General features: G+C 39.9%; 43 protein-coding genes. 26 read left to right on the top strand and 17 right to left on the bottom strand.

Annotated features, from left to right (window positions below; all coding sequences use genetic code 11):
• Positions 1-488 precede the first annotated feature (488 nt).
• From udk to B5D46_RS05685, 3 genes are all read left to right on the top strand, one after another.
• On the top strand, positions 489-1109 hold the full coding sequence (gene udk, locus B5D46_RS05695; protein ID WP_078928632.1) for a uridine kinase: 621 nt from the start codon (positions 489-491) through the stop codon (positions 1107-1109).
• A 31-nt stretch (positions 1110-1140) separates the two neighbouring features.
• On the top strand, positions 1141-2343 hold the full coding sequence (locus B5D46_RS05690) for a NupC/NupG family nucleoside CNT transporter (protein ID WP_078928631.1): 1203 nt from the start codon (positions 1141-1143) through the stop codon (positions 2341-2343).
• A 114-nt stretch (positions 2344-2457) separates the two neighbouring features.
• Positions 2458-3027 carry a manganese efflux pump MntP gene (locus B5D46_RS05685; RefSeq protein WP_078928630.1) on the top strand — a complete coding sequence of 190 codons (570 nt, stop codon included), beginning with the start codon at positions 2458-2460 and terminating at the stop codon, positions 3025-3027.
• 97 nt (positions 3028-3124) lie between these two features.
• Here B5D46_RS05685 and B5D46_RS05680 read toward each other — a convergent pair whose 3' ends face one another.
• The gene (locus B5D46_RS05680; protein WP_234973824.1) at positions 3125-5581 is read right to left on the bottom strand and encodes an inorganic phosphate transporter; all 2457 of its coding nucleotides are present in this window, start codon (positions 5579-5581) and stop codon (positions 3125-3127) included.
• 278 nt (positions 5582-5859) lie between these two features.
• Between B5D46_RS05680 and B5D46_RS05675 the strand changes: the two genes are divergently transcribed.
• Both B5D46_RS05675 and corA read left to right on the top strand, forming a co-directional pair.
• Entirely contained in the window at positions 5860-6513 is a 654-nt protein-coding gene (locus tag B5D46_RS05675; protein WP_031491146.1) for a GntR family transcriptional regulator, read from the top strand.
• A 217-nt stretch (positions 6514-6730) separates the two neighbouring features.
• The gene (corA, locus tag B5D46_RS05670) at positions 6731-7684 is read left to right on the top strand and encodes a magnesium/cobalt transporter CorA (protein ID WP_031491145.1); all 954 of its coding nucleotides are present in this window, start codon (positions 6731-6733) and stop codon (positions 7682-7684) included.
• Between the two features lie 89 nt (positions 7685-7773).
• On the opposite strand, the gene B5D46_RS05665 is transcribed toward corA, so the two are convergent.
• Positions 7774-8304 carry an NUDIX domain-containing protein gene (locus tag B5D46_RS05665; RefSeq protein WP_078928629.1) on the bottom strand — a complete coding sequence of 177 codons (531 nt, stop codon included), beginning with the start codon at positions 8302-8304 and terminating at the stop codon, positions 7774-7776.
• Between the two features lie 68 nt (positions 8305-8372).
• Here B5D46_RS05665 and B5D46_RS05660 point away from each other — a divergent pair, with 68 nt between their 5' ends.
• From B5D46_RS05660 to asnS, 5 genes are all read left to right on the top strand, one after another.
• Positions 8373-8582: a SlyX family protein gene (locus B5D46_RS05660; protein ID WP_031492877.1), complete on the top strand. Its 210-nt coding sequence runs from the start codon at positions 8373-8375 to the stop codon at positions 8580-8582.
• 15 nt (positions 8583-8597) lie between these two features.
• A complete protein-coding gene (locus B5D46_RS05655) occupies positions 8598-9239 on the top strand; it encodes a hypothetical protein (RefSeq protein WP_078928628.1) in 642 nt (213 codons plus the stop codon).
• 229 nt (positions 9240-9468) lie between these two features.
• Positions 9469-9942 (top strand): hypothetical protein, encoded by a 474-nt coding sequence (locus tag B5D46_RS05650; protein ID WP_143675607.1) that lies wholly within the window; start codon positions 9469-9471, stop codon positions 9940-9942.
• Entirely contained in the window at positions 9926-10459 is a 534-nt protein-coding gene (locus tag B5D46_RS05645) for a hypothetical protein (RefSeq protein WP_078928626.1), read from the top strand. Before B5D46_RS05650 ends, B5D46_RS05645 begins: the two co-directional genes overlap by 17 nt.
• A gap of 19 nt (positions 10460-10478) precedes the next feature.
• Positions 10479-11879 (top strand): asparagine--tRNA ligase, encoded by a 1401-nt coding sequence (gene asnS, locus B5D46_RS05640; protein WP_078928625.1) that lies wholly within the window; start codon positions 10479-10481, stop codon positions 11877-11879.
• Between the two features lie 133 nt (positions 11880-12012).
• Here asnS and B5D46_RS05635 read toward each other — a convergent pair whose 3' ends face one another.
• From B5D46_RS05635 to B5D46_RS05625, 3 genes are all read right to left on the bottom strand, one after another.
• The gene (locus B5D46_RS05635; protein ID WP_078928624.1) at positions 12013-13263 is read right to left on the bottom strand and encodes an ISL3 family transposase; all 1251 of its coding nucleotides are present in this window, start codon (positions 13261-13263) and stop codon (positions 12013-12015) included.
• 169 nt (positions 13264-13432) lie between these two features.
• Positions 13433-14614 carry an AAA family ATPase gene (locus B5D46_RS05630; RefSeq protein WP_078928623.1) on the bottom strand — a complete coding sequence of 394 codons (1182 nt, stop codon included), beginning with the start codon at positions 14612-14614 and terminating at the stop codon, positions 13433-13435.
• 83 nt (positions 14615-14697) lie between these two features.
• Complete coding sequence (locus tag B5D46_RS05625) at positions 14698-15126, bottom strand: EamA family transporter (RefSeq protein ID WP_078928622.1); 429 nt, start codon at positions 15124-15126, stop codon at positions 14698-14700.
• Between the two features lie 369 nt (positions 15127-15495).
• Here B5D46_RS05625 and B5D46_RS05620 point away from each other — a divergent pair, with 369 nt between their 5' ends.
• The 4 genes from B5D46_RS05620 (at position 15496) to B5D46_RS05610 (ending at position 19570) form a co-directional block, all read left to right on the top strand.
• Complete coding sequence (locus tag B5D46_RS05620) at positions 15496-16998, top strand: anthranilate synthase component 1 (protein ID WP_078928621.1); 1503 nt, start codon at positions 15496-15498, stop codon at positions 16996-16998.
• Positions 16999-17002: 4 nt separating this feature from the next.
• Positions 17003-17590, top strand: a complete 588-nt coding sequence (locus B5D46_RS05615) for an aminodeoxychorismate/anthranilate synthase component II (protein WP_078928620.1) — start codon at positions 17003-17005, stop codon at positions 17588-17590.
• Positions 17591-17707: 117 nt separating this feature from the next.
• Positions 17708-17851, top strand: a complete 144-nt coding sequence (locus B5D46_RS12130) for a hypothetical protein (protein ID WP_159443027.1) — start codon at positions 17708-17710, stop codon at positions 17849-17851.
• Between the two features lie 99 nt (positions 17852-17950).
• On the top strand, positions 17951-19570 hold the full coding sequence (locus B5D46_RS05610; RefSeq protein WP_078928619.1) for an AAA family ATPase: 1620 nt from the start codon (positions 17951-17953) through the stop codon (positions 19568-19570).
• Positions 19571-19628: 58 nt separating this feature from the next.
• On the opposite strand, the gene B5D46_RS05605 is transcribed toward B5D46_RS05610, so the two are convergent.
• Positions 19629-20435 (bottom strand): MBL fold metallo-hydrolase, encoded by an 807-nt coding sequence (locus B5D46_RS05605; protein WP_078928618.1) that lies wholly within the window; start codon positions 20433-20435, stop codon positions 19629-19631.
• Between the two features lie 392 nt (positions 20436-20827).
• On the opposite strand from B5D46_RS05605, the gene trpD reads away from it, so the two are divergent.
• From trpD to B5D46_RS05575, 6 genes are all read left to right on the top strand, one after another.
• Positions 20828-21844: an anthranilate phosphoribosyltransferase gene (gene trpD / locus B5D46_RS05600; RefSeq protein ID WP_078928617.1), complete on the top strand. Its 1017-nt coding sequence runs from the start codon at positions 20828-20830 to the stop codon at positions 21842-21844.
• Between the two features lie 13 nt (positions 21845-21857).
• Complete coding sequence (trpCF, locus tag B5D46_RS05595; protein ID WP_078928616.1) at positions 21858-23276, top strand: bifunctional indole-3-glycerol-phosphate synthase TrpC/phosphoribosylanthranilate isomerase TrpF; 1419 nt, start codon at positions 21858-21860, stop codon at positions 23274-23276.
• Positions 23277-23306: 30 nt separating this feature from the next.
• Positions 23307-24536 (top strand): tryptophan synthase subunit beta, encoded by a 1230-nt coding sequence (gene trpB / locus B5D46_RS05590; RefSeq protein ID WP_078928615.1) that lies wholly within the window; start codon positions 23307-23309, stop codon positions 24534-24536.
• Between the two features lie 9 nt (positions 24537-24545).
• The gene (gene trpA, locus B5D46_RS05585; protein ID WP_078928614.1) at positions 24546-25364 is read left to right on the top strand and encodes a tryptophan synthase subunit alpha; all 819 of its coding nucleotides are present in this window, start codon (positions 24546-24548) and stop codon (positions 25362-25364) included.
• Positions 25365-25544: 180 nt separating this feature from the next.
• Positions 25545-26000: an HAD family hydrolase gene (locus tag B5D46_RS05580; RefSeq protein ID WP_078928613.1), complete on the top strand. Its 456-nt coding sequence runs from the start codon at positions 25545-25547 to the stop codon at positions 25998-26000.
• A gap of 3 nt (positions 26001-26003) precedes the next feature.
• Positions 26004-26588 (top strand): HAD family hydrolase, encoded by a 585-nt coding sequence (locus B5D46_RS05575; protein WP_078928612.1) that lies wholly within the window; start codon positions 26004-26006, stop codon positions 26586-26588.
• Between the two features lie 65 nt (positions 26589-26653).
• Here B5D46_RS05575 and B5D46_RS05570 read toward each other — a convergent pair whose 3' ends face one another.
• Positions 26654-27718, bottom strand: a complete 1065-nt coding sequence (locus tag B5D46_RS05570; RefSeq protein ID WP_078928611.1) for a PTS sugar transporter subunit IIC — start codon at positions 27716-27718, stop codon at positions 26654-26656.
• Between the two features lie 340 nt (positions 27719-28058).
• Here B5D46_RS05570 and B5D46_RS12125 point away from each other — a divergent pair, with 340 nt between their 5' ends.
• The 5 genes from B5D46_RS12125 to B5D46_RS05550 all read left to right on the top strand — a co-directional run bounded on the left by B5D46_RS12125 (position 28059) and on the right by B5D46_RS05550 (position 35769).
• On the top strand, positions 28059-28223 hold the full coding sequence (locus B5D46_RS12125) for a hypothetical protein (RefSeq protein ID WP_159443026.1): 165 nt from the start codon (positions 28059-28061) through the stop codon (positions 28221-28223).
• Between the two features lie 317 nt (positions 28224-28540).
• Complete coding sequence (locus B5D46_RS05565; protein WP_143675606.1) at positions 28541-29689, top strand: MFS transporter; 1149 nt, start codon at positions 28541-28543, stop codon at positions 29687-29689.
• A 444-nt stretch (positions 29690-30133) separates the two neighbouring features.
• On the top strand, positions 30134-30352 hold the full coding sequence (locus B5D46_RS05560) for a hypothetical protein (RefSeq protein WP_078928609.1): 219 nt from the start codon (positions 30134-30136) through the stop codon (positions 30350-30352).
• 646 nt (positions 30353-30998) lie between these two features.
• Entirely contained in the window at positions 30999-34301 is a 3303-nt protein-coding gene (locus tag B5D46_RS05555; RefSeq protein ID WP_078928608.1) for an autotransporter domain-containing protein, read from the top strand.
• Between the two features lie 13 nt (positions 34302-34314).
• Positions 34315-35769, top strand: coding sequence for an autotransporter strand-loop-strand O-heptosyltransferase (locus tag B5D46_RS05550; protein ID WP_078928607.1), 1455 nt, complete (start codon positions 34315-34317; stop codon positions 35767-35769).
• 6 nt (positions 35770-35775) lie between these two features.
• Here B5D46_RS05550 and B5D46_RS05545 read toward each other — a convergent pair whose 3' ends face one another.
• From B5D46_RS05545 to B5D46_RS05500, 10 genes are all read right to left on the bottom strand, one after another.
• Complete coding sequence (locus B5D46_RS05545; RefSeq protein WP_078928606.1) at positions 35776-36426, bottom strand: hypothetical protein; 651 nt, start codon at positions 36424-36426, stop codon at positions 35776-35778.
• A 56-nt stretch (positions 36427-36482) separates the two neighbouring features.
• Positions 36483-37760, bottom strand: coding sequence for a 3-phosphoshikimate 1-carboxyvinyltransferase (aroA, locus tag B5D46_RS05540; RefSeq protein WP_268844393.1), 1278 nt, complete (start codon positions 37758-37760; stop codon positions 36483-36485).
• On the bottom strand, positions 37757-38872 hold the full coding sequence (hisC, locus tag B5D46_RS05535) for a histidinol-phosphate transaminase (RefSeq protein WP_078928605.1): 1116 nt from the start codon (positions 38870-38872) through the stop codon (positions 37757-37759). The genes aroA and hisC overlap by 4 nt, the downstream gene beginning before the upstream one ends.
• Before the next feature lie 265 nt (positions 38873-39137).
• Complete coding sequence (locus tag B5D46_RS05530) at positions 39138-40376, bottom strand: GGDEF domain-containing protein (RefSeq protein WP_078928604.1); 1239 nt, start codon at positions 40374-40376, stop codon at positions 39138-39140.
• 13 nt (positions 40377-40389) lie between these two features.
• Complete coding sequence (locus tag B5D46_RS05525; RefSeq protein ID WP_078928603.1) at positions 40390-41607, bottom strand: GGDEF domain-containing protein; 1218 nt, start codon at positions 41605-41607, stop codon at positions 40390-40392.
• On the bottom strand, positions 41594-42739 hold the full coding sequence (locus B5D46_RS05520; protein ID WP_078928602.1) for a GGDEF domain-containing protein: 1146 nt from the start codon (positions 42737-42739) through the stop codon (positions 41594-41596). Before B5D46_RS05520 ends, B5D46_RS05525 begins: the two co-directional genes overlap by 14 nt.
• A gap of 336 nt (positions 42740-43075) precedes the next feature.
• Positions 43076-44326 (bottom strand): cysteine desulfurase NifS, encoded by a 1251-nt coding sequence (gene nifS, locus B5D46_RS05515; RefSeq protein WP_200805023.1) that lies wholly within the window; start codon positions 44324-44326, stop codon positions 43076-43078.
• Positions 44327-44341: 15 nt separating this feature from the next.
• Positions 44342-45298, bottom strand: coding sequence for a Fe-S cluster assembly protein NifU (gene nifU, locus B5D46_RS05510; RefSeq protein WP_078928601.1), 957 nt, complete (start codon positions 45296-45298; stop codon positions 44342-44344).
• Between the two features lie 38 nt (positions 45299-45336).
• Positions 45337-45798 (bottom strand): Lrp/AsnC family transcriptional regulator, encoded by a 462-nt coding sequence (locus B5D46_RS05505; RefSeq protein ID WP_078928600.1) that lies wholly within the window; start codon positions 45796-45798, stop codon positions 45337-45339.
• Complete coding sequence (locus B5D46_RS05500; RefSeq protein WP_078928599.1) at positions 45795-48245, bottom strand: heavy metal translocating P-type ATPase; 2451 nt, start codon at positions 48243-48245, stop codon at positions 45795-45797. Before B5D46_RS05500 ends, B5D46_RS05505 begins: the two co-directional genes overlap by 4 nt.
• A gap of 316 nt (positions 48246-48561) precedes the next feature.
• Between B5D46_RS05500 and B5D46_RS05495 the strand changes: the two genes are divergently transcribed.
• Positions 48562-49452 (top strand): Rpn family recombination-promoting nuclease/putative transposase, encoded by an 891-nt coding sequence (locus tag B5D46_RS05495; RefSeq protein WP_078928598.1) that lies wholly within the window; start codon positions 48562-48564, stop codon positions 49450-49452.
• Positions 49453-49537 lie beyond the last annotated feature (85 nt).

Raw genomic sequence — 49537 nt, 5'->3', positions numbered from 1 at the left:
AGATATCAAGTTTATCAACAATTGTACTTACGAGTCTGACGGGATCTGAAGGGGAGATAAAATCACCAATACAAGGAGGAAGTAAGGCTAAATCATCTTGAATATAGGGTTTGAAAAGATCTTCTTTATCCATAACGATATTACCAATAATATAACTCTTTATATTATTAAGTATAGTATATTAACTTTGTATATCAAGGAAATAGATAAAGTTTTAATATAAAAATATTATCAATAATGTTAATAAAACCACAAAATTTAGGTAAAAATAGAGGGCGACCTTTTTAGTCACCCTCTTTGTTCTTTCTGAGTTTCATATTCCAGATTTCTTCAACAAAAAAAGGCTATAAATGTGACTCAAATCATGTATAATAGCCACCGTTTGTGTACAGATCTTTTAAAACGTACTGAAATACCTAATAACTTTATAAAAAACACAATTTACGTTAGATTGCCAGATCTATAGATAAGTTGAAGAGAGTAAGATAGTGAAAACAGTATTTATTGGAATTGCAGGCGGTACCGGTTCAGGTAAGTCAACCTTTACGAAAAGACTTAAAGAATATTTCGGCGACAACCTGACAGTCATCTACCATGATAACTACTACAGAAGACGTGATGATATTGACTTTGAACACAGAAAACTAATCAACTATGATCACCCTGATTCACTAGAAACCTCCCTTCTGATTGAACATATCAAACAGCTAAAAAACGGACACGAAGTTGAAGGTCCTCTATACGATTTCACACAGCACAACAGATCAGATAAAACCGTTCTCATCAAACCATGTAAAGTCATCATCGTTGAAGGCATTCTTGTTCTTCACGAAACTCAGCTAAGTGAGCTTTTTGACTACAAGATCTACCTTGACGCTGACGCTGATGAAAGAATTCTAAGACGCGCAGCAAGAGATATCAAAATGAGAGGAAGAGAGCTTCCTGATATCATCGCTCAGTACCTGTCCACTGTTAAACCAATGCACAACCTGTTTGTTGAACCAACAAAATCAGTTGCAGATATTATTATCAACAGTGCACTGAACGAGGCTGCTTTTGACATCGTCAAAACTAAAATCGAAAGCATTATAGTTTCAAATCAAGATTAAATTTTACTTCACCGAAATTAAAGGTATACATATGTCTGCAATACTTAACCTTATAGGCATGACTCTTATCCTGGGAGTTATGTTCCTATTTTCTAACGGCAAAAAGCATATCAAATGGAAGATGATCATAAAGGCACTGATTGCCCAGTTCGTCCTTTGCCTTATCTTTATCAAGCTTCCTACAGGTATCTGGGTTATTGAGAAGATTTCAGATGCATTTCTTCTTGTACTTGGATATGGAAGAAACGGTCTTGCTTTCGTATTCGGACCTTTAATCGATATTGAAAAGTCTGGTTTCATCTTCCTCTTCCAGGTTCTGACCAACCTTATTTTCTTCGGTGCTCTTGTAAACGTTCTTTCTTATCTTGGAATTCTTGGCTTCGTTATTAAAGTAATCGGATCTGCTGTAGGTAAGCTAATCGGTACCACCCGTGTTGAAAGCTTCATCTCAGTTGCCAATATGTTCCTTGGTCAGACCGAATCACCACTTCTGATTTCCAAGTACCTGAGCAACATGACCAAGAGTGAAATCTTCGTTGTAGTAGTTGCCGGTATGGGAAGTATGTCTGTATCCATTCTTGGCGGATACAACGCATTAGGTATTCCAATGCAGTTCCTAATCCTTGCATGTACTCTGATTCCTTTTGGTTCAATCATCATGTCAAAAATCCTTTATCCAGAACAGGAAGAGGTTGCAATTACATCAAAGCTTGAGATTGACAGAAAGCAGGCTGGATGTAATGTAATTGATGCTCTGGGAAATGGAGCAATGGATGGTATTAAGATTGTTTCTGCTATTGCTGCATCTCTAGTTGCAATTGTGGCAATGGTTGCACTGGTTAATGGCATCCTGTCACCTACCGGTCTTACCATCGAGAAAATCTTTGGATGGATCTTCTACCCTGTTTCATACTTCATGGGCTTAAGTGGAGAGTATACTGATTTTGGTGCACAGCTTTTAGGCTCAAAGCTTGTTTTAAACGAGTTTGTAGCATTCTCCGAATTAGCTCCAGCATTACAGAGCATGGACTACAGAACACAGGCTGTTCTATGTATTGCAATCTCAGGCTTCTCAAACATTGGAAGTATGGCTGTATGCGTTGCATCTATCGGTTCATTATTCCCTCCAAAAAAGCAGGTTCTAGCTCAGATTATTGTAAGAGCTTTATTAGGTGCATTTGCCCTGAATCTGTTTAACGCATTCATGGTAGGCTTAGTTCTTTCATTCGGTTAATTACAGTCTACTTTAGATAAAAGCTAATATTCACCTTAAGTGAATATTAGCTTTTTTATTGTTTGAAGCTCTCCCTTAAGATCTTTTATAATTGCCTAAAAAAAAGGTAATTTCATGACAACTTTAGAAATATTTATTACCGCTGTTGCACTTTCTATTGATGCATCAGTCTGTTCTGTAATCTATGGTAAGAAACAGATCTCTTCAGAATCAAGATTGCGTCATGCTTTAAGTATGGCCTTTACCTTCGGATTCTTTCAGTTTTTGATGCCTATGATTGGATTTAAATGCGGAGAATCAATCATTGGCCTAATCGACGAATACGATCACTGGCTGGCATTTATTCTTTTAGCCTGCGTAAGTTTTAATATGATAAAGGAAGCTATTCAGGGAGAATCTCAGGAAGCACGCCACATCAACTTTTTTATTCTTCTAAGCCTTGGAATTGCAACTTCAATTGATGCCCTTGCAGTTGGATTTTCACTGGGACTTACCTCAAATCCAAGAATTCTCTACTCATCCTTAGTAATTGGCCTCGTCTGCTTTACCATATCTTTCGTAAGCTTTATGGCTGGACAGCAGCTTTCAAAATTCAGAAAACTCGACAGAGTATTAAATCTTTTGGGTGCGATTACCCTGTTTTTAATTGGTGTTAATATTCTTCATGAACACGGAGTTTTTTAGAACCAAAAGATAAGACAGAAAATAGAAGTATTCAGTTACAAAAAAAGGCTCAGAGGTAAAACCAATGAGCCTTAATTGTATTTGGTTATAGAACAGTCTAGCTGTTCTTTTCCTGCTCCATAGCTGCAGGTGATTTTGGAAGAATAATCATCTCGCCGTCATCCTCATATGCTGGAGCAACAATCTCAGCATCCACCTTGTCTGAAGATGAGATACTGATATCCTCACGATCCTCACGGAAGGCGGTTGCCAGTGATGAACTCTGAACCTGACTGTCAGCTTCATCAAAATGAGACTTGCCAAGAACAATCTCAGCCAGAGCTCGTTCCTGCATACTTACAGCAACATAACGGTTTGCTAAATCACGCATACATTGCAGGAATGTCAGATACATTTCAGAGGAATGCATTGAAACATGTTCTCTACCAATGATTGATACAAGCTCCATCTGACACTTATCAATATCACGGTTAAGTTTCTTGGCGTGCTTAACTACAGACTCTACATTGGCAGCAGACTGCTTTTCTTCAATCGCACGCAGATCTTCAACCAGCCTATCAATTCTCTTAACAAGGTCAAACAGGCTTTCCTTCATGGCACCACCGAAGATTGTATGACGGTTGGCAACATGGTTTACAGCCTGATCAAGTGCATAATGAACAGACTTTGAAGCCTCTCTTAGATTTGAGAATACCAGGTAGAAGAAGAACTTTGCATCATTGGTGCTGGTAGTTGACTGATTCTTTATAGGATAGAGCTTCTGCTCAGAACCTACAGCCAGTGAGTAGTATGCACTTCTTTCAATAGAAATAGCATCGGCGATATTTGAGGCTTTGTTTCTTACCTTGCGAAGACCAAACTCGTTATCCTCAAAGAAAGCATCCAAAGCAGTCTTGATACAGGTTATTTCCTTCTCGTAGTAGCTAGGAACAGTTGAAGCTACACTGTTTAGAATCTCTCTGTCGCTCTTGGCAGATAGAATTGAGCTTACTGCTGCAGTCTGAGTCTTTCTGATGAAATTAGTGTAGATAATCAGAGCAAATACACAAGGGATCAGGAATAAAGCAGCATAGAAACCAAGATTACATAGAATAAAGTTGATAAATGCAGCAAAGCTGAATGCAGAGATACCGGTTAAGAACCAGCCTGCAATTACAGTAACTACACCTGAAATTCTGTAAACAGCACTTTCTCTATCCCAGGCACCATCAGCAAAGGATGAGCCCATAGCAACCATGAAACATACATAGGTTGTTGATAAAGGTAATTTCAGAGAGGTGGCAACAGAAATTAAGGTTGCAGCCACCACAAGATTTACAGAGGCTCTTACATAGTCAAAAGGAAGTCTTTCCTGACCTTTTACAACTGCAGGCTGTCTGTATCTGTGACGAATGAATCTTGCTGAGTTGTTTGGAACTGTCTTATAAACAGCGCGTGAAACCCCCAGGCCCATTCTGGTAATGATTCGTCCTAGGGTTGAAGCACCGAACTGCTCACGTGAACCAGAGGTTGATGATGACAGATTGATTGAGGTCTGAACTACCTGTCTAGCCTTCTTACTAACCCACAGGGTTATGCACATTACAGAGCCTGCAAGGAACAGCCAGATGGTACTTGTAACATTGTTCTCATTTAAATGATTCATCAGGAACATTGGGTTGCCAAAGGCATTTTCAGACCAGAACTCGAAGCTGTCTAAAGCAGCCAGAGGAACACCCACGAAGTTTACAAGGTCGTTTCCTGCAAATGAGAATGCAAGAGCAAAGGTTCCGGCAAGAATAATAAGTCTGAACACATTGCCCTTTAAAAGGATTATCAGCTGACCTAATATGGTGAAGCCGATAAAGATACACCACATGATGGTATTGAAGTGGGTATCAATAAAATCAAGATACTCAGGTTTCATAAAGGATGCGCCCTTGGCACCCTTGATAACCAGGAAGTATGAAATAGCTGTCAGAGAAAGACCGCAGAATACACCGCCAAGATAATTTACGGTTCTGTCAAATCTGAATGTAAAGAGCAGTCTGCAGATAAACTGAACAATCATACCGGTTATAAATGCCAGTACAACAGAGAGCAGAATCGCAGAGACGATAGTTGCGGTTCTATCCAGCTTGATATAGCTGAAAATATCTGAAAGCGGAAGGTCTGTACCGTACACCTTATAGAAAGATGCAAATGTTGCTGCACCTAAAAGCTCAAAGACGATTGATACGGTGGTAGAGGTAGGAAGACCAAAGGAATTGAAAAGGTTTAAAAGTAGAACATCAGAAATCATTACTGCTGCAAAAATCAGCATTATTTCCTCAAAGGAGAACAGCTCCGGGAACAGCATTCCCTTTCTGGCCACTTCCATCATTCCTGATGAAAAGGTTGCTCCGCAAAGAACGCCCACTGATGCAACCAGCATAATAACAAATAAAGGAGCGATTCTTGTGCCAACTGCTGAATTAAGGAAGTTGGCCGCGTCATTACTTACACCTACAAAAAGATCCAAGGTGGCAAGAAGCATTAGCATTACTACTAATATAAAGACAATTGCTTCAAACATATTTTTCCTAATTGTGCTCTAACATTTTTTTTGAATTTTAGCATAAGTTACCTCGGTTTTGGGTAGCCTTGCTGTTCAATGTATTAGACAACTTTCATACACTGAAAAATTAAGAAATTTCAAAGCAAAAAATTAAAATTATTAACATTTCGCTAATTGTGACAAATATCTCGTTATTTTGGTTCAAAGCACCATTTTTTTTAGATAATTTGAGATTTTGAGATTGCAGATTATATAATGAAAAAAAAATTTTTAACGTCAAATAAACGTAAAAAAATATGGAACACGACTTACAAAAAGACATTATCTACACCCGAATCAAAGAAATGATAGTCAACGGCACTTTTGCCATGGGTGAAAAAATCTCTGAAAGAACTCTTGAGCAGTCTCTAAAGGCAAACAAGGCCCCTATCAGAGATGCCTTAAAAAGACTTCAGGCCGAAGGTCTGGTCGTGCGTAAGCCAAAAAGCGGAACCTATGTATTCTCTTTATCTCAGAAAGAGCTTCTGAATCTATTAAATTTCCGTTTTGTCATCGAATCTCAGGGAATGATCCTCTCCTTTGGACAGAATCAGGAAAAACTCATTGAGAGAACAGAAAACATTATTATGAAGATGAAATCTGCCCTGGCCCTGAATCAGGGGGATGTCTATCTTCAGCAGGACTCTCTGTTCCACGAGACTCTGGTTTCTCTGTGTGAGAACAACTACTTTATTACCTCTTTTGAAAGAATCTCTGCAATCATGGATACTGCAAGAAACTTTCTGGGCAACAATCTGGAGCATATGCAGAAATCAATTGTTGAACATCAGAATATTGCAAATGCTATTCGTGAAAAGAACATCGGTCGTGTTGTAGAACTTCTGCGCGAACATATTCTTCCGGAGTTTGGTGCTTACTGGAAAAACTTCAATCTCTCAGATGCAGACTGATTATTTCTAAAGTCTGGATCCTTAGTCTTTAAAAGCCTGTCATCATTCCACACAAAGAAATTTCAAATATTATGTTTTTTTGTGTGGCAAAATTTTTTCTTTTGTGAAAAAATACACACGGAAAACAATTGGTAGCTTTGGGCTGAAAGAAACAGCCTTATGCCATGCTGCTAGTGCGAATAACCAAACAGCATCTGCTGTTTTTCGGAGAATCCAGATGATCTCAGCATGCCTTTTAAATGAAGAAGACGATACCCTAGCTATTGTCCCAATTAAAACAACCGAGCCTCTGCCTTCAGATGTTATCTGGCTGGATGTTAACCAGCCTGATGAGGAAGAGCGTAGCTGGCTTGAAGCCTTACTCGTGGAAGATGTCCCTGAAGAGGACGAGATGGATGACATTGAGTCATCATCACGTTTCCGTGTCGGTCCTGACGGTGTACATATTCTTTCCTTATTCCCACAGAGAATTTCTAACGAAACTCATGGTGTGAACATGTCTTTCACAATGAGAAAGAATCTTCTGATCTCTTTCCGTGAAGATGATATTTCCATTGTCAGACTACTTCGCTACTACATAAGACATAATAAGGTTGATATACGTTCTGCTTTAGATATCCTGGTTAAACTTCAGGAGCTTAAGGTAGATCAGTTATCTGATTTGATCGAGGATGCATACAGCACTCTGGAAGAAACTTCTGATCAGATAACTGATGAACTCCACGTGGATGAAACCCTGGAGGAGCTTGTAAATCAGGAGGAGTTGAACTCCCAGATTCTGCAGGCGCTTCACGATACCAGAAGAGCTCTAAGATTCATCAGAAAGACCTTCGGAAGTTCACTTGAAGATCGACAGATTAGAATTCTTGATGAGGTTTTAACCGATATTGAGTCTATTTTGCCTCACACCTCATTTATTTCTAACAAGATTAACTTCCAGCTGGAAGCTTCCATGGGCTATACCAATCAGAAACAGAACAGCATCATCAAGATCTTCTCAGTGGCGGCTGTAGTTTTCATGCCTCCTACCTGGATTGCATCTGTGTACGGAATGAACTTCAAGTTCATGCCTGAGCTTGAATGGTACTGGGGTTACCCACTATCTATCGGTCTTATGATCATGTCTGCTGCTATAACCTATTTCTTCTTCAGAAAGAAAGGATGGCTGTAGCTTTTACGTACTTTTAATAATATAGCTACGAAAAAGGCTGGGATAAAATCTCAGCCTTTTTACATATCCGATAAAAGAATTTTTAGATTCTACTTAATAATTCCCTGCTCTTTTGCCCTTTTTACAATCTCCTTAAAGGCAACAACAGAATCATAGGCAGTTGAGTCAGCAAGTCTTAGAACATCTTCTTCAGACAGATACAGAATTCCTGAAACCTCACTCTTCTGTCTTACAGTGATACTGTCAGTAATTGCAAGATAAAGATAACCGTAGAAATAGCGCATACCGCTTTTAGAGATAATCTTTTGAGGACCGAAACTGTGGAATTCACAGGATGGTAAATCCGCATCCACACCAATCTCTTCTAAAAGTTCTCTTTTAGCACTTAGAATTTCATCCTCACCATGCTGCATGACACCACCTACAACAGCATCAAAGGTACCAGGAGAATAATCCTTGCAGAGAGTTCTGATTTCAATCAGGAACTTGCCACTGTGATCCATTACCGCAATATAGGAGGCTCTGTGTGGCAGCTGATCTTTTCTCATTTCCTTACGGGTAACAGTTTTAATGATGTTATTGTCCTCATCAACAATATCTACTAATTCAGTTGCTGACATTTTTATTCTCCAAAAAATTGTTAAAAAGATTATAATTTCAAAAATCAAAAAAGTGACGGATTTTTTTTATGGTAAGAGAAAACAGAAACGACATTATTTCACTTGAGGAAAAGATTGCCTGGCTTGAGGATATCATCGAAAGACAGTCAAAAGAACTAAGTGATTTATATGACAAGATGGATAAACTAGAGCGACAGTTTAAGGTTCTTTATTCTAAGGTTGGAGATCCTTATGCGACCCGTTCTCAAAAGGATGAAGTTCCGCCACCTCATTATTAGTCTCAAGGTATTGATATGAAAAAACTAGTAATTCTTCTGCAGCTTTTTGCTGTGATGTTCGTAACCGCATGCTCTAACGGTGAGCATGTTGCTGATTTAAAATCCCCTATTGAAGTTGTTTCAGATGGTACTGGTCCAAAGGTATGCATTGCAGATGTTACCGACAACCGTCTGTTTGTAGGCAATGAGAATCAGCCAAATCTGCCATCAGGTGAGATTTTAAGTCCTGATTACAAATCACGTGCCTATGCAAGATTAAAGAACAGCTTTGGTTCTCAGACTGGAGCAATGCTGCTGCCACGTGACAAGACCGTAACCATGGTTGTAAGAGAGGTTTTAGAGAGAGCTTTAAGCGATGATGGCTATACCGTTGTACACGACAGCGCTGCTGAGGATACCGACACCATCATTATGGCGGTAAGCATCAAACAGTTCTGGACCTGGGCCGGACTTCAGAAAATCAACGATAACATCAACAGCGATATCGAGCTTGATGTATATACCCAGAATCAGGGAAATCAGAAACACTTTAATCTTAAGAACAGACAGACCAGAAAAGTGCTGACTGATACCAGAACTCTTTACAAGACAACAACTGAACAGTCTTTGGCAAACATCTACAATCTTGCTTTAGAAAAGTTCAGAAACCTTCAGTAATCATCTTTTCAATTAAGCCTCGGGCTCTAATTACCTGAGGCTTTTAATTACCTTCTTCAATTCTCTACTCTGCTGAGTGCTCTAAAAACAGTCTTTTTTCTTCATCCTCTTAATAATTAAACGAAAATTTGTAACTTTTTTTATCATATCCAGCCTCAATAAAATTGAAAAAATCCCATCTCAAAGCGTATAATGTTCAATCAGTTTTTGTTTATTTTGATTATTGATTATGAAAAAAATGCTTATCGCAGTTGCAGGTTCACTTGCCCTGCTTGCAGCTGGCTGTACATCACTTCCAGAGGGCGCTCGTAAGATGACTCTGAATATCAACTCAGTTGAGTTTCAGAATAAAAACAATGTTGAAGGCTTTTTAGTTGATTACACTGTTCATCACTCATCTGCCGAACCAATGCCAATTGACAAGGTAAAAATCAATATCAAACTAAATGGCAGAGAAGCTGCTAATTATGTAAATGACAATGAGTTCCTCATTCAGCATCTTGAGGATAAGCAGTTTCAGACCTTTGTTCCAGCAAACAAGACCTATGCTGTTGCAAAGAAGAGTCTGATTTCAAATCCAATGCTTCAGCTGCAGGTTGATGCAACTGTTGAAATTATCGTTGATGAGAACAGCAAGCATGCTGAGTCAGCTTTCAACGTCAAGAAAAACTATAAAGGTATAATCCATGGCACAGCTAACTAACGCAGACTACAGAAAGAATTCTTTCGAACCAAGAATTGCTGTTGTACAGTTAATCTTCGGTATCATCTATGGATTCGTAACCGGTATCGGTATCATTCTTGCTTTCAGAGTGCTGGAGGCTACAGGTCAGCAGCCTTGGCTTCAGTATTTCTTTGTTGTGCTGTTTGGTATTCTTGCCGGCAAGAGCTTCTATATCTATGCAAAAACACGTATTGCACAGAATACAGGTATACAGGTGGTAGCAAAGGTTGACAATATTGTTCCTACACACGGTATCACCATCGTTGAAGGTATGCTGATTATGCCAGATGAGACCACTCTTCCAATCGAGAGCCGCTTTGCAGGTGAAACTGTTGCTCACGAACTGAAGAGATTCCTGGATGAGAACAAAACCAAGAAGCTTCCTGCTTTACTGGTTAACAAGGATACCAAACATCCAAGAGGTCAGTTCCTGGTTAAGACACGTGCAGGACACTTAGATCCTGAATACATGAATTCATTAAAAACAAGTAAATAATAATTAGGATTTTCATATTATGAGTCTTTTAAGTACAAAAGAAATCCTTGCAGGAAAAGTTGCTATCGGAGAAAAAGTAACTCTTGCAGGCTGGATTCGTACCCGTCGTGATTCAAAGGCAGGTTTTTCATTCCTTGCTGTTAACGATGGTTCTGGTTTTGATAACGTTCAGGTTATTGCTCAGAATACTTTAGATAATTATGAGTCAGATATTTTAAGACTGACCACCGGCTGTGCCGTTGTTGTTGAAGGTACCTTAAAGGCTTCTGAAGGTAAAGGTCAGGCTTACGAGGTATTAGCCGACAAGATTATCGTAACAGGTTTCGTTGAAGATCCTGATACCTATCCTATGTCAGCAAAGCGTCACACTGTAGAGTACCTGCGTGAGTATGCTCACCTGCGTCCTCGTACAAATCTGATGGGTGCTGTAATGCGTATCCGCAACACCGTTGCCTATGCAATTCACAGCTACTTCCAGCAGAACGGTTTCATGTGGGTAGCAACACCTCTTATCACTGCATCAGACTGTGAAGGTGCTGGTGAGATGTTCACTGTTACCAACTTCGATTTAAACAACGTTCCAAAGAACGACAAGGGCGAGGCTGACTTCTCAAAGGACTTCTTTGGCAAGCACGCTTACATGACTGTATCAGGTCAGCTGAATGTTGAGACCTATGCAAGTGCCTTCTCAAAGGTATACACCTTCGGTCCTACCTTCAGAGCTGAAAACTCAAACACCACCCGTCACTTAGCTGAGTTCTGGATGGTTGAGCCAGAGATGGCATTTACAGATTTAAATGGCTGTGCAAAGACCGCAGAAGGCCTTCTAAAGCATGTATTCAAGACAGTTCTAGAGCTTCGTTCAGATGACATGAACTTTATCGCTCAGCGTGTTGATAAGGATGCAATTACCCGTCTTGAGAACTTCGTAAAATCAGACTTTGCTCAGGTTGATTACACTGACGCAATCGAGATTCTAAAGAAGGCTACCAAGAAGTTTGAGTACCCTGTTGAGTGGGGTATCGATCTTCAGTCAGAGCACGAGAGATACCTTGCTGAAGAGCACTTCAAGGCTCCTGTAGTTGTTAAGAACTATCCAAAGGATATCAAGGCTTTCTACATGAAGCAGAATGACGACGGCAAGACTGTTGCAGCTATGGACGTTTTAGCTCCAGGTATCGGTGAGATCATCGGTGGTTCTCAGCGTGAGGACAATCTTGAGAAGCTGGACAGACGTATGGATGAGCTTGGTCTAAACAAGAAAGACTACTGGTGGTACAGAGATCTGCGCCGCTACGGTTCAGCTCCACACTCAGGCTTCGGCTTAGGCTTCGAGCGTCTGATTGTGTACATCACTGGTGTTGGTAACGTACGTGACGTAATTCCTTTCCCACGTACTCCACGTTCAGCTGAGTTCTAATTCAATCATCAGATTGAATCAAGATTCGGGGGAGCTTTGCTCCCCCTTTAATTTCTTAGTAAATTTAATGGTTCATCCGTGAATCTGTGGAAAGCCCTGATTTGAATATAATAAAATTCATCAGGGCTTTCTTCTATCCAATCGTCGCGATTGGAGTAAACTTTCCTCTGAATGCACTTCTTATTCTTAAAAAGAAATAATCTAAATCTCTGTACCCATAGGCTACACGCTTTAGAACCTTTATCTTATTGTTTATACCTTCCAGTACACTTGTCCTAATATGGTAGATACCCGCATTGGTAATGCCATCTCTGTAGTGGTCATTCTGACTCTTAGCAAATTTCATAATCTCGTCAACACCAGAGGACATTGCCAGCCTTACCCATTCAGTCCATAATCGTTCTGCTTCATCCTTAGAGTTAGCTTCATATACTTCTGGTAACAGTTCCTTTAGTTCATTTGCCTTGTTCAGTTCACTGTAATAGCTGAGGATAGAATCAAGTCTTAGTTTCTTTTCTTCAGATAATCGAGAATTACGTGTAAGCAGAAGGAATCTTGAACCTTTAAGCAGCTGATATCCTGCCTCATCGCCATGGTCTCTGTAGTAGTTGGCAAGTCTTATTCTTATGGCACTGATGACAAGTCTGCCGAAGTTGTAGACCATATGGAACAAGTCATATACAACAAGAGCCTTAGAGCAGTATCTGCTTACAAGCGATGCAAAGCCAGCGTTCTGGTCCATAGCTACAGCCTTTATCTGCTGGCAGCCTATCTTTCCACACAGTTCAAAGAATCGGCTGACATCTGTATTTGATTTGCCTTCACAGACCCAGATAACACGTTTGGTTACTATGTCTGCGACAACCGTACCGTACTTGTGTCCTTTCTTGATTGAAAACTCGTCAATGGCTAAAAACTCAGAACTTCCCAGAGAGAATGAAATGGTACTCTGTAGATATCTCTTATGAATATTCTTGCATACATCCCAAGACAATCCTGTTCTCCTGGAGGTATCCTTGATTGAGCCAGCCATCTCTAAATCCTCTATGACAGATTCTTCTGCTCTTTTGGTTACTCTAAATGAATCGGAAAGGAACGGTATGTCTTCTGTAGCGTATTTACACTCACAGTAATTGCATTTGATTGTACGGTAGGTGATCACAAGAGTAACGAAGCAGCCTAGCAGCTTTTCTTCTTTGATGACTCTCTGTCTATATTCATGGACAACCACGTTATGGCTCCCACAGTGTGGACATACTGGAGGTTCTTTAGGTTCCAGCTGGATGGTAATATCCCTGTCAGACACTTCAGAAAAAGAAATATTTGTAATCATGAAGCCAGGAAAGAAGTTTTTAGATAAAAAATCAGATACAATACAAGACATGGGCGTTTCCTTCTTAAGTGTTGTTGTGCTTTTTTATCTTAAGAGAAAACGCCCTTTTTTGTTTAATTTATTTGATAATATTCACTAGAAGTTTTTCATAAGCCACAGTTTTACTGAAGAACCAATTTAATTCTGATAAAGCAAATAATCAAAAAAACATATCTGCTAATTAACTCCAGTTCTTCATGATGTTATTAAATTCCTTTCTTATTTCATTATTCGGAATATGGACTACTAATAATGATTTGTCATTATCAAAAGCCCTAATCTTAGAATCAGGATTTATGGCCAGATAACCTAAATGAATCAGAAGTGTAAAAACATCATCCCTATTGTTAAAGGTTGTCATATCATTTTGAAATGTTTCTGAATTTACTAATATTTCATTACCCGCAATAAGAGAAACTATACCGTCACGCAAACCTTCCACGTTCAGATCCATATATCGGCTTAGGCTCTCAAAGGTTTCAGTCTGAGACCAGTAACTTAAAAACTTCTTTCTTAAAAGAGACTCGACTACGGAATTAGGATTGTAAAGGTGCAGATCGTTATCAAAAATATAACCGTCATACCATTTTTTCATTGAAGAAAAGTCTGCTTTGAATTGACTGCATAACTCCTTAACATCCTCCTCTGTAAATCCAACAAAAGGAGCATATTCACCAGGCTCTGTCATAGAGAATTCTCTAAACATATTAAGAGCACTGTGAGTTCCGTATTTCTTGATAGGAAGAATACCTGTCATATAGGCAAGAGATACATAGGAGCGGTCTTTAAATAAAGCTCGTAAATAATCAAGATATAGCTTTATTCCGTCTGCATCAGTCTGCTTTTCTCTCATGATGCAGTCCCATTCATCTATGATGAAGACAAAACCGTTACTTTTACCAAGTTTTTCTGTTTCCTTGCTATATATATCAGATAAGATCTGATTAAGCTTTCTTTCCTCAGAAATATCCTGTTCAGGGTAAAGAGTCTTTAATTCATTTTTTATTTCAGACTCCAGATTAGACAGCATCTTAGAAACATCTTTATCAGCATTGGTCAAAAACTGCTGCATATCAATAAAGATAGTATTGTATTTGTTTAGATGTTTTTTATAGGAATCAGATTTTGAAATTCTCAGATTATCAAACAGAAAAGAACTGTCCACACCTTTGGAGTAATAAGCACTAAGCATCTCAGCAGTAAAAGATTTACCAAAACGTCTAGGTCGACTGATACATATATATCGTTGTCTTGTATTTAGAAATCTATTCAGTAATGAAATGATTTCACTTTTATCAATATAGATTTCAGAATTCAACGAGAATTCGAAGGCTCTAAATCCTGTATTCAAATATGAGCCCATGCTTTACTCCTCAGCTAGTCTGAGTATTTTAGCAGACTTTGTGACTTATTCCTGTTAAGAAAACAGAGAATTAGATAACCATTCTACTTATTGATTATCCACAGCCCCAGCAGACAGACGGCAACACCTACTATCTTATTCCAGCTTATTGGCTCCTTATATAAAAGAAAACCAACTACAATCAGCAGAATCGATAAGAACGCGCTCGTAACAATATAAGCAGAACTTATAGGCCAGCCTGACTTATAGGTATAGATAAATCCAGCCTCAAGACCTAAAAGACACAGGCCGAAAACAAAAGGTACCCAGTTGGCTTTAGCATACTCAAGCAATAAACCTGACTTCTCATCTTTGGTCAGAAAATACATAATCAGAGCAGCCAGAGCTGCAACAACATAAGTTATTGTCAGAGCAGCAAAAGGATTTAATGCAGAAGGAAAAGACTTAGCGCAGATGTTATAAAAGAGGTTGGACAAAACAATCAGTGCAATCGGCCAGATATAAGCAACCATAGAAAACTCCTTAGTAAGAAAAATCGGCCTGAATCCGCACCAGGTACCAAACGCGTAAGAGAAATTCTAGCACTATACAGGAAGTAGCACTGTTCTCTTATTCAAAGTTCAGGATTCTTTCCTTTATGGTGCAATTTAATTTATTTTACACAAAACACTATTTTTTCTAATAGATTAGGATATGATAAAGAAAAGTTACAAGATATCTGAGGATTTTATGATGATTAGAAGTTTCAACGGTTCATGGTGGTGCCCTGCTTAAATGCGGGTAGAACTGTTGTGCTTATAGAGGACCCGCGTAATAGCGGGTTTTTTCGTATATAAGGGTCATAAATTTCAGAGCGAATTTTCAAAATATAAGGTGTGAAAATGAAGTCGATAGCGTTTGATACAAAATATCTTAAGGAAGCTCACCTGTTTTATAAGGAATACTGTCACAGGGACAACACCATTCTTTATGAAAGTGCTGAGATTATTGATAAAAGCGGAGTACAGTCTCTGATTGGTGTTTCAGCTGCGCTTAAGATTACCTGTGAGGATCTCAAGGTCAAGGCTCAGGCCTTAAACAGGAATGGCAAGGCTCTTTTAAAGCTAATTGCAAATGAGCTTAATCTTACCGCTTCAGAGGATTCTTTAACAGTTGCCTACTCAAGACCAGATCACGAGATGGACGAGGAGAGCCGTTTAAAAGCACCAAATCCCTTCGAAGTCTTAAGAAAGACAATTGTAAGTATCAAAGGCTGCAAGAATATCTTTATAGGCGGTCTGATTTCCTTTGACTATATCAACAACTTTGAATACATAGGTGATCTTAAGAAAGGAGAAAATCCTTGCCCAGATTACGGATTCTACGTATTTGATATCGCTATCAGATCAAATCACCAAAAGCAGCAGACTCAGATTGATGCCTATGTATTTGATGAGGATTCATACAAGGAAATCGCTTTTGAGACACTTGATCTGAGAGATAAAATCGACGACTTCAATCAGGAAGATGCTCTGGTAATCAAAAAAGTAACACCTAAGATTGAACCTGATCTTGATGATGAGAAATTCGGTGAGATTGTTGCCAAGGTAAAACAGCATATTATCGATGGTGATGCCTTCCAGGTGGTTCCATCCAGAACATTTAAACACAGATGTAACGATCCTCTACTTGCCTACTCTTATTTAAAGAAACTCAACCCATCCCCTTACATGTACTACATCAAAGATCCTGAATACATAATCTTCGGAGCAAGTCCTGAGTATGCCGTAAGATTTGAGGCTGAACAAAGACGAGTTTCAATAAGTCCTATCGCAGGAACCCGCGCTCGCGGTCTTAACGAAGACGGTACTATCAACAAGGAACTGGACAGCCGTATTGAACTTGAGCTTAGAACCGATACCAAAGAGGTTGCAGAGCATCTGATGCTGGTTGATTTAGCACGAAACGATCTTGCTAGAATCAGCAAATGCGGCTCACGTTATGTTGATAACATGCTGCATATTGATAAATATCAGTCTGTAATGCACCTTGTTTCAGATGTTCATGCGGTGTTAAGAGACGATCTAGATGCTCTTCACGCCTACTGTGCCTGTATGAATATGGGAACACTTTCTGGTGCACCTAAAATCAAGGCACATGAGCTTATCTATAAATACGAGGGAAAGAAACGAGGTTCATACGGCGGTGTTATAGGTATTCTCTCAGAGGATGGCTCTATGGATACCTGTATTGCAATCAGAAGTGCCTTTGTTAAGGGGAATACCGCATATGTACAGGCCGGCTGCGGTGTAGTATTCGATTCAGACATCAAAGCAGAATGCCAGGAAACAGTAAACAAGGCTAAATCAGTTTTATGTGCCTTAGCTCTTGCTGATAAGGAGTAGCATCATGGCAAACATTATATTCATCGATAATTTTGATTCCTTTTCATACAACCTAGTAGATGAGCTAAAGGTTCTTGGTAACAATGTCATGGTATTCCGTAATGATGTAAGTGTTGCAACCATTATGGAACAGGCAAAGAAACAGAGCGAGACCGGCAAGGTCATCATTATGCTTTCCCCTGGTCCTTCAGCACCAAAGGATGCAAATAATCTTCTGCCTATTATTAAAGAAAGTCTGGGTAAATACCCTATGCTTGGAATCTGTCTTGGTCATCAGGCACTAGGAGAGGTTCTTGGCGGAAAGGTTGTTAAGGCACCTGTGATTGTACATGGCAAGAGCTCAATGATGCAGCATACTGATAAGCTGTGCTTTAAAGATCTACCAAATCCACTGAAAATTGCAAGATACCACTCTTTAGTGGTTGAGGATTTGCCTACTGATGTTGAGATACTCGCTCAATATGACGGCATGTGCATGTCACTGTACTCAGAGAAGTACAACGTGCTTGGATTCCAGTTCCATCCTGAATCCATCATGACAACCTTTGGAAGAAATCTTCTGAGGAATGCGATTTCAACGCTAACAGAGTAAATTATCACAAAACACCAGTTGCTACAGTTTCTCTGTGGTGCTGGTGGTTTCCTTTATTTCTTTCTCTCTCTTTCTCTTTATAATAATAAAAGAATAAACAAATAAGGTATCCTCCCAATGTCCAATAAAGAAAAATATGAAACCTCTCTAAGCCTTAATAAAGCGTATGGCTTATTAACTGAAATGTGTCATAAAGGAATGCTGACAGTTAAAAAAGCAGGAAACAAAACTCGGTATTTTCCATCGCTCGTTGAAGAATAAACAATCTTACCTACATAATTGACAAACACAGTACAACAAGACTGAACATATATAGTAGAATGTAAGGTAAGCATATAGAATCTCAAAGAGAATATAGAAATGGTAGATATTAGAAGACTTCCTCGAGCTAAAAACAGTTTTGAAGATATTCGAAGAAAGAATCAGATTTACGTTGACCACACTGATCTGATTTTTGAGTTTGCTTATCTGGATGGACCTAATTTTCTATCAAGACCACGTCGCTTCGGTAAATCTCTGCTTGTATCTACGCTAGAATCACTTTTTTCTCACGGTACCGAGTTTTTCAAAGGTCTAAAGATTGAAAAACTATGGGATGAAGCAGAACAAGGAAAAACATATAAAGTTATTCACCTGGATTTTTCCGCACTTTCTTTTGAGAATAAAAATGAACTAAATAACCAGATTACTTACGTCCTTGCAGACAGTGCAAAACGTGATGGGGTTAATCTGCCAGATGATTATAAAGAACGTAGTGCAGGTTTAAATTTAAAGACTCTAGTTGAATCAGCTCCATCAGAATATGTTCTTTTAATTGACGAATATGACTACCCACTAACACACTCTTTGGGTAACAAGGAATTATTTGAATCATACAGACTGTATCTACAGGGCTTATTTGGAGCCATCAAAGGTCTGACCGGTGATATGAGATTTATCTTTATTACCGGAGTTGGCCGATTTGCAAAGACCTCTGTATTTTCACAGATGAATAACCTAAGAGACCTAAGTCTTGAAAGCAAGTTTGCCCCATTACTTGGCTATACAGACGATGACATGCACCAGTACTTTGATGAATATGTTGAGAATGCAGCCAATACACTTAATATCGATAAAGATGAGTGTTATGCCCAGATTAAGGCTCATTATGACGGATACAGATTCCATGTTGATAATGACACTATGCTGCATAATCCATGGTCAGTTCTGAACTTTCTTTACACCCCAGAACAGGGATTCAAAAACTTCTGGTATGAAACAGGCGGTTCCTATCCTACACTGATAGCAAAATACGTAAAGAATATTCAGAATACCCCATTACAAACACTTCAGAAGACAAAATGTGGGCCTCAAACACTGAGTGAATTCTATGATTACTTTGATGTCACACCAATAAGTCTTCTTTATCAGACTGGATATCTATCAGTAAGATCTGAGAAGAATGAATTAGGAGGAGAGAGTCTCTTTCTGGTTCCTCCTAATCTGGAAGTACAGTCTTCTCTAATACAGCTATATTACAGAGAAGTTAGAGACAATCCTTTGGATGATGATATCTTCCATGACTTCTCATCAGCTTTAATAACTAATTTTAAGAAATCAGACTTTGAGTCTTTAATCAAAACCTTCAGTGCAGCATTAAACACTTTTGGTTATGATGACAAGGAAGCATTTAAAACAGAGCATTACTGCAGAGACATTATTTACTACACACTAAGCCTATCAGGTATCAACGCGCAAAGAGAAGCTATAAGTTCTGACGGCAGAGCAGACATTGTTGTAGAACTTTCTGCAAAAAGATTTGTCTTTGAATTCAAGCTTGCAAAATCAAGAGATACGGAAAAAGAGCTTCTTGATAAAGCAATCGAACAGGCAAAAGATAAACGCTACGGAGAAATTCTTCCTCTAAAAGAACTTAACAGAATGGCTGTAGTTATCAATGCCGAAGACAAAGCTGTTGCACAATGGAGAATAGTAGATTAAGACTTAAGCTACAAGGTAGTGAGCTGCGCTAGTTCACTACCATATTAGATGAACACAGCTAAAGAACCTCTATCTTCAAGCCTACACCAACCTCTTCAACATTCAGACTCTTCATAAACTCACATTTTGCTTTGAGTGATACACAATGACATGGATACAGCTTCTGAATGTTATTGCGGCAGAAATAATCAAGAGTCTTCTGAATCTGCACCTCATCATCAAAGATATGAAAACCGCCTATACAGCCTATAATTCTGTCGTCATCACAGACGCTTTTGGCATATTCTATGATGTTGCAGATACCACTGTGAGAGCAGCCAGTAATAACAAATAAACCTTTCTCTGATTTATAAACCAGAGCAGAGTCATCCAGAAGATAATCTGGTTGGAGCTCCCCATCAACAACTTCACAGCCTATAGGATTTTTTGCCTCAAAATCGGTCTTTCTTGGGATCTGACCAAGATATACAAGTCTTGAGGTTATACAAACAGGATTTGCAGTTTCTCTGTAATTTACAAAGGATGAGAGCTGTTCTTTTGAAAATGGAGCTCCGATATATTCATTGCCATCATATTTTTGATTAAAGCATTGAGGATGGCATGTAAAGAGCATTTCCTTTTTTAAGACTGGTAAAAGAAACTTAAGTCCTCTTGTATGATCATTATGACCATGGGATATGACAATATCGGTTAACTGATTGAGATCGATATTCATCAGAGAGGCATTATTCATAAATACATCCGAATAACCGGTATCAAGCAGAATTCTTCTGTTATCATCCTCAATGTAAAAACAAAGAGCCGGCTCTCCCAGATAGTACTGATCGATGTAGGTATTGTTGTCACAAAGAACCGTCAGTTTCATTCCGTATCTCCCTATTCATAAGCTTTAACCCATTATAATTCTTTCAAAAGATAATCCTTCACAGATATAAAACATACAGACCTTTTCAATTTCTTCGCACTAAAAAAGAGAATATCTGCAATTTTTTAGTGCAAATCAAAAAATTTTATGGTTATTATAAAATTCACATTTACTTTTACAGAAAATTGTTTAATATAAAAACATAGAGTTTTTTTGGAAGAGATAAAAATGACACATTCAGTACAGATTACATTTAAGGCATCATGGTGGCACCTCGCAACATAGCGGGGATTTTGTGTTTGTACTTACAAAAGATTTAGATGAAAAACCCGCAAGTAAAATTGCGGGTTTTTTCGTATATACAGTTTGAAATTCACATTAGGAGTCTGATTATGAACTCATTACTAGAAAAGTTATATGCAAAAGAAGATCTTTCTTTTACTGAGACTAACTTAATCTTTAAAGATATCTTTGCAGGTAAGCTTGATCCGATTGTATTCGGTTCTCTACTAACCTCTCTGAAGATGAACGGCTATACAGCAGACGAAATCGGCGGTGCTGCAACTGCAATGATTGATTCTGCTCTTCCATTCGAGCGTGAACGCAGTATTGATACCGGCGAAATCGTCGGAACCGGTGGAGACCGCTTAAAGACAATCAACATTTCAACCATTTCCGCCTTTGTATGTGCAACCTTAGGACTGCATGTGGCAAAGCATGGTAATACAGCAGTTTCATCAAAATCAGGTGCTTCAGATGTTCTAACTGAGCTTGGCTATAACATCCGTGCCGAAGCAGATATCACCAGAAAATGTCTTGAAGAGGAAGGCTTTGCATTCTTCTTTGCACAGAAATACCACACTGGAATGAAGTATGCAGCTCCAGTCCGCAAGGCATTAGGCACCTCAACCATCTTCAATATCCTAGGACCTCTGACCAATCCTGCACGTGTCAACTATGAGCTTTTAGGCTGCTATGACGTAAATCTTCTGGAAACTCTTGCCAGAAGTCTGAAGCTTACCGGTGTGCAGAGAGCTATGGTAATCAACGGCAACGGCATGGATGAGATTTCAATCTTCGGTGAGACTCATGTATCAGAGCTTAAAAAGGACGGCTCTATTAAGAACTATGTTCTGACCAATGACGATTTCGGTATCAAGGGTAACTTCAGACAGGAAGACCTTGTAGGTGGCACACCAGAGGAAAATGCGCGCTCAGCCCGTGCAGTTCTAGAAGGCAAAGGCACTGATGCTCACAACGCAGTAGTTGCAGCCAACGTATCAGCAATGCTTTATCTTGCCGAGAAGGTAAACAACTTCAAAGACGGCTATGAAATGGCATATGACACAATCCGTTCAGGTCGTGCCATTGAGAAACTAAATACCATCACCAGACTGTCAAACTCATAATTAAGGATAAAAGATGCTACACACAGAACCACTGACAAGTCAGGCTAAAGCATATCCTGGTCTTAACTACAGTGAAATTGAGGGTACCGTACTTGCAACCATCATTAACCGCAAGGTTGAGGATGTCAAGGAGATAAAAGTTACAGGAGAGCGTACTCTACCACGGGTATCATTTAAGGAAGCCTTAAGCGCTGATGGCAGAAACTTTATCCTAGAATGCAAGCAGTCATCCCCTACCTTAGGTGATTTCTGCAGGGATTTTGATCTTGATAAGCTTATAAACTGCTATGAGAAACATGCCAGTGCGATTTCTGTTCTGTGTGAAAAGCATTTCTTCAAAGGCTCTTTAGAATATCTTAAGTTTGTAAAGGAGAGAACTTCTCTTCCTGTTCTGTGCAAAGACTTTATCATCTGCCGTGAACAGCTTGATGAGGCCTACATTGCAGGCGCCGATGCAGTACTTTTAATGCTGAGTGTGCTTTCAAAGGAGACCTATGAGGACCTATACGAGTATGCCCATAAGCTTGGACTTGATGTTTTAACCGAGGTTGACAGCAGAGCAGATGCACTTTACTGCAGAGAACATAAAATTGAGATTGTAGGTATCAATAACCGCGATTTAAGAACACTAAAAATCGATCTCAGCAACGCAAGAGAGCTTTCTACCCTGTTTGATAAGGATGTAAGAGTGGTATCTGAGTCAGGGATCAATAAGCACAGTGATTTAACCTCCCTAAAGCCAATCAGCAATTTTCTTATCGGCTCAGCTCTAACAGGAGATTCAGATGTAGAGTTCAAGGCAAAATCCATGCTCTACGGTTTAAACAAGGTCTGCGGTCTTACCACAAAGGAAGCGGTTGAGAGCTGTGCAAAGAACAATGTAAGCATCGGCGGTCTTATCTTTGCTAAAAAATCTCCTCGCTATGTAACCCTTGATAAGGCAAAGGAGATAACAGCCGACTATAAAGGCGCCTTAAAGTTTGCAGGTGTCTTTGTGGATGAAGAGCTTGAGGTAATGGTAAAGACAGCAAAGGAGGTCGGCCTCTCCTACATTCAGCTGCACGGACATGAAAGCACAGAGTTAATTGAAAAGCTGCATAAGGCACTTCCTGATATCAAGATTATCAAAGCCATCAATGTAAAGAGTGCAGAGGATTTTGCCAATATTGAGAAGTACGATGAACTAAGCGATCTCTTCATTCTTGATTCAGCCTCCCCTGGTTCTGGTTCAAGCTTTGACTGGAACTCAATTCCAAAATCAGTAAATCATGAAAAGATTCTCTTATCCGGCGGTATTGGTCCTGACAATGTAGAGATTGCCCTAAAACAAGGCTTTTTAGGTCTGGATTTGAATTCTAAGCTGGAAAAGGTTAAAGGTATTAAGGATACAGAGCTTATTAACGAAATCTTTAAGACCATCAACGAATACTAAAAATATAGAAGAATAAATACGGAGTAATAAATGACTATTTTAAATCCATTTTTTGGAAAATACGGTGGACAGTATGTTCCAGAGGTTTTAATCCCAGCTTTAGACGAGCTTGAGAAGACCTTTGTAGAATGCAGAGAGGATCCTGAGTTTCGTCAGGAATTATCTGATCTTCTGAAAAAATATGCAGGTCGTCCTACCCCACTTACTCTGTGCAGAAACCTTACCAAAGGCACCAAGACAAAAATCTTTCTAAAGCGTGAGGATCTGCTTCACGGCGGTGCCCATAAGACCAATCAGGTATTAGGACAGGCTCTTTTAGCAAAGCGTATGGGCAAAACAAGAATCATCGCTGAGACCGGTGCGGGACAGCACGGTGTGGCAACCGCTCTTATCTGTGCTCTTTTAGGTTTCAAGTGCCGAATCTATATGGGCGCTGTAGATACAGAAAGACAGAAGCCTAACGTATTTCGTATGAAGCTTATGGGAGCTGAGGTTGTACCTGTATCTGTAGGAGCTGCAACTTTGAAGGAGGCCTGCAACGAGGCTCTTCGAGACTATGCGGCAAACTTTGAAAACACCCACTATATGATTGGTACAGCAGCAGGTCCACATCCATTCCCAACCATCGTCCGTGAGTTCCAGAAGATTATCGGCGAGGAGATCCACAAGCAGATTATCGAGGAAACCGGCAAACTTCCTGATGCCTGTATTGCCTGTGTAGGCGGCGGCTCAAACGCTATCGGTGTCTTTACCGACTTTTTAGATACCGATGTTCCTCTATACGGTGTTGAGCCTTATGGTCTTGGTATTGAAACACCAAAGCACGGCGGTACCCTGGCCCGCGGTGATGATGGAATCTTCTTTGGAGCCTACTCAAAGAATCTTCAGACAAAGGATGGTCAGATTAACGAGTCCTATTCAATCTCAGCCGGTCTTGATTTCCCATCTGTAGGACCTCAGCATGCATATCTCAGTGAAACCGGTCGTGTTACCTACGTTGGTGCCACCGACGATGACGCACTGGATGCATTCGTAGAGCTTTCACAGAAGGAAGGTATTATTCCTGCCTTAGAGTCATCTCATGCACTGGCTTTTGCCTTAAGACTTATGAGACAGAATCCTGATAAGGAGCAGACTCTGGTGGTTAATATCTCAGGTCGCGGTGATAAGGACATCTTCAACGTATCAAACATTCTGGAACAGAAAGGCTGTATATCCTCAAGCGGAATCTCTACTGCCCCACTGAAGGTTACAAAATAAGGAGAAACTATGAACAACCGTTTTGAAAAGAGATTTGCAAAGCTTAAGGAACGTAATGAAGGCGCCTTCATGCCTTTTGTTACCCTGTGTGATCCTGACAAGGCAACCTCACTTGAGATTTTAAAGAGCCTTTTAAAAGGCGGTGCAGATGCACTGGAGCTTGGTTTTCCTTTCTCTGACCCTTGTGCTGATGGTCCTATTATCCAGAATGCTGACAAGCGTGCCTTAAACTCAGGAGCAACCACAGACGATTTCTTTGAAGTTATAAAAGACTTCCGCCGTGTGGATGATGAAATTCCTATCAGCATTCTTGTCTACGCAAATGTTGTAGTTGCCCGCGGTATCAGAAAGTTCTTTGAGGATGCTGCCGCAGCAGGTATTGATGCCGTACTGATTCCGGATATTCCAAGCAACATGCTTCATACCTCAGGTGACTTTGAACAGGCAGCAAAGGATGCTGGTATCAATACAGTCCTGATTGCCCCTCCAAATGCATCAGATGAAATTCTTGAGACCATCTCAAGACATTCTAAGGGCTATACCTATGTATTATCACGTTATGGTATTACCGGTACAGAGAACACCTTCGGAAAACCTGTAAGAGTGATTGAGAAGATTAAGGAACTTGGCGGTGCTGCTCCTGTACTGGGCTTTGGAATCTCCACACCTGAGCATGTTAAAAAGGCAATTGAAATCGGAGCTGAAGGCGCGATTGCGGGTTCTGCCTGTGTGAAGATCATTGAGGAGAATCTTCATGGTCTGCCACTTATGTTCTCAAAGCTTGAAGAGTATGTAAGAAGCATGAAGGCTGCAACTCTGAGAAGTTAAGAAAAAAACAGGTCAGAGCGAACTTTCCTATAGCTCTGACCTCTTTTATTCTGTGTTAACTCACTCCTTTGACAATTTCTTTGTGACCTTTATTTTAAGTTAGTAATTTTCTGCTAGCTGTTTCAATCTCAGAATCTACAATCAAATCGGACTGTCATTTTATTTGATTGGAGATTTTATATGTTTGGCTCTTTAAAACAGGTAACCTGTATAGTTGGAGTTTCTCTTTCTCTGGCCTTAGCAGGATGTCAAAGTACCACACCGGATCAGAATCTTAGCTACTGGACACCTCAGTCACAGGTAGCAAAGGACTTTGTCAGCTATGTAAATGAAGTAACCGATCCTAAATCAGAAAAATTCATTCCAAAGGAAGATCGTATCGCAGTCTTCGATATGGATGGAACTCTGGTTGGAGAAACCTACCCATCCTACTTTGACTGGGTGATGTTTACACATAAGGTTCTGCGTGATCCTAACTACAAGGCTCCAGCCTATATGAAGAAATTTGCAAATCAGCTGGAGGAAGGCTGGAAGAGCGGAAAGCTTCCAAAGGATGCCGAGAAGATTCATGCTAAATACTCCTTTGAGTCCTTTAAGGGTATGACTATTGATGAAGTACAGGCATATGCACGTTAATTCATGAAGACAGATGCCCAGGGCTTTAACAACCTCAAGCGCGGCGATGCTTATTTCCGTCCAATGATTTCACTGGTTAAATTCCTTGAGAAGAAGGACTTCACCGTATATATCGTCAGCGGTACTGAAAGAAATATTGTAAGAGTTCTTCTGGAGAATGTACTTGATGTTCCTTCAGACAGAATTATCGGCTCTGATGGTGTAATCAAAGCTACAGGTCAGGGAAACAAGGATGGACTTGATTATGTATATCAGCCAGATGACAAGCTTATTTACACTGGAGAGTTAATCACCAAGAACGTAAAGATGAACAAGGTACCTATTATTGCAAGAGAAATCGGCAAGGTTCCTGTTCTATCCTTTGGTAACAGTTCAGGTGATCTGTCTATGTCTCAGTACATCACCAACAACAAGAAGTACGAATCACGTGCCTATATTCTTTTAGGTGATGATTCACTAAGAGAGCACGGCAGCGAAGACAAGGTTCAGAAGCTGAAGAAATACTGTGAAGACCACGGCTTCTATACAATTTCCATGAAGAATGATTTTGCTACAGTATACGGAGAGGATGTAACTCTTCAGAAGTAGAATCAGACAGAATATCAGATTTGAACAAGCAGTAGCCTGATGTGACTACTGCTTTTTTTCTGTGCTTAAGCTCTTGATAGCTTCATATCGCCATCACGAACCCAGCCTATCTTCTTTAAGACCATATTGATTAGTGGACAGATAACAGCTGGCATTACAAAAGAAACCATGATTAGTCCCAGCCAGTCAAAGGAAGTAATGGCTTCCTTTGAGCCTGAAGCAACATCATTTACCCAGCCGCTGTATACGCCAAGCTGACCTACAAAGCCACAGGTTCCCATACCTGAGGAAACCGCTGTTCCATTCATCTGCAGACCAAAGAAGCAGGTAGCAATAGGACCTGTAATAGCAGAGGTCAGAATAGGAGCAATCCAGATCTTTGGATTCTTTACAATGTTGCTAAGCTGAAGCATTGAGGTACCGATACCCTGGGAAACCAGACCGCCTACTCCATTCTCCCTGTATGAAATCACTGCAAAGCCAACCATCTGAGCACAGCAGCCTGCAACTGCAGCACCTCCGGCGAGGCCTGTCAGACCTAATGCGGCACAGATAGCAGCTGAGGAAATAGGAAGAGTTAAAGCGATACCCACCAGCACACTTACCAGAATACCCATTAGGAATGGCTGAAGTTCTGTAGACATCATAATCAGCTGACCTAATGAGATTGCAGCTTTACCAATTGGAGGAGCAATAGCAATTGCCAGAGCAACACCGACAAAAATAGTCACAAATGGAGTAACCAGCAGATCAACCTTAGTCTCTTTGGATACAGCCTTACCGCATTCAGCAGCAACAATTGCAATTATTAAAACTGCAAGAGGACCGCCTGCTCCGCCTAAACCATTGGCAGCAGCACCGACAACAGTAAGTGAGAACAGAACCATTCTTGGACATTTAATAGCGTAACCGATAGCAATCGCCATAGCCGGACCAGACATTGAAAAGGCATAGCCGCCAATGGTTACAAGAATTTCAATACCAAGCTGTCTACCAAGAGTAGACATGATGGTACCAATAAGAAGTGAACAGAAAAGGCCCTGAGCCATAGCGCCTAAGGCATCGATACCGTAACGATGCAGAGAGATTTCAATATTCTTTCTCTCTAAGAAAGCTGATAACGAACTCATCGTATATTTCCTAACATTTTTTTATTTTTTTGTGAAAATGCGGTCAGAGCAGACCGCAAATGTGAGGGTTATTTTATCATTTTGATAAGATATCTGATCTTAATTTCTACATTGTCTATTTAAGATCCTCCTGAACAAAATGCTGTTTTACCAGGTTTGAAACCGTAATTTAGTGCAGTTCTACCTCTTTCAAAGCCCAAAATTACCATTGAAACAGCCAAAAAATGAGATTTAAACCACATTGTTAATAGTAAAAGATATGAATATGACAAAGAGCTGTATATGCTAAGTAATACACTAAATAACAAGTAAAAATAATAACAATAAGAAGAGAATGAATATGGATAAATTAGTTACAACAGCATGCGGTTTAGGACCAAACTTTTTTCTGTCAGCATGTGATGCAATTCTTGCCAAGAAATCACCTGAGAAGACTATTCTTGCAAAAGGCTCAGAGACAATTCTTTCAGCAAAGAACTCAGAGAGTAAGAAACAGAAGATCTAATACAAATCTTAGTGTCTAAGTGAATATCATCGCCAAAGCTCATGATTATCCTCCGAGCTTTGGATAGATATTCGTGTGTATCCTCCTTTAGAATACAATCTCATTTCCATCATATTCAGTAATTCTAAAACACTTCAGAAATCTTTCTGGATGAATGAAAAATAACAGAAAGATTCATGATGTTTTTTCTCATTCCTGCACCTAATTACCACTAATAAGACTATAATTAACCTCATTTTTAAATATCCATAATCTGAGGTCTGCCCTAGGCAGAAAGTATTTTGAATCTGAATTCACCAAAAGAAAATTTTCTTTTCATGCTGGGACATTTTGCAACCGACATTTCCCACGGTTCGCTGCCAATTATCCTTGCATACATGTATCAGGCAGGAAAGCTTGACTCCTATTCCGCTGTAGCCATGCTGATGATGGCAAACACCATACTAAATGCAGTGGTTCAGCCTTTTGCAGGCAACCTTGCCGATTCCAAACCAAGACCATATCTGATGAGTCTTGGTATTGCCCTGTCCTTCAGCGGAGTTATGTTCATCGGTCTTGTTGAGAATCAGATCCTGCTCTACTCTTTAGTCTGTCTGAACGGTCTTGGCAGTGCCATCTTCCATCCTGCAGGAGGAAAAATGGCAAATACCTTTGGTAAGGCTAAGCTAGGCAAGAGCATGTCTATCTTCTCAGTAGGAGGAAATGCAGGTATGGCTGCAGGGCCTTTCTACTTTACAGGTCTTTATATCCTCTTTGGACTGAATGCTACCCTGGCAATGTGTGTACCTGGTCTTATCATGATCATTATCTACACACTGAAAAACCGCTACTATGTTGTAGCCTGCAGACAGGAGCAGAAAAAGGTAGCCAAAGCCAAGGCAGAATCCAATGAAAAGGAGAACATTAAAGGCTTTATCATTCTTGTATGTGTGCTCTTTTTAAGATCAGCAGGCTGGTTCTCCTTTATGGCATTCCTGTCTCTTTACTACATGCACAATCTGAATATCTCAGATGAGCTTGCAACTCTTTTAAACGGCATGGTATGTCTTTGCGGAGCCATCGCAACCTACTTTGGAGGAACCATCTCCGATCGCATCGGCTTTAATAAGATGGTAACTGTAAGTTCACTGCTGTCTGTACCATTTATCGTAAGCTTTACCTTTACCACAAGTCCAATGCTGGCAACACTGCTTTTAGTTCCATTCTCAGTGCTGTTCTTTACCGGTATGTCTCCAACAGTGGTAATCGGTCAGAAATTCCTGTGTCACCATGTGGGAATGGCAACAGGCTTTACCATCGGCTTATCCATGAGCTTTGGCGGTCTGGTTGCTCCACTTGTAGGTAAGCTTGGCGATGCCTTTGGAATCGAGTACGTTATGTACGCTGTGGCTGCATTTATAAGTACCGCTGCAATAACAACTCTTATTATTCCAAAGATTCCTGCTTCAGCCTCAGAGAATCATTAAGCACAAACAGTTCAGGAATATCACTTTTCCTGAACTTCTAATTCTCTGCCATATTTCACAAAACACAAATCTCCCGACAAAGCCACCTTGTCTCAAGGTATCCTCATTTAAATATAATTTTCGTGTTTTATTGTTAAAAAATACATTTTCAAGAAACAGGAAACAGACATTTTAGAATAAAAAAAATCATTATAAATTCTGAAATTTTTCCAATTTAACTTCATCCTTATAAAAGTGCATTGCACTAGGATTAAGCAAGTTTTTCACCATAATAAGGCATTGCTTAGATAATATAATTCATTGAATATTCAGTTAGTTAACAAATAATATTAAAGTTTTTGGGATTACTCTCAAAGTTAATATTTTATACATTTTATTCAATCTCAAAAATGATAGAATGAAATTGTAGTTTGACGCTACCCGAATTTTTTTGGAGGTGTACAAATGAGAAGTGATGATATTTTTGGGAGAGATTTTATAGATATTGTTTGCAGACTTCTAAAGGTTTTTGCTTTTGGTTTCTGTGCTGTTATGGTCTTCTCTTTAATCAATACCAACAGTTTTGAATCATGGAGTGATGTAACCGCAGTTGTATTTACAATTTTGATGGTTATGAGCTTAATCTTCTTGGGACACAATCTAAAAAAACGCTGGATTGGCTAGCTACAGATTTAATTTAGGAAGAGTGCAGAGGCACTCTTTTTTTCCCCTAATAAACTCTCATCATGCTGGATTTTCAGGACTTCACATATAGTCAGACTCTATAACCAGCTATTGAAAATAAGTATTTCCCCTGCTTTTCTTATTCTTATATACTGCAATAGTGGCAGTTAAATAGCTATTCTGGCATAAGCAGTTAACTGTCTTTTACCAAAATCTTTTGGTGCTTAAAATTTGTTAAGTTTTATCTTACCTTTTATCCAGTGTTATTTTCGACACTGGATTTTTTTTGAATAGCAGAATATTATTCTGAAACGCACTCTCTATTAAGAGTTTTTTCTTTATTTTTTCTTAATTCTGATAAAGTTCTTTAACTCTATAAAAAAGAAATATTAGGCAATAAAAAACTGAATAGTTTTATTCAAACAAAAGTGTTTTATAAGCCTTTTATATAACATTGACCATTTTTATCAGCAAACCTCTCAAAATAATATCAAGCATCATTACAACTGGTATAAATCCAAGTACTATACTTCATATAGGTCCAGTTTTAATACGAATTTTGTCATCAAAAAAAATACAAATGTAAAAATTTTAAACAAAGGTTCCTCTATACAACACAGTCCAGATTTTGGACAAGGATAGAGAAATGAAAACAGAAGACAGACAAACACAGTTAAACAAAATTAACTGCATTTACAATTCAGAATGCGTATCTGAAACTTCTGCATATGACAACCTATCCTGTGCTTGTGATATAAATAATTCCGGATACTCCATTTATTCTAATAGCAGACACATACCTTCTTTTTACGATCCAAAATCAGTCAATCTTTCAAGTGGCTATGGCCTAGATACGGTACTTCTGGTCTCATCAGGTGTAAGTCCTGATAAATGGCATCTCCTCTCTAATGTCATTTCCCGTGGAGGAGTCATTCTCCAGAATGGTGGTTATCTGGCATCAACCATGATGGTTGCATGTGCTCTACAGACCATTCCAGAGACAGCCGTAGCACAGGAGAATGTGCTCATTATTGATGAAGGCCATCAGTCTATATCAGCAAATGTAACACTTGGAAGGGATTATCAATATCAAAGGATGGTCGTCAATCACTGTACATCATGTCCTGTATCAAGTGGAGGATATACAGCAACAAGCACTTCTATAAAACAGGGAGGAACTCAGGATATATCTGGTGGTATTGCGATTAGTTCTACCATTTTTAACGGAGGAAAGGCTTACGTATTTACAGGAGGAACAACAAGTAATACAACCGTCCTGAGAGGAGGAAATATCTACATAGAGAACGGAGGTACAGCAACAAGAACAACAGTATATTCAGGAGGAACTCAATTAGTAAAAAATGGAGGTCTAGCCAATTACGTTAGACTTGAAGGCGGAAGTTTAAAATTTACTAGTGGAGGTCATTACAGTGGAGACCTACTTGGACATGGTGAAGTTGGAATATACGACGATACTTTTACCAATCTCATAAGTGGTTACATACAGATTGGAGCGGGGACGATGTTTAATTCAATTATCGTCTCAAGCGGGGCTCTAAGATTCTATAACGGAATCAATATTTCACAAGCAAGTAATATAAGTGGAGGCCTCACAGTTAACAAAGGAGGTGCCTTATATACAGATGGAAATATCAATATTGATAACGGAGGAACATTAGTTCTTAGCGGAGGATTATTAGTAGCAAAGAATATAAGTTCAACAACAAACGGAAGTGTTTCTTTAAGCGGAGGAACTCTTTCTGCAACAGAAGATATATCCATAGGACATTCACTTACAGGAGCTTACGGAAATGTTATTGCCGGTGGAAATTTAAGCCTTACAGGAGCAACAGAAGCCTCTCAACCAATTAATCTATCAGCAGGTCAAGATATTACAACTACTGGTGAGATTTCTGCAACAAACGTACGGGCACGGGGTAATATAAGTGCAGGTAACCAAGGCATTATTGCAAAAAATCTATATGCAGGGAGTTCTGTAGAAGCAAGATCCATCAAAGTTGATAATGGCTCTATATATATCGGAGACCAGGCAACTTTATTAGGCAACTCGGCTCCATCAGAAGGAGTTTTTACCACCAATAATGTCTCAGGTTTTATCGGCAAGCTAACAGGAAAAGAAGCAAAACTTACAGGAAGTATCATCAGTGCAGGAAGTATTTCAACATCAAACGGAGCAACCATAAACGCTTCAAAGCTTAGTGTAAGTGACCTTATAAGCGGAGGCCTTTCCATAAATCAAAATGGTCATGTCACAGTTGGTAATAATATCAGTGGCGGAACCTTTAGCATCAACTCAGGAACTCTTACAGTAGGCTCAACTGACGCATCAGCAGCCCAAGATGCCATGAAGGCAACTGGAGCATCTGCTGTACTTAATCTTGCAAAACCAATTGAAATTACAGGCGGAACAGGTATAAAGATTGGAGCAAATGCTGATGCTCCTGATGATGGCGGATTATCAATTGGCACAAAAGCAGCTCTTAATATAAATCTTGAGGACCTCTCTGCTTTAAATACACCTGCTGTAAAGACAAATAGTCTGAAACTTTCTACTGGCTCAATCCTATCCTTAAATGGTATTTCAAAATCCCAAACAATAAATGTATTTGAAACGGCTAATATCTCTGGTTCATTCTCAAAAGTCAGCACCGATAATATTGCATTCAGTGGCAGCTTAAATACAGATGGTTCTGTCGATCTTGAGTGGAGAAGTGCTTCAGAATACTTACCAGGACTGTCCCCTTCCCTTGTTCGTCTTCTAAATAATTCTGTGGCAAACGCTCAGATAGGAACAGGTAAATATCAGATTAATTCAGAAAGCGGAGGCATTCGATTCCTGTCAAGAATATTAAGTACCAGTTACGGAGGAGCAGATCCGGCAGAGGCAGCAAGAACTATAGAAAGTGTCGCAAGAGCTCCTGCTGCTGCAGCCGTTCCTTCAATGACAATCTCAACTGTCAATGCAAGTACCAATGCAGTCGCACAGAGACTTGGCAGTACCAGCACCGGCAACGGACAGCTCTATGCTGCGCTAAATTACACTGTCAGCGATAATGACTATAAGGCAATACCGGATAAGGAGCTTGGTTATGCCATCTGGGCAATGCCGCTGTTTCAACGATACAGTGCAAAGGGGCTTGACTGTGGAGGACAGGAATTAAAGCAGCACAGCACAATCACTGGACTTGCACTTGGCATAGATAAAACCTTTGAAAATGCCATCAGAACCGGTATTTCCTTTAATATTGGTCTTGGTGAATCAAAAAGTAAGGGAGATCTGAACAGAACCTCCAATGACATGGATTTCTGGGGAATAACCTTATACGGAGGCTGGATGGCGGACGAGCTGAATCTTACTACAGATCTTAGCTATGCCCATACATTAAACGACATTAAACAGGATATGCCGGCCTCAATGATGATGGAAAAGCTTACAGGTAAAATAAGCTCATGGTCTTTATCCTACGGAGCAAATGCCGCATATACATTCCATCAGAGAGAATTTGATATCACCCCTCATGCAGGATTCAGATTCACCCATGTAAATGTGAATAACTACACCATCAAGAGTGGAAGCTACTCTGTATTAGAAGGACAGAAAGGACATCAGAATATCTGGTCTTTCCCTCTGGGAACAACCTTATCCAAGAAATATCAGTCTAAAAGCAGCTGGTACTATAAACCTTTCTTCGATGCCCACCTAACCTATAATGCTGGAGATTTAAGCTACCAGAACAACATACGCTTCACAGGAACTGATGGTTATGGCTCAGTCTCATCAAAGACGGTGGATAGAGTGTATTACGGCTTTGGTACAGGTATAGAGCTTGGAAAAGACAGACTTAAGCTCAACTTTAATTACAACTTTGATAAGAGCACTCACACTTATCAGCACACAGTTATTGGCTACCTGAACTATAAGTTCTAGTTAAGGAAGATAAATGGATAGTTCTAATAACAGTAATACCAGCGAAGAAAGACGAAATAAGGTAGAGAAATACAATGTAACTCTACAGCCAGATGCCTATGGTTTCGCCACATCCTATATTACAGAAAACAGCTCAAAAGATAAGAGTGAGGCTAAAAAGAATCACAAAGACCAATCATTAGATGATGAGAATCTTTCATTATCACTTGCACAGAGAGAATACGAGAATAAAACACCGAAGGATGCCGGTCAGGCTGCAGGAGCAAAATCAAAGTCAAAAGGCTCTTTTATTCAGGCTCCTTCCATCCCAACTCAGATGGGGCCAAAGGGTATCCGCTACGACTTTAACGATGGGGCTCGTGTACTGCTACCAAAGGGAACCTGGCATGTTCAGCTTGAGGATGAGGAGTCAGGAAATATTCTTTTTGCCTGCGATGCAGATGAAGGCTGGGTAGTATCAACCAAAAAGTATTATGTTCCATTCAGAATTCGAATCTGGGATAGAAATAACCTTAATGAACCTTTACTTGATCATATTCTTGAGCTTAAAGACAGAGAGGTACTTTTAAAATTTCCGGTAGGGACTCTGGGAGACATTCTTGGATGGTTCTCCTATGCTGAAAAATTCCAGAAAAAACACCAATGCAAGGTTGAATGTACTTTAGCAGAGAATATTATTGAGCTTCTAAAAGATCAGTATCCAGATTTAACCTTAAGCACACCTGAGAACGTAAAACAGAAAGAGCCTTATGCATCCTACTGTCTTGGCTTATTCTTCTGCGGAAATGAAGACTATCAGCCTTATGATTTCAGACAGGTCGGACTTGCCAGAACCGTGGGTTATATTCTGGGAGTTGATCCTGAGGAAACACCTCCCCGCCTACCTGAGAATCCTCCACGAACAATCAGCGAGCCTTATGTCTGTATAGCGGTTAAATCCACAAATATAGCTAAGATGTGGAATAACGGCTACGGCTGGGATATGGTTATAGATTATCTAAAGGAGCTGGGGTACAGAGTCTTATGTATTGATAAGGAAAAGACTGTAGGCTACGGCTATGTGTGGAATCAGCTTCCTCATGGCTGTGAGGATTTCACAGGTGATAGACCATTAAAGGAAAGAGCTGCTCTTCTGCATCATGCTGAATTTTTCATAGGTCTTAGCAGTGGTCTTTCATGGCTTGCCTGGGCATCAGGAATTCCGGTTGTTCTTATCAGTGGATTCAGTCTGCCTATCTGTGAATTTAAAACTCCCTACCGTGTCCACAATACACATGTATGTCATGGCTGCTGGGATGCCACCGATGTGAATTTTGATCATCACGACTATTTCTGGTGTCCTCGACACAAGGGAACAGACCGGCAGTTTGAATGCTCAAGAGCAATCACAGGCAAACAGGTGATAAACACCATCGAAAGACTGCGCCGGGATTATAATCTTAAAGCTCCAAAGGACAGACTTTCCTAAAGTCCATTACATTATGGCTTTGATTGCCTCTGCGAGCTCCTTTAGAGAGTCTCTAAGCTGTCCCTCTGAGAGGTTCTCATCATATACGTGAATTGCCAGAGGAATTGAATAGGCAAGCTTGGTAAATGCAAATACGTGTACATTCACTGAACGTTCAGAATCATTGATGGTTCCTGTTGCCTCAAAAAGAACACTCTTGTTGTTCTTTGATACAGGAGCATAATTGATGTTGGTTATGGTGGTCTGATACTCGTCTTCAAGTTTATCCTTAAGACGTTTTTCAAGCTTGGCAAAATTTGGTTTAAAGGCGGTGATTAAGGTTACATAAGCCCAGCTGCCAAAACCGAATTTCACAAATTTTCTGTCAATTCCAATCTGCTCTACAGCAATGAAATGAGAAAGAGATTTACTGCGACCTTCCACAAGATCTCTTACCGCATCACACTTTGCAGCAATAAATCCTAGCTTGACGCTTTTTCCGTACGCACGCTGATGAAGTCTGAACAGGCGGTCATCTGCTGGTACTCTACAGTAGTTGTCAGGAAGTTTTACATCAAAAGTCTTGTGCATAAAAGCAACAGTTTCTGTCTGAGCATATGCACAGGAAAATGATGAGAGTAAAAAGATACCAAGCAGTACTGATAGAAATTTTCTCATAAAAACCTCATAACTTATTAAGGTGAGAATCTTCTCACCTTAACGTTAGATTTTTATTAGTTCTTTGCTACTGAGTTTAGAAGAGTAAAGTAGGTTGGGAAAGTTTTTCTGATGCAATCTGGATCATTGATAACAACTTCTCTGTCAAAGGCAATCAGTGACATGCACATTGCCATTCGATGATCGTTATAGGTATCAAAGACAGGAGTTGCATCATTTCGCTTTGAAGCATCGATACTGATCCAGTCATCGCCAGATTCAACCTTAACCCCAAGCTTAGTCATCTCCTTGACCATAGCATCGATACGGTCAGTCTCCTTTACTCTCCAGCTTGCGATGTTCTTGATGACAACAGGAGAATCAGTGTACATGGCAAGAGGAACTAAGGTCATGGCAGCATCAGGCATTGCATTCATATCAATCTCAATACCGTGAAGCTTACCTGATTTAACCAGAATGGAGTTTTCCTGACGGGTAACCTTGGCGCCCATCTTCTTTAGAACATCAAAGAATCTGATATCGCCTTGAACACTGTCATCTGGAAGGCCGTAGATCTCAAGCTGACCTTTGATGGCGGCAGCTGCTGCAAAATAGGTTGCACCGGTTGCATCACCTTCAATCAGGTATGAGCCTGGTGAGGTATAACCGCTGCCTTCAACCTTAAAAGATGAATAGCCGTTACGGTGTACCTTGGCGCCAAACTTTTCAATCAGCTTAACAGTTAAATCAACGTATGGCTTTGAAATCAGATCACCGCTTACAGAAATATCAAGACCGCCGCAAACAGGAGCAGTCATTAACAGAGCTGAAATAAACTGGCTTGAGGTATCACCGCTTACTCTGATTGAATGTTTCTTTGGAGTAGTACCGCGGATCTGAAGTGGAGGAAAACCGTCATTGTTCAGATACTCAATATTACAGCCTATCTCCTTTAGAGCTTCGGTCAGAGGTCCTATAGGACGCTCCATCATACGAGGCTCACCGGTCAGAGTGAATACACCTGAGGATACAGACAGAGCTGCACATAACGGTCTCATGGCAGTACCTGCATTTCCAAGATCAAGTGTCAGATTGTTTAAGCCCTTGTCAAAGACACCGTCAATTCCGGTAACATCAATTGAGCCGGTTACAGCATTAAGATTTACCCCAAGCTGCTTTAAGGCTTCAATCATACGGGAGGTATCATCTGACTTTAAAACATTTAAAAGCTTGGTTTTGCCCCTGGCTAAGGCAGAAACCAGAAGCGCGCGGTTAGACAGGCTCTTTGAGCCTGGCATAATCACCAGTCCGCTTACAGACTGAATCTTTTTTAGTTTTAGTGAAGCTGTTTTCAATTCTTCATGTCCTTAAGTATTGTTTCAACGCACTCAAAGAATCTGTCATTCTCTTTTGGAGTGCCGATTGAGATTCTGAGGATTGTCTTAAGCTTGTAACCTAATAAAGGTCTTACGATAACGCCCATGTGCAGTAGTCTGTCTGCAATTTGCTGGGCATCATAATCCTTAAAATCAATTGCCACGAAGTTTGCAAAGGATGGGATCATGAAAAGATTATTCTTTTTGCAGAACTCTGCGTATCTTACGCGCTCAGCGGTATTGTTCTTTACAGTCTTATCCAGGAATTCCTTATCATCCAAAGCTGCACAGGCTGCGGCTAAAGCAGCAATATTAACATTGAATGGAGCTCTCAGACGGTTAAGGATTGAGGTAATCTCAGGATTTGCCAGCATATAGCCGACTCTTAAGCCAGCAAGACCATAGGCCTTTGAGAAGGTACGTGAAACAATCAGATTCTCAAACTCATCAAGCCACTTTGCTGTATCCTCAAATGAATCATCACCACTGTTGAACTCATTGTAGGCCTCATCGATTACAACAAGGGTCTCCTTTGGAACCTTCTTTAGGAAATTGTACATATCCTTTGAGGAGATAGCTGTACCGATTGGGTTGGATGGATTTGCAAAGGCAATGATTCTGGTTTTACTGTCTACAGCAGCTAAAATAGCATCAAGGTCGGCACAGTAATTCTTCAGAGGAATTGCTCTGGCCTCTGCTCCGTTCACTGTTGTCTCCATTGGATATACAACAAATGAGTATTCAGGGAAGATTACATTAACATCTCTGTTTACAAATGCCTCAAACAGAAGATTGATTAGTTCATTTGAACCTGCGCCCAGAGTTATGCGCTCAGGATCGTAGCCAAATTTTGACTTCAGTTTCTGCTTTAAATAATAACCGTTTGAATCAGGATAAAGATTGCCCTGCTCAATCGCCTCAAAAGCAGCCTTTTTAGCCATCTGACTCATGCCAAATGGATTCTCGTTTGAAGCTAGTTTGATTACATCAGAAAGCCCCAGCTCACGCTGAACTTCTTCAATTGGCTTTCCGGCCTGATATGGTTTTATTAGAGTTATGCCACCATTAGCAAATGAACTGTACTGTGTCATTTTTTACATCCTTATTTTATTAGAACCATTGTAAAGACAAACACTGTAAAGCTCAAATACCGGTATCACAAATAAAAAAGGTGTCCGTTTGTGTGCAAAAAAACTTTCGGAAGCCCAGATTTGTAAGAAAAAAGATGTCTTTCCTCTTGTTTTTATCAAAAAATGAGAAAAACAAGAGAGTTAATGAGGAAAAAAAATGAAAATAAATAGAGTTATAAATCAGAGCAAAGCCAGTCACAGAGTATGCTTTGCAAAGAAAAACTTACTACATGACAGATGGAGCAGATCTTGAGGAATCTGCCTTTCTGTCATACATCTTTCTGTCGGCAGCTTCAATAAACTTTTCAACAGAATCGTATTCCTCAGAGTAGCTTACAGAACCGATTGCAACGGACAGACGGTAAGGATCTGTATTGGTATCATTGGCCTGCTTAATCTTCTGATTTAAAGTATCGATAAACTTCTGAACAGTATTCTCGCCACTCTCTCTTAGGACAATAATGAATTCATCACCGGCATAGCGGCTTAAGAAACAGTCTTTGGAGAAGGCTGACTGACGCAGACAGTTTGCCATGCAGATTAAAGCCTTATCGCCCTGTGAATGACCAAAGGTATCATTGATACTCTTAAACTTGTTGATATCGATGAAAATGATATTAAGTGCCGGAGTTAAATCGTCATCCTTCTCAAATAGTCTTGATAGGTATCGATAAAGCTCATTTCGGTTGTTCATGCCGGTTAGAAAATCTCTTGAAACAGCACGTGACTGTGACACCATATGAACTACAAATAAAAAGGATACCAATGAAATAAAGAAGATCGGAAGAAGATATATGATGGACAGAGGCCAAAGCAGCATTGGACCGTATACAAAAAGAACAAGACCGAACAGAGCAGCTCTCTTTGATAGGAAAGCACCGTGCAGAAGCTCAGATACAAAGAGATGAACATCCTTTATAGTCAGAAGGAAACACAGAAACTGAGATAGAGACAGGAAGATGACAATCTTAAATAAAACACTGCCAGTTGAGTTTGTCATTATTTCATCTGAATTAAAGATAAATTTTAGGACAAATACAAGATATACAATACAGAACAGACTAACAAGCATAAAGGCCGCTCTGTTCATTATTCCCTGAAAGGTACCGATACTGCGTATCTGCTTACGAATTACAATAAACAGATAGTACGGACAGATACTGTTTATAAACAGAATACAGAAAGTGAGAATCAGATAGATTCTATCTAATATGGAATAGGACAGAAAACCGAAATCATAGATAAGGACATTAAGAACAGAGTACAGACCTAATGCCAGACACTGCAAAAGCAGGAGATTTGAGACTTTTGATATAACGTAGGTATTTGAGGTACGGTTGGATCTCTCGTTGTACTTGATTCTGCTGATAACAAAGAAAGCAGCCAGCACAAGGTATATGATCGAGTGACCATAGAAAAAATGATACGACCTGTCTAAAGACAGAAAATCCAATCCAAACTGCATATTAAGCTCTTCTTCAGAAACTCAAAGTCTGTTCTTTGAGTCTGTTGATTCTCTTCAGTTCCTGCTGTCTGTACAGATTTTCCTCAGCCTCACTGATAAAAGAATCAATATCCTTTAAATCATGGCTATATGCCACATACCCGACAGACAGAGACAGTTCAAAATTAACATCACGAACGTTATTAAAGCCTTCAGCGTTCTTATTCAGTCTGTCAATATAATCTGTAACTCCAAATTCAGGAGTTTCATGCATTACTGCTACAAACTGATCCCTCATGAATCTGCAGAGGAACAGTCCGGTTGTAGGTGCTGACTGTTTTAAAATATCAGCCACCTTTATCAGCATTTTATCGCCTTCGTCATGTCCATAATTATTGTTTAGATTCTTGAAATTATCAATGGTAATAACCAGAAGTTTGAAACTTCCGTCTAGTTCTGAACGTTTTACGAACAGTCTCTCAAGATATTTCATCAGAGAATTGCGGTTATTCATACCGGTCAGAAAATCCACTGAAATCTGTTTCTGCTGAGAGGTCACATGAATTACATACACCAGAATCATTGAGAACATGTACATTACAGGAGCGTAAAACATGAAGTTTAAAGGCAGCAGAATGAGCTGCAGGTATAAAATTGCAAACAGTGCAACTATGATGGCCTTCTTTGAATAGAAGGTTCCCTGCAGAAGATTGTAGATGAATCTGTTGAAATCCGGCAGAGCCACAACAAAGGAAATGATACCTGCAAATACAATCGCATCATCCAGATTGTGAAGGAATAAGGTACTCAGCGGAGCCTCCAGGTATACAAGACAGGTTGTATAGCCTATTGCAGCAAAGAACATCAGAGTACACAGCACAAAGAATCCGGTGAAGATTACAAAATTTCTGCCGCGGACAAAGGTACAGCGGTTATGGAACTGTCTGATTAAAAACAGAAACAGATACGGATATACAAAGGAGATGTAGTTGGTTAAAAGACCAAGCAGCACCAGAGCAAAACGAATAGCCTTGATGTTTCCTAAAGAGTATCTTTCATTCACATAGAAAAGCACACAGAAAGCGGCATAGGCAATCGAGTGCAGCAACAGCAGATAAGAAACGTTAATACTGATTTTTGTAGAGGAATTAAGCTGATCCTTGTCATGATGAATTACGCTGAAAAGAATCAGCATACAGATCACTACGAAGTACAGGAGTGAATTATCGGTCACGAAGCTAAACGACAGCATCTGACGGGTTCCCCTTTTTCTTCAGTTTTTCCTTGTACATCTGCTTGTCTGCCTTTGAAACCAGCTCCTTGATATTCTTTGAGTTTGGTTTGGCATAGACATAGCCGCAGCTTACAGAAACATCATACTTCTTATCAGAGAAAATGAGTCGCTCCTCAAGCTCAAAGGAGATGCTCTGAATGATTCTCTGAACATCCTCCTCATTCTGAGTCTGAGTAATCAGCACAAACTCATCACCGCCCATTCTGGCCACAAAGGCATTATGCTCACCGGCGATACTCTTTAAGGTCTTGCCAACAAGGGAGATAGCCTCATCACCCTCAATATGGCCGTAGGTATCATTGATCTGCTTGAAATGGTCAATATCAATGAAAACAATATATGCACCGGAATGATCTCTGTTAATGAATACATTATTGATGTATTTGCTGAAGCTTACACGGTTGTTAACCCCTGAAAGAGGATCCTGTGAAATCAGAGTACGTGATCTGGTCATATAGTTGAAGAACAGGAAGGCTGCAAGAGAAAAGCCAACCTCTACGTCATCAAATACAATCTGCTGTACAAACAGAGCAATACCTAAAACCAGATAATAGAAAAAGTGTTTTCTGGCAATATACTTGATGTCAAAATCAAGATTGTAAAGATAGGACTTGTAGCACAGCCAGGCACCGACAATTACATAGAAGTTAACAATAAAATAAAGACTTACAGAGGTTGCCGCATCAATGACTTCGCGTTTGTCATCCATGAGCATGGAGTGGAAATTAAACAGAACCAGAAGTGCTGCTTCAAAAAGCCCAGGAACAATATAGCGCCAGTCATTGGTATTGGAGTATCTTAAAAACTTCTCTTTGAGCTCGTTTAAAACCAGATAGAAAACGGCCACCATGGCAACAAGAATGCTCAGCTGCCAGATCAGAACGAAAATATACGGATTTAAGTAATCGAAATTGAAACAGGACACTGATACTACAATGACTCGCATGAGCATTGTAAAAAATACAGAAATAATCGCAATTGCATGAACACCGAGAGTTCTGCCTTCAGTTTTTATGTTGTTATATAACATTGGCATCAGCATCAGTGTCGAAAACAGCAGAAGCCAAAGTTTTCCAGCTAAAATTCCCACAATAATATCCTGTTAAGGCCGAAAATCCCCTTTTTCGGCTCTACGCCACAATTTTAAGGCGATTGATATATAAATACAATTGCCAGAAATTTAATATCTAACTCATATCACTATATTTCAAAAATGAAAATATAGGTCTAACTTATTGAAACTCATTGGAATAGATTAAAAAAAATTGTGTAAAAAGGCTAAGTAAGGATGTTCTTATGCATTCTAAATTGACAGAAATTACAATTATGAATGTAAAAAAATGCAAGAAAAACAATATATAGGAAACAAAGAAAGGATGAAAGTATGTGATCTGAGTCAGTTCAGATCGCATACTTATAACAGAAATTAAGCTCTTACTTCCTTGCTGTCAGCATCGAACTCATGGTCAAGCCCCTGAATCTGAGGCTTGCCCTCCTTCCAGTATGGAGACATGCTGCGAAGTGTAGAGATAATCTGAGGAAGAACCTCTAGAGTCTTGTTGATTTCCTCTTCAGTTGTGAATCTTGACAGTGAGAAGCGAATGGTTCCGTGAGCTGCTGAGAAAGGAACATTCATTGCTCTCATCACATGAGATGGCTCAAGTGAGTCTGATGAGCAGGCTGAACCTGAGGATGCGGCAATACCGTACTCGTTCAGCATCAGAAGAATTGCCTCACCTTCAACGAACTTGAAGGCTACATTCAGAGTGTTGTCAGTACGTTTTGACTCATCACCGGTAACAAAGCACTCAGGAATAGATGACAGAATTCCCTGCTGCAGCTTGTCACGCAGGGCTTTTACTCTTGAACTTACTTCCTCAAGATGTTTCTTGGCAAGCTCACAGGCTACACCTAAGCCAACAATATAAGGAACATTCTCTGTACCGGCACGACGACCGCGCTCCTGATGACCGCCCTTCATAAATGGAATGAAACGGGTTCCTCTGCGTACATACAGAACACCGATTCCCTTTGGAGCGTGAATCTTATGGCCAGAGAATGAAAGCATATTGATCTTGGTACTCTTAAGATCAACAGGAATCTTTGATACTGCCTGAACTGCATCGGTGTGGAACATTACACCATGTCTGTAGGCAATCTCGGCAAGCTCTGGTACAGGATAGATATTACCAGTCTCATTATTAGCCCACATTACAGAGGCCAGAGCAGTCTGAGGAGTCAGAAGACTTTCAAACTCATCCAGATCGATATCACCCTTTCCTGAAACCTTCAGATACTTGATGGTAGCACCGTGAGATGCAAGGAAATCACAGGTCTGCATAATTGCAGGATGCTCTACAGGAGTGGTAACGATTTCTGTCTTACCCTTCTGTGACCATAGGGCTGACCATAAAGCGGTATTGTCAGACTCGGTAGCACATGAGGTAAAGATAATCTCATCAGGATGCTCTGCACCTAAGAAATCAGCAACCTGCTCACGGGCTCTTTGAATTGCTTTTTCTACAGGAACACCGTAGCCATGCTGAGATGAGGCATTACCAAAGTAAACATTAAGGTATGGAAGCATTGCTTCTACAACCTTAGGGTCAATCTGAGTAGTAGCGTTGTTATCCAGGTAGATTCCGCCCAGACCAGCGCCTAAATCCATTGTATTCATTGTCTTAAAATTCTCTTATCTGGTTGCAACGTTGATCTGACGACCGGTACCATCTGTAAGCTTCTGCTTTAGGAAACCTAAGGTCATATCCTTCATCATGCCTGATGAAACAGGACCTTCAAGCTTAACAATAACATCTGCGCCTGAGATTGCATCAAGCTCAACCTTTGAGCCGTCTGTTAAACCGTCACTTACTTCCTTTATGATCTTGACTACATCATCATAGATTGGTGATGACTTGGTCTTCTCGTCAATCTGAGCCTCTACAGCTGCAGTTGCCCCCTTGGCAGAGGTAACAGTACCGATTGAGCTGAATGCAGGTGATGAAGTTGTTGAGGTTGAAACAGTAATTGATGGAATTGGGGTTGGAGCATGACCTGGACGAGGTACGCCGCACTTCTCAAGATCAACCCAGACCTCATCGATAATCTCTTCGATTCTCATCTTGCAGCTGCCGCAGCCACCGCCAGCCTTGGTATAGTTGGTAACTTCCTCAACGGTAGTCAGATGGTTTTCCCATACTGCCTTCTTAATCTTGTTGATACCGACACCGAAACAGTGACATACAAGCTCTCCGTCATCATGAGAGTTTTCATATGACTGACCGTGATAGTTGGCAATAGCAGCATCTAAAGCCTCACGGCCCATTACAGAGCAGTGCATCTTCTCTGGAGGAAGACCGCCAAGATAATCAACGATCTCCTGATTGGTGATCTTTTCTGCTTCCTTTAGGGTCTTGCCCTTTAGCATCTCAGTTAAAGCTGATGATGATGCAATGGCACTTCCGCAGCCGTAGGTCTGGAATGATGCGTCCTCAATAACCTCGGTTACAGGATCGATCTTAAGCATAAGTCTTAATGCATCACCGCAGATGATAGAACCTACATCTCCAACTGCATTGGCATCTTCAATAACACGTGCATTGCGTGGATGCAGGAAGTGATCTTTAACTTTATCTGTATAATCCCACATAGGACTTTCCTTCTAATATAAGACGTACATAAAAATTATTAATTACAATTATTTTCAAAGTTCAATGGAACTCTGTTTATAAATTCTTTTTTCAGAATAATACTGATTCTGCTCTGACCGAAATTCTGCTCAAGATACATGGCAAAATTATTAAGCTGGGAGATACTCTTGAATGAGGCTATCGCCATATATGAGTATTCATCCGCAATCTTAAGACAGGAGCTTACGGCAAGGGAGCTTCTCATATACTCAAGATAGTCAGGAATACTGTTGAATCTTACCTTGGTATATATCAGAGCTTCGACCTCAAGAGCAAAGGCACTGTCACTTAATGTAACAGTATAGCCTCTTATGACACCAGCCTGTTCAAGTCTTCTGATTCTGGCAGATACAGCTGGAGCTGAGAGTGAACATTTCTCGCCCAGATCTCTCAGGGAAAGACGGCAGTCATCTCTTAGCGCACATAAAAGCTGTAAATCAGAAGTATCTAAATCAATCATTTTATATCGGTAACCTTAAAGCCAGCACTTTCAACAGCAGCCTTCAGTAAAGCATCTGAAGTCTCATCGTTGGTATTAAGGGTAGCACATTTATCCTCTAAACTTACCTCAACATCACTTACATTAGGCAGAGCTTCGAGGCTTTTCTTAACAGAGGAGGTGCAGTGATTGCACATCATACCCTCAATACAGATGGTCTTTTTCATTAAAATACTCTCCTTTTGAATCTTCTGACTGTCGATTTTTAAAACAGTCAGTCTTAAGGCATTGGTTACAACACAGACTGAACTTATTCCCATGAGTATAGAGCACAGCATAGGAGGCAGTGTTATCTTAAACGCTGGATAAAACACACCGCAGGCTACAGGAATAGTCAGAACATTATATATAATCGCCCAGAATAAATTCTGCCTGATGTTTCTCATTGTTGCACGAGAAATCAGAAAAGCATTGTAGATATCAGTAAGTCTTTCCTTTAAAAGGATGACATCACATGAGGATAAGGCAATATCCATTGAGCCTTTAAGACCCACCCCCACGTCAGCCTGAGAGAGAGAGGCAGAATCATTGATACCATCTCCCACCATAATTACCTTTTTACCCTGATTTTGAAGCTCTTTTATAATATTAAGCTTATCCTCAGGCAAAAGACGAGAGGAGTAATCTGAAATACCAAGCTTTGTTGCAATCTGCTCTGCGGTATTCTCAGCATCACCTGTCAGCATCATAGTTTTTATCTGAGATTTCTTAAAGTCTGAGATTAGACTATAGCTGTCTTTCTTTAATGGATCTGATAGTACAAAATAGGCAACTGCGTGTGACTCATCTGCCAGATAGACAACACTTGAGCCTCCATTTACATAGGATTCAATCTGATAGACAACATCAGCAGTCAGACTGATTCCAAGTTTAGAAAGAAGCTTTTCGTTGCCGACATAGTATTTTTTACCGCCTATTGAGCCTGATACCCCAAGTCCTTTCTCAAAACAGTAATCCTCAACCTCGATAAGAGCTGCAGATGGTGAATAGAAAGCTCTGGCTATAGGATGTGAGCTTTTACCTTCAATTGATGCGGCGTACAGGTAAGCAATATTCAGAGGTACATTTTCATCTAGACTCTCCTTTGCCACCACACTTACACTTCCAGTGGTTAAGGTTCCGGTCTTGTCAAAGGCAATCACATCAGCCCGACCTAGAATCTCCAGCGCCTCAGGTGATTTGAAGATAATGCCCTCACGTGCTGCTCTGCCGGTACCAGCCATAATTGCAACAGGAGTTGCCAGACCCAAGGCACATGGACAGGATACTACCAGCACACTGATGGCAAAGGTTAAGGATAATGAGAATTCAGAACCTATAATAAAGTACCAGACTATAAATGTCAGAGCAGATAAGGCAAAAATGGCTGGTACAAAATATGAAGCGGCAACATCAGCGATTCTTGCAATCGGTACCTTGGTCTGCGCAGTATTCTCCACCATTTTTATAATCTTAGATAAGGTGGTTTCCTCGCCGACCTTCAAAACCTCAACCTCTATGTAGCCATCAAGAACAAAGGTTGCAGATTTAACTTCGCTTCCTGTCTCTTTTTTTACAGGACGGCTCTCTCCGCTTAAGGCACTCTCATCAACATGAGCTGAACCGCTTATTACAATTCCGTCAATTCCGATCTTGTCGCCGGCCTTAAGAACCACTGTATCGCCAATGGCTACTGAATCAAGCAGAATCTGTACAACACCGCCTTCACGTTTAACACTGACAGATTTAGGGGCAAGATCGTACAGAGCACTCACAGCAGATGAGGTTCTGTGCTTGGCTCGATTTTCAATATACTTGCCGATAGCAACAAAGGTAAGAATTCCTGCAGCACCTTCAAAGAACACCGGATGGGTAGACCCCAGGACCTCATGGGTGGCAGACAGGTCAACATTTAAAAGAGAGAATACTGAATAGATAAATGAGGCGGCAGCACCTGTGGATACTAAGGAATCCATATTGAAACCGCCATGCTTTAATGCCTTTAGTGCACTTATAAAATACTGTTTTTGCAGAATGGCAACAATTAAAGCCATTGCCCCCTGAAGAGAGCCGTTGAAAAAGGCATTATGTATCAGGTTGAGAGAAAACATATGCCCCATGGAAAGAAGCATAATAAAAAAGGTTAAGGCAAGTGAAATATAAAGTCTTATGCGTGTCTGTTTTAGTTCAGTTTCATCATCTAAAAACAGATTACCCTGCTTTGAAATCAGAGCTTCATATCCAGCAGCATCAACAGCTGCTATTACATTCTCATCTGTAACCAGAGCATCATCAAATTCAACCAGACAGGTGTTTTTCATAAGATTTACACTTGCCTTTGAAACACCATGAATACTCCCTACCGCCTTCTCTACTTTTGAGGCACAGGCTGCACATGACATTCCTTTAATCTGATAGCTCTTTTCCATAAATAAAATTCCTTTAAATTCAGGGAATATATTAACTTATGTTTAACAAAATCGAACATAACTGATAATAATTTTTGTCCAAAATAAAAGATAAAAATCCAGTATTTAAGAATTACAAAATCAGGCAAGTTTTACATAGCAGAAACCTGTAAAAAAAACAAGATTTATCTTATAGCAGAAAAACCACCTAATTTCTTATAAATCAATTTGTTATTTAATTCTTTCACAAAAAAGGATCCCCTTAGAAAAAGGCTCAAAAAATAGTCATCTATGATCACTGCACTTTTATTTCTAATTACACAAGGAACATTATTCAATGGCTATTTTTCAAAATGATCTAAAAGATGACATAAGAGCCCAGACTATACTCTCTGAAATTGAAACAGTCGGTCATATCAGCACTACAAACGATGCATTTGCCAAAAAGCTTTTTTCGCACAAAGATATCTTTCTGGACTTCTTAAACTCAATTTTGGAGAGAAAAGGCAAGAATTTAATAACCGATTTGGCCTATACTGATACAGAGCAGCATGCAGAAAACTCCTACGAAAAAATCTCAAGACTCGATATTTGCTGTACACTAGCATCAGGAGAACAAATCGATCTTGAGGTACAGGTTGCAAACGATGTTGCCTGGATCGGCAGAACTCTTTTCTACTGGTCAAAACTTTTTACAGGTTCACTGGTAAAAGGAGAAAGCTACAGTAAGCTGAATCCTGTCATTTGTATTAACCTTCTTAAGTTCAATATTTTTACAGATAAGAGTAAACAGAAGCCTCACAGTATTGCGAAAATCTGTAATATGGATGACAGAGAACCTATAACAAAACTGCTGGAACTTCACTTTCTGGAGCTTCAGAAGTTTAAAAAGAAAAAACTTTCCGAAATGAGTCGTGCAGAAAAATGGCTTGCATACTTCTCTGGAAAACTTACAAAAATGGACGAAGATGCGATGTTGCATGACCAGATTTTGGGCAAGGCAATAAATATAAGGAATGAATTTATGAAAGATCCAGATAATTATGCGGCTTATCTGAACCGAGAAATGGAAATCCTCGATTACAAAAGCATGATGCAGCAGAAATTCGAAGAAGGCGAAGTAAAGGGCCGAAATGAAGGAAGAGAGGAAACGACCGTAAGGCATCTAACTAACTTAATTAAAAACAAAAAATTTAGCGTCGAAGAAGCATTAATTACTTTACTCTAGTTTCCCACATGGAAATTTAAAACAAAACTAGATTCACTCTAGGTTTGATGCTCTTTAAAAACTTGTATTGATTTATTTTTGGGAA

Source organism: Succinivibrio dextrinosolvens DSM 3072 (assembly GCF_900167015.1).
GTDB lineage: Bacteria > Pseudomonadota > Gammaproteobacteria > Enterobacterales > Succinivibrionaceae > Succinivibrio > Succinivibrio dextrinosolvens.
The sequence above is the reverse complement of the archived record's forward strand: the minus strand, read 5'-3'. Positions and strand labels throughout refer to the sequence as shown.

Coding starts and splice junctions, on each gene's coding strand:
- B5D46_RS05690 (WP_078928631.1), top strand. CDS start 1,141: ATGTCTGCAATACTTAACCTTATAGGCATGACTCTTATCCTGGGAGTT.
- B5D46_RS05685 (WP_078928630.1), top strand. CDS start 2,458: ATGACAACTTTAGAAATATTTATTACCGCTGTTGCACTTTCTATTGAT.
- B5D46_RS05680 (WP_234973824.1), bottom strand. CDS start 5,581: ATGTTTGAAGCAATTGTCTTTATATTAGTAGTAATGCTAATGCTTCTT.
- B5D46_RS05675 (WP_031491146.1), top strand. CDS start 5,860: ATGGAACACGACTTACAAAAAGACATTATCTACACCCGAATCAAAGAA.
- corA (WP_031491145.1), top strand. CDS start 6,731: ATGATCTCAGCATGCCTTTTAAATGAAGAAGACGATACCCTAGCTATT.
- B5D46_RS05665 (WP_078928629.1), bottom strand. CDS start 8,304: ATGTCAGCAACTGAATTAGTAGATATTGTTGATGAGGACAATAACATC.
- B5D46_RS05660 (WP_031492877.1), top strand. CDS start 8,373: ATGGTAAGAGAAAACAGAAACGACATTATTTCACTTGAGGAAAAGATT.
- B5D46_RS05655 (WP_078928628.1), top strand. CDS start 8,598: ATGAAAAAACTAGTAATTCTTCTGCAGCTTTTTGCTGTGATGTTCGTA.
- B5D46_RS05650 (WP_143675607.1), top strand. CDS start 9,469: ATGAAAAAAATGCTTATCGCAGTTGCAGGTTCACTTGCCCTGCTTGCA.
- B5D46_RS05645 (WP_078928626.1), top strand. CDS start 9,926: ATGGCACAGCTAACTAACGCAGACTACAGAAAGAATTCTTTCGAACCA.
- asnS (WP_078928625.1), top strand. CDS start 10,479: ATGAGTCTTTTAAGTACAAAAGAAATCCTTGCAGGAAAAGTTGCTATC.
- B5D46_RS05635 (WP_078928624.1), bottom strand. CDS start 13,263: ATGTCTTGTATTGTATCTGATTTTTTATCTAAAAACTTCTTTCCTGGC.
- B5D46_RS05630 (WP_078928623.1), bottom strand. CDS start 14,614: ATGGGCTCATATTTGAATACAGGATTTAGAGCCTTCGAATTCTCGTTG.
- B5D46_RS05625 (WP_078928622.1), bottom strand. CDS start 15,126: ATGGTTGCTTATATCTGGCCGATTGCACTGATTGTTTTGTCCAACCTC.
- B5D46_RS05620 (WP_078928621.1), top strand. CDS start 15,496: ATGAAGTCGATAGCGTTTGATACAAAATATCTTAAGGAAGCTCACCTG.
- B5D46_RS05615 (WP_078928620.1), top strand. CDS start 17,003: ATGGCAAACATTATATTCATCGATAATTTTGATTCCTTTTCATACAAC.
- B5D46_RS12130 (WP_159443027.1), top strand. CDS start 17,708: ATGTCCAATAAAGAAAAATATGAAACCTCTCTAAGCCTTAATAAAGCG.
- B5D46_RS05610 (WP_078928619.1), top strand. CDS start 17,951: ATGGTAGATATTAGAAGACTTCCTCGAGCTAAAAACAGTTTTGAAGAT.
- B5D46_RS05605 (WP_078928618.1), bottom strand. CDS start 20,435: ATGAAACTGACGGTTCTTTGTGACAACAATACCTACATCGATCAGTAC.
- trpD (WP_078928617.1), top strand. CDS start 20,828: ATGAACTCATTACTAGAAAAGTTATATGCAAAAGAAGATCTTTCTTTT.
- trpCF (WP_078928616.1), top strand. CDS start 21,858: ATGCTACACACAGAACCACTGACAAGTCAGGCTAAAGCATATCCTGGT.
- trpB (WP_078928615.1), top strand. CDS start 23,307: ATGACTATTTTAAATCCATTTTTTGGAAAATACGGTGGACAGTATGTT.
- trpA (WP_078928614.1), top strand. CDS start 24,546: ATGAACAACCGTTTTGAAAAGAGATTTGCAAAGCTTAAGGAACGTAAT.
- B5D46_RS05580 (WP_078928613.1), top strand. CDS start 25,545: ATGTTTGGCTCTTTAAAACAGGTAACCTGTATAGTTGGAGTTTCTCTT.
- B5D46_RS05575 (WP_078928612.1), top strand. CDS start 26,004: ATGAAGACAGATGCCCAGGGCTTTAACAACCTCAAGCGCGGCGATGCT.
- B5D46_RS05570 (WP_078928611.1), bottom strand. CDS start 27,718: ATGAGTTCGTTATCAGCTTTCTTAGAGAGAAAGAATATTGAAATCTCT.
- B5D46_RS12125 (WP_159443026.1), top strand. CDS start 28,059: ATGGATAAATTAGTTACAACAGCATGCGGTTTAGGACCAAACTTTTTT.
- B5D46_RS05565 (WP_143675606.1), top strand. CDS start 28,541: ATGCTGGGACATTTTGCAACCGACATTTCCCACGGTTCGCTGCCAATT.
- B5D46_RS05560 (WP_078928609.1), top strand. CDS start 30,134: ATGAGAAGTGATGATATTTTTGGGAGAGATTTTATAGATATTGTTTGC.
- B5D46_RS05555 (WP_078928608.1), top strand. CDS start 30,999: ATGAAAACAGAAGACAGACAAACACAGTTAAACAAAATTAACTGCATT.
- B5D46_RS05550 (WP_078928607.1), top strand. CDS start 34,315: ATGGATAGTTCTAATAACAGTAATACCAGCGAAGAAAGACGAAATAAG.
- B5D46_RS05545 (WP_078928606.1), bottom strand. CDS start 36,426: ATGAGAAAATTTCTATCAGTACTGCTTGGTATCTTTTTACTCTCATCA.
- hisC (WP_078928605.1), bottom strand. CDS start 38,872: ATGACACAGTACAGTTCATTTGCTAATGGTGGCATAACTCTAATAAAA.
- B5D46_RS05530 (WP_078928604.1), bottom strand. CDS start 40,376: ATGCAGTTTGGATTGGATTTTCTGTCTTTAGACAGGTCGTATCATTTT.
- B5D46_RS05525 (WP_078928603.1), bottom strand. CDS start 41,607: ATGCTGTCGTTTAGCTTCGTGACCGATAATTCACTCCTGTACTTCGTA.
- nifS (WP_200805023.1), bottom strand. CDS start 44,326: ATGAATACAATGGATTTAGGCGCTGGTCTGGGCGGAATCTACCTGGAT.
- nifU (WP_078928601.1), bottom strand. CDS start 45,298: ATGTGGGATTATACAGATAAAGTTAAAGATCACTTCCTGCATCCACGC.
- B5D46_RS05505 (WP_078928600.1), bottom strand. CDS start 45,798: ATGATTGATTTAGATACTTCTGATTTACAGCTTTTATGTGCGCTAAGA.
- B5D46_RS05500 (WP_078928599.1), bottom strand. CDS start 48,245: ATGGAAAAGAGCTATCAGATTAAAGGAATGTCATGTGCAGCCTGTGCC.
- B5D46_RS05495 (WP_078928598.1), top strand. CDS start 48,562: ATGGCTATTTTTCAAAATGATCTAAAAGATGACATAAGAGCCCAGACT.